The organism is Mastigocoleus sp. MO_188.B34, from assembly GCF_030065675.1.
In the GTDB taxonomy this organism is placed as follows: Bacteria; Cyanobacteriota; Cyanobacteriia; order Cyanobacteriales; family Nostocaceae; genus Mastigocoleus.
Genome location: NZ_JASJDK010000023.1, coordinates 1 through 57,671, shown reverse-complemented (window position 1 = coordinate 57,671; position 57,671 = coordinate 1). Strand labels below are relative to the sequence as shown.

At 36.3% G+C, this 57,671-nt stretch carries 41 protein-coding genes, 1 pseudogene and 1 riboswitch (1 of these 43 running past the window's edge); of the genes and pseudogenes, 33 read left to right on the top strand and 9 right to left on the bottom strand.

Translation table 11 applies throughout. The annotated features are described in order from the left end of the window. A protein-coding gene (gene thiC / locus QNJ50_RS08635; protein ID WP_300634123.1) for a phosphomethylpyrimidine synthase crosses the window boundary here: on the bottom strand, positions 1–8 show its 5' portion. Its footprint begins 1,369 nt before the window's first position; 8 of the gene's 1,377 nt are visible here — the first part of the coding sequence; it begins with the start codon at positions 6–8; its stop codon lies off the left edge, out of view. A 7-nt stretch (positions 9–15) separates the two neighbouring features. Next, positions 16–111, bottom strand: a riboswitch (TPP riboswitch). 138 nt (positions 112–249) lie between these two features. On the opposite strand from thiC, the gene QNJ50_RS08630 reads away from it, so the two are divergent. The 4 genes from QNJ50_RS08630 to QNJ50_RS08615 all read left to right on the top strand — a co-directional run bounded on the left by QNJ50_RS08630 (position 250) and on the right by QNJ50_RS08615 (position 7,003). Continuing rightward, positions 250–882, top strand: coding sequence for an rRNA large subunit pseudouridine synthase E (locus QNJ50_RS08630; RefSeq protein WP_300634120.1), 633 nt, complete (start codon positions 250–252; stop codon positions 880–882). A 365-nt stretch (positions 883–1,247) separates the two neighbouring features. After that, positions 1,248–2,924, top strand: coding sequence for an ATP-binding protein (locus QNJ50_RS08625; RefSeq protein WP_300634117.1), 1,677 nt, complete (start codon positions 1,248–1,250; stop codon positions 2,922–2,924). A gap of 563 nt (positions 2,925–3,487) precedes the next feature. Further along, positions 3,488–5,464: a serine/threonine phosphatase gene (locus QNJ50_RS08620; protein WP_300634114.1), complete on the top strand. Its 1,977-nt coding sequence runs from the start codon at positions 3,488–3,490 to the stop codon at positions 5,462–5,464. 297 nt (positions 5,465–5,761) lie between these two features. Then, positions 5,762–7,003, top strand: coding sequence for an FHA domain-containing serine/threonine-protein kinase (locus tag QNJ50_RS08615; protein WP_300634112.1), 1,242 nt, complete (start codon positions 5,762–5,764; stop codon positions 7,001–7,003). Between the two features lie 1,182 nt (positions 7,004–8,185). Here QNJ50_RS08615 and QNJ50_RS08610 read toward each other — a convergent pair. Next, positions 8,186–8,404, bottom strand: coding sequence for a DUF4327 family protein (locus QNJ50_RS08610; protein WP_027840889.1), 219 nt, complete (start codon positions 8,402–8,404; stop codon positions 8,186–8,188). Between the two features lie 1,251 nt (positions 8,405–9,655). Next, positions 9,656–10,216, bottom strand: a complete 561-nt coding sequence (locus QNJ50_RS08605) for a type IV pilin-like G/H family protein (RefSeq protein WP_300634109.1) — start codon at positions 10,214–10,216, stop codon at positions 9,656–9,658. A gap of 386 nt (positions 10,217–10,602) precedes the next feature. Between QNJ50_RS08605 and trxB the strand changes: the two genes are divergently transcribed. From trxB to QNJ50_RS08585, 4 genes and pseudogenes are all read left to right on the top strand, one after another. Next, positions 10,603–11,964: a thioredoxin-disulfide reductase gene (trxB, locus tag QNJ50_RS08600; RefSeq protein WP_300634171.1), complete on the top strand. Its 1,362-nt coding sequence runs from the start codon at positions 10,603–10,605 to the stop codon at positions 11,962–11,964. Positions 11,965–12,370: 406 nt separating this feature from the next. Further along, positions 12,371–13,252: an ABC transporter permease gene (locus QNJ50_RS08595; protein WP_300634106.1), complete on the top strand. Its 882-nt coding sequence runs from the start codon at positions 12,371–12,373 to the stop codon at positions 13,250–13,252. Positions 13,253–13,402: 150 nt separating this feature from the next. Beyond that, on the top strand, positions 13,403–13,675 hold the full coding sequence (locus QNJ50_RS08590) for a hypothetical protein (RefSeq protein WP_300634179.1): 273 nt from the start codon (positions 13,403–13,405) through the stop codon (positions 13,673–13,675). A gap of 60 nt (positions 13,676–13,735) precedes the next feature. After that, positions 13,736–14,627: pseudogene (locus QNJ50_RS08585) on the top strand (ROK family protein). 79 nt (positions 14,628–14,706) lie between these two features. Here the strand turns inward: QNJ50_RS08585 and QNJ50_RS08580 are convergent. Together QNJ50_RS08580 and QNJ50_RS08575 are read right to left on the bottom strand one after the other, a co-directional pair. Beyond that, positions 14,707–15,141 carry a hypothetical protein gene (locus QNJ50_RS08580; protein ID WP_300634104.1) on the bottom strand — a complete coding sequence of 145 codons (435 nt, stop codon included), beginning with the start codon at positions 15,139–15,141 and terminating at the stop codon, positions 14,707–14,709. A 136-nt stretch (positions 15,142–15,277) separates the two neighbouring features. Further along, positions 15,278–16,915 (bottom strand): CTP synthase, encoded by a 1,638-nt coding sequence (locus tag QNJ50_RS08575; RefSeq protein WP_300634102.1) that lies wholly within the window; start codon positions 16,913–16,915, stop codon positions 15,278–15,280. Positions 16,916–16,974: 59 nt separating this feature from the next. On the opposite strand from QNJ50_RS08575, the gene QNJ50_RS08570 reads away from it, so the two are divergent. The 7 genes from QNJ50_RS08570 to QNJ50_RS08540 all read left to right on the top strand — a co-directional run bounded on the left by QNJ50_RS08570 (position 16,975) and on the right by QNJ50_RS08540 (position 28,266). Then, a complete protein-coding gene (locus QNJ50_RS08570; RefSeq protein ID WP_300634100.1) occupies positions 16,975–18,762 on the top strand; it encodes an N-acetylmuramoyl-L-alanine amidase in 1,788 nt (595 codons plus the stop codon). 1,413 nt (positions 18,763–20,175) lie between these two features. After that, positions 20,176–20,952, top strand: a complete 777-nt coding sequence (locus tag QNJ50_RS08565) for a WecB/TagA/CpsF family glycosyltransferase (RefSeq protein ID WP_300634168.1) — start codon at positions 20,176–20,178, stop codon at positions 20,950–20,952. 148 nt (positions 20,953–21,100) lie between these two features. After that, positions 21,101–23,305 carry a polysaccharide biosynthesis tyrosine autokinase gene (locus QNJ50_RS08560; protein ID WP_300634097.1) on the top strand — a complete coding sequence of 735 codons (2,205 nt, stop codon included), beginning with the start codon at positions 21,101–21,103 and terminating at the stop codon, positions 23,303–23,305. Positions 23,306–23,666: 361 nt separating this feature from the next. Then, positions 23,667–24,245: a serine O-acetyltransferase gene (locus QNJ50_RS08555; RefSeq protein ID WP_300634094.1), complete on the top strand. Its 579-nt coding sequence runs from the start codon at positions 23,667–23,669 to the stop codon at positions 24,243–24,245. Between the two features lie 211 nt (positions 24,246–24,456). Then, positions 24,457–25,569, top strand: coding sequence for a glycosyltransferase (locus QNJ50_RS08550; RefSeq protein ID WP_366914235.1), 1,113 nt, complete (start codon positions 24,457–24,459; stop codon positions 25,567–25,569). Between the two features lie 76 nt (positions 25,570–25,645). After that, positions 25,646–26,872, top strand: a complete 1,227-nt coding sequence (locus tag QNJ50_RS08545) for a glycosyltransferase family 4 protein (RefSeq protein WP_300634089.1) — start codon at positions 25,646–25,648, stop codon at positions 26,870–26,872. Between the two features lie 218 nt (positions 26,873–27,090). Beyond that, complete coding sequence (locus QNJ50_RS08540; protein WP_300634088.1) at positions 27,091–28,266, top strand: O-antigen ligase family protein; 1,176 nt, start codon at positions 27,091–27,093, stop codon at positions 28,264–28,266. A gap of 342 nt (positions 28,267–28,608) precedes the next feature. Here the strand turns inward: QNJ50_RS08540 and QNJ50_RS08535 are convergent, their stop codons facing one another. Both QNJ50_RS08535 and QNJ50_RS08530 read right to left on the bottom strand, forming a co-directional pair. Further along, complete coding sequence (locus QNJ50_RS08535) at positions 28,609–29,601, bottom strand: glycosyltransferase (protein WP_300634085.1); 993 nt, start codon at positions 29,599–29,601, stop codon at positions 28,609–28,611. Between the two features lie 268 nt (positions 29,602–29,869). After that, the gene (locus QNJ50_RS08530; RefSeq protein WP_300634082.1) at positions 29,870–30,538 is read right to left on the bottom strand and encodes an acyltransferase; all 669 of its coding nucleotides are present in this window, start codon (positions 30,536–30,538) and stop codon (positions 29,870–29,872) included. Between the two features lie 611 nt (positions 30,539–31,149). Between QNJ50_RS08530 and QNJ50_RS08525 the strand changes: the two genes are divergently transcribed. The 6 genes from QNJ50_RS08525 (at position 31,150) to QNJ50_RS08500 (ending at position 40,258) form a co-directional block, all read left to right on the top strand. Next, complete coding sequence (locus QNJ50_RS08525) at positions 31,150–32,154, top strand: glycosyltransferase (RefSeq protein WP_300634079.1); 1,005 nt, start codon at positions 31,150–31,152, stop codon at positions 32,152–32,154. Between the two features lie 367 nt (positions 32,155–32,521). Continuing rightward, positions 32,522–33,745 (top strand): glycosyltransferase family 4 protein, encoded by a 1,224-nt coding sequence (locus QNJ50_RS08520; protein WP_300634076.1) that lies wholly within the window; start codon positions 32,522–32,524, stop codon positions 33,743–33,745. Between the two features lie 72 nt (positions 33,746–33,817). Continuing rightward, positions 33,818–35,167: an oligosaccharide flippase family protein gene (locus tag QNJ50_RS08515; RefSeq protein ID WP_300634074.1), complete on the top strand. Its 1,350-nt coding sequence runs from the start codon at positions 33,818–33,820 to the stop codon at positions 35,165–35,167. Between the two features lie 1,121 nt (positions 35,168–36,288). Then, positions 36,289–37,314 (top strand): hypothetical protein, encoded by a 1,026-nt coding sequence (locus QNJ50_RS08510; protein ID WP_300634071.1) that lies wholly within the window; start codon positions 36,289–36,291, stop codon positions 37,312–37,314. Positions 37,315–37,769: 455 nt separating this feature from the next. Then, on the top strand, positions 37,770–38,831 hold the full coding sequence (locus QNJ50_RS08505; RefSeq protein ID WP_300634069.1) for a glycosyltransferase: 1,062 nt from the start codon (positions 37,770–37,772) through the stop codon (positions 38,829–38,831). 353 nt (positions 38,832–39,184) lie between these two features. Beyond that, positions 39,185–40,258, top strand: a complete 1,074-nt coding sequence (locus tag QNJ50_RS08500) for an acyltransferase (RefSeq protein WP_300634067.1) — start codon at positions 39,185–39,187, stop codon at positions 40,256–40,258. A 71-nt stretch (positions 40,259–40,329) separates the two neighbouring features. Here QNJ50_RS08500 and QNJ50_RS08495 read toward each other — a convergent pair whose 3' ends face one another. Next, the gene (locus QNJ50_RS08495) at positions 40,330–40,836 is read right to left on the bottom strand and encodes a DUF2085 domain-containing protein (RefSeq protein WP_300634064.1); all 507 of its coding nucleotides are present in this window, start codon (positions 40,834–40,836) and stop codon (positions 40,330–40,332) included. A gap of 410 nt (positions 40,837–41,246) precedes the next feature. Beyond that, a complete protein-coding gene (locus QNJ50_RS08490) occupies positions 41,247–43,358 on the bottom strand; it encodes a TIGR00300 family protein (RefSeq protein ID WP_300634061.1) in 2,112 nt (703 codons plus the stop codon). Positions 43,359–43,990: 632 nt separating this feature from the next. On the opposite strand from QNJ50_RS08490, the gene QNJ50_RS08485 reads away from it, so the two are divergent. The 12 genes from QNJ50_RS08485 to QNJ50_RS08430 all read left to right on the top strand — a co-directional run bounded on the left by QNJ50_RS08485 (position 43,991) and on the right by QNJ50_RS08430 (position 57,523). Further along, positions 43,991–44,911 carry a ribonuclease D gene (locus QNJ50_RS08485; RefSeq protein ID WP_300634060.1) on the top strand — a complete coding sequence of 307 codons (921 nt, stop codon included), beginning with the start codon at positions 43,991–43,993 and terminating at the stop codon, positions 44,909–44,911. Between the two features lie 527 nt (positions 44,912–45,438). After that, on the top strand, positions 45,439–46,281 hold the full coding sequence (locus tag QNJ50_RS08480) for a tetratricopeptide repeat protein (protein WP_300634056.1): 843 nt from the start codon (positions 45,439–45,441) through the stop codon (positions 46,279–46,281). A gap of 554 nt (positions 46,282–46,835) precedes the next feature. Continuing rightward, positions 46,836–48,332: a hypothetical protein gene (locus QNJ50_RS08475; protein WP_300634055.1), complete on the top strand. Its 1,497-nt coding sequence runs from the start codon at positions 46,836–46,838 to the stop codon at positions 48,330–48,332. 245 nt (positions 48,333–48,577) lie between these two features. Then, positions 48,578–50,992, top strand: coding sequence for a sister chromatid cohesion protein PDS5 (locus QNJ50_RS08470; protein ID WP_300634052.1), 2,415 nt, complete (start codon positions 48,578–48,580; stop codon positions 50,990–50,992). 438 nt (positions 50,993–51,430) lie between these two features. Then, positions 51,431–51,631, top strand: a complete 201-nt coding sequence (locus QNJ50_RS08465; protein ID WP_300634050.1) for a hypothetical protein — start codon at positions 51,431–51,433, stop codon at positions 51,629–51,631. 238 nt (positions 51,632–51,869) lie between these two features. Next, positions 51,870–53,402 (top strand): ATP-binding protein, encoded by a 1,533-nt coding sequence (locus QNJ50_RS08460; RefSeq protein ID WP_300634047.1) that lies wholly within the window; start codon positions 51,870–51,872, stop codon positions 53,400–53,402. Next, positions 53,390–54,067, top strand: coding sequence for a response regulator transcription factor (locus QNJ50_RS08455; protein ID WP_300634045.1), 678 nt, complete (start codon positions 53,390–53,392; stop codon positions 54,065–54,067). The genes QNJ50_RS08460 and QNJ50_RS08455 overlap by 13 nt, the downstream gene beginning before the upstream one ends. 188 nt (positions 54,068–54,255) lie before the next feature. Continuing rightward, positions 54,256–54,660, top strand: coding sequence for a hypothetical protein (locus tag QNJ50_RS08450; RefSeq protein WP_300634043.1), 405 nt, complete (start codon positions 54,256–54,258; stop codon positions 54,658–54,660). 114 nt (positions 54,661–54,774) lie between these two features. Continuing rightward, positions 54,775–55,956: an LptF/LptG family permease gene (locus QNJ50_RS08445; protein WP_300634040.1), complete on the top strand. Its 1,182-nt coding sequence runs from the start codon at positions 54,775–54,777 to the stop codon at positions 55,954–55,956. A 185-nt stretch (positions 55,957–56,141) separates the two neighbouring features. Beyond that, positions 56,142–56,432: a hypothetical protein gene (locus QNJ50_RS08440; RefSeq protein WP_300634038.1), complete on the top strand. Its 291-nt coding sequence runs from the start codon at positions 56,142–56,144 to the stop codon at positions 56,430–56,432. 179 nt (positions 56,433–56,611) lie between these two features. Continuing rightward, entirely contained in the window at positions 56,612–56,914 is a 303-nt protein-coding gene (locus QNJ50_RS08435; RefSeq protein WP_300634035.1) for a hypothetical protein, read from the top strand. A gap of 222 nt (positions 56,915–57,136) precedes the next feature. Continuing rightward, positions 57,137–57,523, top strand: a complete 387-nt coding sequence (locus tag QNJ50_RS08430; protein WP_300634033.1) for a hypothetical protein — start codon at positions 57,137–57,139, stop codon at positions 57,521–57,523. The last annotated feature ends 148 nt before the right edge of the window (positions 57,524–57,671 follow it).

Sequence of the window (57,671 nt, the reverse complement as noted above, 5' to 3'; positions counted from 1 at the left end):
ATCCGCATATTAAATTTCCTGTAGTAACAGCTTCCCTCCGCCGGTATTACCCGGACTCAGGTGTTAAGGGTTTAATCTCAGCCTCCTATGTAGGCACCCCTAGCATGGTTATGAATTCTACCACTTTTAATTGGTATAAGTTAATAGTTATTTAAGAATAATTATTGGAAAAATATAGATTGGGATTGGGATTTGTCAATTGGTAACTTGTCATTGATACCGATCCTCGGTGAATTGAATAAAAGAAAAATGACAAAAGGCAAACAACAAAGACAACAAAAAAGAAATCAAGATCGAACTATCTTGTTTTATAAACCCTACGGAGTCCTCAGTCAGTTTACAAAAGATAATCCAAATCGGAGTACGCTTAAGGATTATATTCAACTTCCCGATGTCTATCCCGTAGGACGTTTGGACTGGGATAGTGAAGGTTTGATGTTGTTAACTAATAATGGTCGCCTGCAACATCTTATTTCCCATCCTCGATTTGGACACCAACGTACTTACTGGGCGCAAGTTGAAAGAATTCCTGATGAACAGGCTTTGGAAAAATTACGAACCGGAGTCTCAATTAAAAACTACTTTACTAAACCTGCACGAGTTAAATTATTACCGCAAGCACCCAATCTACCTGATCGCAATCCACCAATTAGATTTCGCCTCAATGTACCTACAGCTTGGCTAGAAATGACCCTAACAGAAGGTAAAAACCGTCAAGTACGCCGCATGACTGCATCTGTTGGTTTTCCCACCTTAAGACTGGTAAGAGTCAGTATTGCTAATTTATCTTTAGAAAAACTTCAGCCCGGTCAATGGCGTTATCTTAGCTCTGCTGAATCCAAGAAGGTTTTCTCAGTTAACCATTCCTTATCCTATGAATAAATAAATGCAAAAATTATTGAACTAAACTAAATCTATATATAACTTTTATTAAAAGTCGAAATGGGCAAATTTCAGGCAAATTTCAAAATATTTGAGTTTTAGAATTCCAGCTATTTATGAAATCCAGTTATTCATGGAATACAGCTATTCATAAAAGTTAGAGTAACAAGCTATAAAAACAAATGCACATAATGTTTTCATAACAGTCGTATTTTGCCAAAAGTCAGATTTTAATCTGCACAATACCGGTTTTGAAATATTTTTAAATTTGAAACTAATTTTAAAGTTGAGATGAATTGTTGGGTGTAATAATGGACTCTAGGCATCTATCTACTAGGCATTCTATTTGCCATAAAAAAATACCAATGAATGAACCTCCTTGCTGGAAATTTTTACCTGAAGGAAATAATTATGTGGATAATTCTTTATTTGAAATTTTGTTTCCAGTAAGGCATGATTCCTTATGTGACTCTTGTCTCTATAGGAATTCTCCTCCTGTATATCTGTGCGTAGATCTGAGTGGCGAAATTTTATCTGTCAACCGAATAGGTGCTTTATCCCTAGGATATTTACCTGAGGATTTACTCAAAAAATCTGTATTCCAGTTATTCGCTGCTTCTGAAAAACCGTTATTGACTGAAGCTTTTACCAGATTATCAAATCAAACTATAGGCAATAAGAATCACTATTGGTATTTTCAGCTGGAATGTCCGGGCTGGAATCTTGCTTGGGTGAAAATTAATGCTAGAACCTCAGCAAGTAAAGACCACAAGCCCGTAATTCTGATGGTATTCGAAGAAATTACCGCCTGCAAGCACACAAAATATGCAATGGAAGAGAGCGAGCAAGATTTTGGGTTCCTTGGGGCTACCGTGGATGATATTCCAGTGATGTCGTGGATGAGTAGCTCCGATGGATGCTATTCATTGTTCAACAAGCAGTTACTTACGTTCATTGGTTATGATACGTGGACTTGCAAACTGAAAAGTCCAGAACAAATAATCTATCATCGAAAACCATCCGATTTAGATTGGTTAGAACTTATTCATCCAGATGATAAAAATTTATACTTGGATAGTTTTGAACAAGCATTCAGCACAAAAGAACAATTCCAAATCGAATATCGTTGTAAAAAAGCTGATGGCGAATATCGTTGGCTTCTAGACCGAGGTTCGCCTAGATTTGATGAAAAAACTGGTAATTTCTTAGGCTATATCGGTTCTTGTGTTGATATAACTGAAAGTAATCTTGCAAAAACAGCATTAGAAAAAAGCAAGCAGGCTTTACAAAAAGAATTAGAAGAAAAAATAGCACTGAACCACCTAAGGGATGAATTTCTTGGTAAGATATCCCATGAATTGCGCGCGCCATTGAGTAATATGAAGATGGCTATTCAGATGTTAGGAATAATCTTGGAACAGAGGGATAAATCCCTTCCAACACAATCAGAAGCCAGATACGAGATCCCATCCAAGGCAGATATTTATTTACAAATATTAAATAATGAATGCGAACGAGAAATTACCTTAATCGACAATTTCTTAGATTTACAACGCTTGGATAACAATCCCCAGGGATGGGTTCTTGAAAGTATTTCCGTACCAGAATGGCTGTCACAGGTAGTGAGAGTATTTCAATCGCGACGATGTAATTGCTGCAAGCATGACCTGCAATTAGATATTGCAAGTGATATTCCTTTACTAACTTGCGATCCATTTACCTTGGAACGTATCATCATTGAATTGTTGACTAATGCTTATAAGTTTAGTCCTTCTGGGGAAAAAATTATTATGAGTGTCCGAGTTAAATCTCAAAACATTCAGTTTCAGGTCACAAATACTGGCGTAGAAATTCCGGAAGCTGAATTAGCTCGTATTTTTGATAAGTTTTACCAAATTCCCAGTAATGATCCTTGTAAACAAGGTGGAACCGGCTTAGGCTTAGCATTAGTGGAAAAACTTACTGAGTCTTTAAGAGGAAATATTACAGTCAAGAGTGATTCAAACTATACTTGTTTTACAGTTCAATTACCTATTGACTAGATTGAACCGACATAAGTTAAAGTAAAACTCTGGCATAAAAATCTGGAAAAATCTGGAAAATTTATATATCTTCTGTCAAGCCTAGAAATATCTTATCCAGTATATTATTTAAGTTTAAACAATTTCTAAATTCAACCAATTTCTAAATTTAACCGAAATATCATCGAGTATATCTGTTCAAATCATACTATACACAGATATCTTTACTTTGGATTATTTACACCAATAAAACTATCCTAATAAACTGAGTTTATCTGGGAGCTAGCATTTAAAGTTAATTTACTTATACTTTGTTTATATTGTTTATGAAACTAATTAAATTGTTAAGATATATGTTGATGTATGCACACTATTTCAATTTGATGACAACTTATTTGTAGTAATTCACTTGCCGATAATTTAAAACTAAGCGTTAATATACATAATAATTAATAATGTTATATAAATTATCCACTAAAAATGCAATCTATTACCAATAAATGTACTTCAAGTATGTGAAAAAATGGTAATTGCAATTGTAGTTGATAGGAGCACCTTGGAACGGGAATGAAGGAACTTCCGAAATGCTGATTTGCCCTCAGTGTAAATTTGAGAATCCGAATAGCAATAAATTTTGTCAAAACTGCGGTACTTCCCTGACCCAAAAGATCTGTCCCGAATGTGGCACTGGTGTGGCAATTAATGCCAAGCAGTGTGAAAGCTGTGGTGCTGAATGTGGAGTGGTATGGTTAGCAACCATTGTCAAAACACCAACGGGACAAATTACGGTTAATAGAGGGGAATCTAGCGGGGATAGTTCAAAAGAAACCGAAACAACAAGTAATAGCGAACTAATTAGTTCCGAACAAGTTGTTTTTCTACCACTGGAAGTAGGTTATCATTTAGACTCACAACAACGCTACCAATTATTAGAAAATCTACCCATTTGGGAGGAATTTGAAGCAGAAAGTGAGATTTGTGTCAAAGTATTGGACTCCCAACCATATCAGATATCACCACTCACGGCAGTTTTAGAAAATATTTCTAGAAAGACTAATAGTGAAGTACTAAAATCAGAACTAATACCAGATGTTGCTAAAACTTATGTCGCTTTATATCCTCAAGTGCATTATGGGGTACCCCTAATTCATGATGCATGGCAACAAGGAGATATGCAAGTAATTTTGCTTGAAGATAGGTCTAATTGGAAATCACTGTTGGATTTATGGAGTGCAGATACAACTACATCATTCCAAATTTTACATTGTTGTCACCAAATGACCGTACTTTGGCAAATTCTCGAACCATTCAATTGTTGCCGAAGTCTCTTGCAATTACCTAATCTTAAGCTGGATGAAGACCAAGCGGTAGCCTTACAAAAGCTATACTTTGATTCTGTCAGCGACGATATAAATAATGTTGGAATTTCATCTTTGGCAAAAAAAGGGACACATACACCCGTACAAAACTCACCATTGAAAGTTCAAGCTTTGGGAAGGATTTGGCAAGCTTTGTTTCGTCAATCTCAACGAACCCAGGTTGGTGCTTTTGTTGAGTTATTGGGGGATTTAGAATTTGGTAAAATCCAAACCTTGAAGCAGTTACAGCTGCGTTTAGAGGAGATAGGTACCCAATTGCAATATTCAAACAATATTGCTTCACCAACACTTTTACAAGTAAATGATGATATAGAAGAAGGGGAAAAAATGAATGAAGATTCACCAACAGTAACATTACCTCTCCATCTTATTAGTTTGGAAGATGCAGGAGTAACAGATGTAGGATCTCAACGCGACCACAATGAGGATTACTTTGGAATTGAAACTAAAATTAGTAAGCTGGAGCTACCCAGAAGTGGAAATATTGGAGCGCGCGGCTTGTATATTCTTTGTGATGGGATGGGCGGACATGCGGGGGGAGAAGTTGCTAGCAAATTAGCAGTTGATACTCTACGAGAATATTTTCAAAAGCACTGGATAGATACCTTACCCAGTAAAGAAACTATTTTGGAAGCTGTGAACTCTGCAAACAAAGCCATTTATGATGTCAACCAACAAGAAGCCCGTTCTGGTATCGGACGGATGGGAACAACCTTGGTAATGGTTTTAATACAGGATACCAACGTCGCAGCAGTTCATGTCGGTGATAGCCGTCTTTACCGTTTAACTCGCAAACGTGGGTTTGAACAAATCACTGTAGACCATGAAGTCGGTCAGCGAGAAATTATTAGAGGGGTGGATCCTTCCATTGCTTACTCTCGTCCTGATGCGTATCAATTGACACAAGCGCTCGGGCCGCGAGATGATAGTTTTATTGCTCCAGAAGTACAATTTTTTGATATTGATGAAGATAGTTTATTTATTTTAGTGTCAGATGGTTTGTCGGATAACAATTTATTAGAAAATCACTGGCAAGAAAGTTTGCAACCTTTGCTTAAAAGTGATGCTAATTTACAATCTGGACTTAGAGAGTTAATAGATCTGGCTAACAAATACAATGGTCATGACAATATTACAGCAGTACTTATTCGCTCAAAAGTTGGAACAAATGTTCGTTGTTAACAATGTCAAAAGATGAAAAATTAGTCCTATTATGTTGACCTAAGAACCCAAATAGAGGACTAAACTTATAAACTAAGTCAAATGTCTTCAAATTTTGTTTTTGACAGCATGTTTACTTAAAACACAGTAAATCTTTCTTCTTACAGTCTTTGATAAATTTTGTTTGAGAAAGGGTATTTACCTGCAAATATTAGGAAAAACTTATTGGGCTGTTTAATTTTGCAGATACTTGCTCAGTTTTCTTGATTCTATTCAATCTTTAGCTTCTATTCAATCTTCAATTTCTAAATTAAAAGTGTGATCGCGCTGACTTTGTTAAAACTGCAACAAAAAACGCCAATTCGGGAATGGCATTTTGAAGGCGAGTCAATCATTCGCATTGGTCGCGCTGTAGACAATCACATTGTTTTAACTGATAATCTTGTTTCTCGACATCATTTAGAAATCCGTCAAACCCGTAATATTGATGGAAGTATTGGTTGGCAAATGATTAGTCAAGGTATTAACGGTACTTTTCTCAATGGTGTTTTGGTAACTAGCAACAAATTGCAAAATATCGAAGATAACTCAGAATTACAACTAGCCCAGGGAGGTCCGTTATTAAAATTCGAAATTAATCCAGTGAATGCCGAAAAACCATTTACTAGCCCATCTCCAACAAGTAATAAATCTACTAATAATTGTAAGCATGAAGGAAATTCAGCTGGCAACTTATTTTGTATTCACTGCGGACAGCCGTTAAATATAAGACAAAGAATTTGTCATTATCAAGTCTTGCGTCCTTTGGGACAAGGCGGGATGGGAACTACTTACCTCGCTTGGAACGAAAGAGGTAAATTTGTTGATCGATCCCAACTATTGGTATTAAAAGAAATGAATGCTGATATGGCAAAAATTTCTAAGGCGCAAGAATTATTTGAACGTGAGGCGAATACCCTTCGCAGTCTCAATCACTCTGGTATTCCCAAATATTATGATTTTTTTGTAGAAGCAGGTAAAAAGTATTTGGCAATGGAATTAGTCCATGGTAAGGATTTAGAAAAATTAATTTGCGCAAATGGTCCTGTATTGCCAAGTCAAGCAATTACTTGGATGATTCAAACTTGTGATATTCTTGAATATCTTCACAGTCATAAACCACCTTTGATTCATAGGGACATCAAACCTGCTAACTTGATGGTAAGAAATGCCGATAATCACATCATGGTTTTAGATTTCGGTGCAGTTAAAGAAATTGGTACTACACCAGGAACTCGTATAGGTGCTGAAGGCTATTGTGCACCAGAACAAGAAAGAGGACAGCCTTTGACCCAGTCCGATTTATATGCTATTGGACCAACACTAATTTTTCTACTTTCTGGGGAAAATCCATTTAAGTTTTATCGTCGTCGCGGTAATTCTTTTCGATTCGATCTTAGTAGTATCCCTACATTTACTGACAAACTAAAAAAGGTTATAGATCGCACTACAGAACCTCTACCGCGCGATCGCTATCAAACAGCAAAAGAGCTAGCCAATGCTTTGGGTGATTGCCACTAGCTTTTGGGGCATCTACGACAAACAGGATTTACTAATTAATGTTCTAACCTTATTACACAGCGTTATATAAGTGAAATATAACCTGTAGTCACGCCAGAGTATCCTGGGTGGAAGAGACCCATCAAAGCACTAAAAAACTACTCATAATAGGCTTAGATTCTATTGATACCTTAACCCAATAACATAACGCTATGTCTTTAAAAACAAGATAGAGGTATTAATTATCACTCAAAATTGCGAGAAAAAAACACAATTCATAATATTGGCTCTGTGCGGATGCTGGGATAATACAGGGAACAAAAATTTTTACGGCTAATTTCCAGACCATAAACTTATCTAAAATTATGTTTGCTAAGAAGTACTCAAAAATCCTGGAATAAACAAATATATCACCCATCAAAAAATATCAAGAAAACTATCTGGATAACTGATGTCTAGGTATGAAGGATATTATCTTGTATGCTCTTTTAAAACCATTTTCTACTAGTCTTTTGCAATTTATGGCGCTACGCGCAAGTTAAAATGTGACCGGCAGTCAGGCATTAACGTAGTGTGACGCGTTATAGACAGCAAAGCTGTTCATCCGTCAGGATGCGGGCAAACATAAAGTGTTAGCAAGGCGGGGCGTAAGCACAGACACTTCAGTGTCTACAGCGTCATAACCTACGATACCCTTAGAACGCGGCAAAGCCTCATGACCAACGTCACGCTGTCGCTAACATCGTAGATGTTTCTAACGCTAAGCGCGAACAAAAGTCATTAGCGGAGCTGTTGCCTGTAGCTGCGCTACGTTCCTATCGTATCTTCACTTCCATTCACAGCCAAAAATTTGATCGTTTCAAGCACAATAATGCAAACATTTTATTAGTCTTGGATCGCAGATAAATGCATCGCCGATGTCAATTATCCCAGTCAAGTACTAAGTGCGATCGTCACTAATTGGAGTGAAATATCTGGTAAACCCAAAATCACAATCGCAGTACTTTAACTATTTCGCAAAAAAGGTAACTCGTCTTAGTAAGTTTGTTACCCAACTTATGAACTTATCTCTCAGACTTGGCAAGACTATAAAAAATCCTTTAAGTTTTTATAATCTATCGTAATTTGAAAAGTTCAAAACAATCCATACATAACACTAATTACGGTGGGAGTCTCTGCAAAAAATAAATTAAAATAGCTATCTTACTCCTCATCCCAAGCTTCTACTGCTAACAACTCACTAACTGGATCCTGGGTACTGAAACCAAAGTCCAGTAGTTCGCGCTTCCAATATTGCCATTCCTCACCAAAAAGTAGAGCGATTTTTAAAATACTATCGCTAGGCTTGATAATTTTTGAATCTACCAGTGATTGCACGTTCCGTTGCAACTTCACCATGGGGTGAATTACTTGTTGAGCCATAACCTCAATTGAACTCTGATTTGTTTTAGTAAATACTTGAAATCAAAACCGCTTTACAAGCAAACTTCAGACCATTACTTATATGTAGAGTTTTGTACTTTGGCAAAGCAAGTCTTGCATTTTTAACTATACCATACTTAACTCAATAAAGTAACAGTAAAACTCATTTGTACGGTAATCACTACCCTAATCAATAAAACTCAGCAGGGTATTGACCTTAATGAATGATTGGCATCACCATTCACATTGCTAATTGCAAACATCTTAACACTTCTGCCTATTTGCCTGTATTTGCTCTTCATAGGAATCTAAAAACCGCCTTTTTACTGGCAAATCCTTTGAATTAAGGATTCATAGTAATTAATCGATTTTTTGGAATTAATCATTGACGATTAGCTAGAGTATGGATCTAAAGATATTTGCTGTATGCAGTGAGACTTCATATAGAGTATCGCAAACATCGACCTCCTAACATAAAATCAAAAAAAGCTTTATAAAATTTTAATTTTTCAGATAGAGCTTACTATATTTGGGTGACATCCGGGTATACGAAAGACAATAAAAATCATGTATTACTACTTAACCAAATAAAGATTATGCTACAACTTATTTCTTACACAGTTACGCTTTCATGACCTAACAATTTATAATTATGAGAGAAAAATAGTGTTATGTCCATCTGATAACATAAAGTCATAATTAATTTTATTTTTGGCTGTGCGGCACGCCTGGGTTGCAGCATAAGTAATTTAAACTACGCCTAATTAATTAATAAATGTAGAATATTGTTAAATCTTGAGGTTCTATTTTCTGCAGAATTGATAAATTCAACTGACAACTGGTGACAGTTGGGACAAATTTTTCTATCCGTTACTGTGAGAAGAATTTCTCTGATACAGCTAAAAATACAATCTGGGAAAAAATATTTTCATCTGACAGCGATTCCTAATGAATTACGCCTTATGTGAATTAGAAACTGAAATAACGTAAATTCGTGAGACTTACACAAACGTGATTTAAGCCGGTTCTTGAAAACTTTGAGATACAAGGCTGAATATAATTAACATTAGCCATGAATTATAGTTTATCAGACATAAGCTTATCAGTTCAATTTAACAATTGCCAAACAAAAATAAAAGTTTATTATATTAAGTACAGTTTTAATTTCATAAACAAAAGTGGATAGATTTTCTACCCACTTCAAACAGAGAATTATTTTGAGTAAATAAAATTTATGATAACTCTCAATTATTAGCTAGATAAACTCTTATAGTCTGCAGGACATTTAACTTCGTTTGCAGTAGCAGTAACATCCTGTTTTCCATCTTTTCCGCCAGCGCTTCCAGGTTTTAAGCCTTCACACAGTGTAGCTATAGTTGTTGCTTCATTTGTATCTTTAACAGTTCCTACAGTAACTCCACCAATATAAGCTTTGAGTGCACTTTTTGCTGCTTTCAATTGTGCTTGGTTGGTGACTAATGTCTTACCAGTACCACCACCAGATATTTCATACTTATAGTTATCAGTTTCTGTTTTAACACCAAGACCTAATCCACCAAAACCATCTTTATCTGCAAATTCGTTATTTTCTAAGTAATATGTTTGCTGGGCTCTATTCATAGAACCAACAATTGTTTTTGCTTCAGATTGTTTCGCTTTATTTGCTTGGTTCAAAAAAGATGGTAATGCAATAGCAGAAAGAATTCCAATAATGATAATTACAACTAATAATTCAATTAGAGTAAAACCTTCATCACCTTTATTTTTACTCGATAAGTTTTGAATAAGCTTAGCTTTTAAACTGGTATTCATATCTGGATTTCCTTTTATGATAAATACTGTTTTATTGGTTTCTAGAAATAACTTACCCACCTCGAAATCGTTTCATATCACTCTTGAAAAAATTTTTTGGAGTAATTTTCAAAGTGAAGGCTGAATCCTTTGCTCTCATCATATTTAGAAGCTTTTTAAAGCCAATATTTTTTAGAAAGTATGGGTGTGGGATGATGACTGCAGCGATCACTACAACTGTGACGAAACAGTAATAACCAGAAAAATATTTGCATTTATGCGCCTTGATTTGGGATTTAGCAGAATACAAAAGAGTTTCTACTCTTCCCAAACCCTCATACTTGAATAAAGGTTCGATAAGTTATGATTGTGTTATATTAGTCGTAGTCGTTATGATTATGAATACAATGACCAATCAAGCAGTAGAAAATGTAGTGATAATTGGTTCTGGTCCTGCTGGATACACAGCAGCGATTTATGCAGCCAGAGCAAATCTCAAACCTGTGGTATTCGAAGGTTTCCAAGCGGGGGGATTACCTGGGGGTCAATTGATGACGACAACCGAGGTTGAAAATTTCCCAGGTTTTCCTGAAGGAATTACGGGACCGCACTTAATGGATAATATGAAAGCTCAAGCTGAACGCTGGGGAGCCGAATTATATACGGAAGATGTGACAGAAGTAGATCTGTCTCAACGCCCTTTTACGGTGCGTTCGGAAGAGCGTGAATTTAAAGCTAATACAATTATTGTTGCGACAGGAGCGACGGCAAAACGTTTGGGGTTACCAAGCGAGAAAGAATATTGGAGTCGGGGAATTTCTGCTTGTGCAATCTGTGATGGTGCGACACCAACCTTTAACAGTCAAGAATTAGCAGTGATTGGTGGTGGTGATTCGGCTGCAGAAGAAGCTGCATACCTGACTAAGTATGGTTCTAAGGTTAATTTATTGGTGCGTTCCGAGCAAATGCGAGCGTCCAAAGCGATGCAAGACCGAGTTTTAAATAACCCCAAAATCGAAGTCCACTGGAATACAGAAGCCGTGGATGTATTCGGAAATGGCTGGATGGAAGGGGTCAAAGTTCGTAACCGCAAAACTGGCGAAGAAAAAGAACTACAAGCAAAAGGTTTGTTTTACGCCATAGGTCACAACCCCAATACATCTTTATTTCAAGGACAATTGGAATTAGATGCAGGGGGATACATTGTTACCAAGCCTGGTTCAGTAGAAACCAGTTTAGAAGGAGTATTTGCTGCTGGTGACGTACAAGACCATGAATATCGTCAAGCTATCACTGCTGCTGGTACGGGCTGCATGGCGGCGTTACTCGCAGAACGTTGGTTATCTATGAATAACTTGGTGCAAGAATTTCATCAAACAGCAGAAGCAATAGAGCAGAAACGGGAAAAGCACTCAACTACAAGCGCAGCACCAGAAGGATTTCATATCGATCAGATGCGCCATGTAGGTAGTTATGCTCTGAGAAAGCTATTTCACGATAGCGATCGCTTGTTGATAGTCAAATATGTCGCTCCTGGTTGTGGACCCTGTCACACACTCAAACCCATATTAAATAAAGTAATAGATGAGTTTGATGGGAAAATTCATTTTGTAGAAATTGATATCGATGAAGAACGAGAAATTGCTGAACAAGCTGGTGTTACTGGAACCCCAACAATCCAATTTTTCAAAAATAAAGAATTGTTACATGAAGTCAAAGGTGTGAAGCAAAAAAGTCAATACCGCGAACTAATTTCCAGTAATTTGTGATTTCCAGTAATTTAAATAATTTATCATTTGTAATATCCTGCTGATGCTCTGCGCTAATACTGAAAGTTCTTGTAATTCACCATGTATTACGCGTGGGGATTCTCCATTTATGGAGGTGTCAGAGAATTCTATGGGGTAACCAACAGTAATTCGAGGTTAGGAATCAGGAGTGGTAATAATAACATCTTTTGCACTAATTTATCATTAAAAATTACATATTATCTATACAAGTGGTAGTGTAAAGCATTGAGTTTTTGATATTGAGTTGAGAAAATTACTTGCGAAATTGAAACTTTCTTCTGTTACAACTTACCTTTGAGGGCTTAGAGTGATAAAAATATATGCAAAGCCACCACAAGGGATAGGCATTAACATAAATTATGATTCATAATCTGTAAATATTTATATGACAGTTGTCAAAACTTCCCTACCTAGATTATTTCGTTTGACTAAAAATCCTAATCTCTCCCAAAAGTTAACGTTTATAGGATTAATTATTACTCTAGGATTTATTTTTCTCGCTTTGTTTGCCCCTTTGTTTCAAGGTTTGGGCTTACTACAAGACCCAACTGAATTTCTTGACAATCCAATTCACACCTTACCTTCATTGCAACATTGGTTTGGCACTAGTCGTCTGGGATATGATATCTTTTCTCGGACAATTTTTGGCATACAAGCTGCGCTAAAGGTAGTAATTTTAGCAACAGCGCTGAGTATGGCTATTGGGGTACCATTAGGAATGGTAAGTGGCTATTTAGGCGGCTGGCTAGATCGGGTATTACTGTTTATGATGGACAGTATTTACACATTACCAGGATTGCTATTGTCAGTTACCTTAGCTTTTGTTGTCGGTAGGGGAATATTAAACGCCGCGATCGCAATCAGTATTGCTTACATACCTCAATATTATAGAGTTGTCCGCAATCATACAGTTAGCGTGAAAACAGAGGTATTCATTGAAGCAGCCCAAGCAATGGGAGCAAATACTTGGCAGGTGCTTTCTAGGTATCTGTTTTTAAATGTAATTCAAAGCGTACCCGTGCTTTTCACCTTGAATGCTGCAGATGCAATTCTGGTTTTGGGAGGCTTGGGTTTTTTAGGTTTGGGATTACCAGCGGAAGTACCAGAATGGGGTCACGATTTACGCCAAGCCTTAGAAGCTTTACCCACAGGGATTTGGTGGACAACACTATTTCCTGGTTTGGCAATGACTTTAATGGTTGTGGGACTATCTTTACTTGGTGAGGGATTGAATGAGTTTATCAATCCCCGCACAGGAAAAGAATAATTTGCTTGTAGATTATTTGTTGTTGGAAATTCGTATTTATGGAGTAGTAGTTTGTTATTAGTGTTTGACTCAGTACAAATACCACTAACACATTAACTTCATGGTCTAACACGATTGATTATCTGTTGTACTTTTATGTGAGATTTTGGTGTGAAAGATAACTTATCTCTAATTGCTGCAGCTGCAGGCGGTTTTATGCTTTTTGTTGCCCTAACTGGTATATTGCGAGGAACTCCATTGGTTTCTTGGCAAAGTAATTCAAGTTTTTATCCCCCAAGTAGCGGGCTAGAACAAGCGTATGCTATTCCCGACCGAGCAGAACCGTTATGGCAAACTACAAATATTTTCAATACAAAAAATTTCAATAATTTAGTTTATGATATTTACCCTAGCGAATTTGTTCGCTACAACTGCTATAAATAAATATAAAAAATAGGAGCTATTAGTCAAACATTTGACACAAAATCATTTGAAAAAGTTTCAGTGGATGATTTTCAAGTAGTGGGCATTGGCTTCCAAGGAATAACTATTAAGTTAGGAAGGTTTACTGCTGATGGGTAGCTGTTTGTAGTCCCTAACTGTACCTACTCCCCAACTGGCGATTCCAGAAGCAGCGATCTCAACAATGGTAGATGCGAGCGCCAAAATAGATACAGAAAATCAAACTTGAGCAACTGGTATAGGAACTCCCGGACCTGCCGATGCAAATGGGATAATAGCGAAGGTTGCAATTAATTTACCTCAATGGTATGATATTCCTCTTGCTTCGGAGATAGAAGCAAGGACAGGTAAAGCAGCAGTTATAGCAAACGATGCAAACTGTGCGGGTTTAGGTAAAGCTTGGTTGGGTGCTGGTCGTAATTTTCAGAACTTTATTCTTCTGACCTTGGGTACTGGAATTGGGGGTGCCATAATTCTAAACGGCAATTTATTTATTACTCATCAAGGGACTGGAGGAGAATTAAGTATAATTACTTTCAAGGCTCAATGATCGAAGTGTAAAAGTGGCAATCAAGGTTCATTAGAACAGTTCACCTCTGCTACCGCTATTTATCAGCGTACTGGTAAAAAGCCCCACGAATTAGCTGAGGCTGCGAGAAGTGGTGACATCAATGCCTTAAAACTTTGGCAACAATATGGTCGTGATTTGGGTGTTGGCTTAACCAGCTTAATTTATGTCCTTACCCCAGAAGCAATTGTAATTGGAGGTGGTTTTAGCGCTAGTGCAATTTTTTTCTTACCAACTGCGATCGCAGAAGTTGAAAAACGAGTCATGCCAACTTCTCGCATTGGCTTAGAAATATTAACTTCTAAGTTGGGTAACTCACCTGGAATGCTTGGTGCTACCAAATTAGCACTTGCCTTAGTTCGGTAATTGGTAAAAGGTAATGGATAATTGGCAGTTCTAATTTACAAATAAATCTAGAGTAGATAATCAAATGTCCGATATAACTTTACTTTTGACTTTCTGTAAAATAATATCCCGTTTCCTTGTGAATATACTCTAAGACTTTTTTGTAAGAATCTGAGTTACTTACAGGATTAATTATGATAGGTATGGTACTATCTGGCAACCAGAATGTTATCCTGCCATTTGGCTCGTGACAAAAAGAGCTAATACAGTTGAGATTGATAATGTATTCATTTCTGTCGTAGAAAATTTTTACCCAATAAGTATTCTCAAATTCCAACTCTGTAAATCGCTTGATGTACTCCAGAACTTTTTTATAGTCTTGGGGGTTACTTAAGGGATTAATGACGATGGGTATTGCACAATCTGGTAGCCAAAACGTTACTCTGCCATTTGCTTCACAGCAAAAAGCAGTCACTCGCTCAAAATTCACTACATATTCATTTCTCTCGTGAACTATTTTTGCCCAGTACGCCACCCTCATCTCCTCAAGTTTGTTTGTCTTGATGTCGTCAGCATACTTTAGTACAACATCCCCTATGGCAAGTATAAGGGGTTAAGTACTGTAACGTTCTGCGTATATACCCGGACAAAATATCAAAATTTTGGCAGACTTAAGATACTTGTACCGGGGTTTGCGGAATTGATGAAGTTTGAGAGCAAACAATCGCAGCCTCCATTAAACCTTTGAACAAAGGATGGGGTGCATTTGGACGAGAAATAAATTCAGGATGAAATTGACTAGCAATAAAGAATGGATGCTCCGGTAGTTCAATCATTTCTACTAAGCGTCCATCGGGTGAGGTTCCGCTGATTACATAGCCGGAGTCTAAGAATAAATTACGGTAAGCATTATTAAATTCATAGCGATGGCGGTGTCGCTCATTAATTTCTTTTTGTTCATATAGTCGAGCAGCTAAGCTATTAGCGTTAAGGCGACAAGGATAAATCCCTAAACGCATCGTTCCACCTAAATCAACAACATCTTGCTGCTCTGGCAAAAGATTAATAACTGGGTTTGTAGTAAGTGGCTCAAATTCGGCACTGTGAGCATCTTTTAAGCCAACAATATTTCGCGCCCATTCAATTACTGCACACTGCATTCCCAGACATAATCCTAAGAAAGGAATTTTTTGTTCCCTGGCATATTTGATTGCAGCAACTTTACCATCAACTCCCCGAATTCCAAAACCACCAGGAACCACTACAGCATCAACTCCTTTCAGATGTATCTGTGCTGGCTCTACTTCCAAGTCTTCTGAGTTCACCCAACGGATATGTATTTCACTATGGGTTGTGATCGCTGCATGGCGTAGAGATTCGACTACAGAGAGGTAAGCATCACTCAAGCTAACATACTTGCCGACAATCGCAATTTCAACCCGGTGTTTGGGACTATATAATTTTTTTACTAAATTCCGCCACTCACTTATATCAGCTTGACGTTGCTTCATATTCAATAATGAAAGCGCTTGGAAAGCTAATCCTTCCTGCTCTAATATTAGCGGGACTTCATAAATGCTTTTGGCGTCAATCGCTGGGATTACGCACTCAACTGGAACATCACAAAATGAAGAAAGTTTTTCTTTAATACCTTGGGGTAAGGAGCGATCGCACCGGCAAATCAAAATATCTGGTTGAATACCAATGGACCGCAGTTCTTTCACTGAATGTTGGGTTGGTTTTGTTTTCATTTCACCAGCTGAAGCAATCCAAGGTATTAAAGTAACATGCATGTACAGCACGTTTTCCCTACCTACTTGTTTGCGAAACTGGCGAATTGCTTCTAAAAACGGCAGAGACTCAATATCTCCTACGGTGCCGCCAATCTCAGTTATCAATACATCAGCCTGAGTATAATCAGCGACCCCTAATATTCTTTCTTTAATTTCATTGGTAATATGGGGTATTACCTGAACTGTACCTCCGTTGTAATCACCCCGGCGCTCTTTGTTAATAACAGCTTGGTAGATTGAGCCGGTAGTAACACTGTTAAGGCGAGACATGGAAGTATCGGTAAAGCGTTCATAATGCCCCAAATCTAAATCAGTTTCTGCCCCATCCTGAGTGACAAACACTTCACCATGTTGAAAAGGACTCATGGTGCCCGGATCGACATTAATATAAGGGTCAAGTTTAAGAATCGACACAGAATAGTTGCGCGATTTTAGCAATCGACCTAAGCTAGCTGCTACAATTCCTTTGCCGATACTGGAAACAACACCACCAGTGACAAATACAAACTTAGTCATAGTATTTCGAATTTCTAGCAACCTCTAAAAAAATACATCCCGTCATTGTGCCACAGTAAATGTTGAGAAATTTGTTTTCTGTTAACGTCAAACCTCTTATTGGATTAGTTCTGTTAACGCCTATCATCGTTAATCACTCCCCTGCTGTAGCACAAGAACAGTCTCTGAAGGTGGTTTATCCCCGGACGAACCATAAAACATCTTCGGATAAAATTTTCTTCATTGGTACAGCACCGCAAACCGGACAGGTTTTCATAAATGATCGGTCAATAACACGTTCCCAAGCTGGTCATTTTGCTCCCAGTTTTCCCCTGAAATTAGGAGATAATAAGTTTACAGTCCGCCACGGAAACCAAAAAATTGAAATAGTGGTGACTAGAGTAGCCACTGAACCAAAAATTCCCCGAGGATTAGCATTTGCTGTAAATTCTCTAACTCCAGCAGTAGATATAGCCAGAATGCCAGATGATAGGATCTGTTTTAGTGCTATAGCACCCCCGGATGGCAAGGTATCCGTTAGATTAGGCTATCGAAACATTCGTCTTTATCCCCAACCACAACAAGCTAAATTACCAAGCAATTTAGCAGCCTTAACGGGAACAAATCAGCCTTATAACAAACAAATGGGTGGTAAATATGCAGGTTGTACTGTTGTAGGAAGATCTGGGAATTTTGGACAACCCGTTTATAAGCTTGACCTTAAAGGCAAGAAATTTACTCAAAGAGCACCAGGTAAAGTATCTATTCTTTCACCAGCAATCCTACAAGTGGTTGAGGTCACAGCGGATGCAGGGGTAGCACGTACGGGACCAAGTACTAATTATTCTAGACTGACGCCATTACCAAAGGGAACAAGAGCGGCAATTACTGGCTCGGAAGGTGACTGGTTACGTTTGGACTACGGTGCTTGGATTAACGGTAAAGAAACCCAGATTTTGAATGGTGCTATCCCGCCAGCAACTGTAATTCGTAGTGTTGGATCGCGAAAATTTTCTGATGCTACTCAGATAACTTTCCCACTACAAGTTCCGGTACCTATTAGCGTCCACCAAAGCGATCGCACTTTTTCTCTTACCCTACACAACACGACGGCACAAACTGACATTATTCGTTTGGATGATAATCCGTTCATTTCACGACTGGACTGGCAGCAAATAACCCCAAGTCAGGTACGATACACCTTTAATGTTAAATCAGAACAGCAATGGGGACACACACTGAGCTACGAAGGCACAAGTTTAGTCTTAAAGCTACGTCATGCTCCGAGAATTTCGCGTAGCCGACGTAAGCCACTGTCTGGTATTAAAATTTTACTCGATCCTGGACATGGAGGTAAAGAAAGTGGTGCGGTTGGTCCTACAGGTTATCCGGAAAAAGATGTCAATCTAAGTGTTTCTAAATTACTACGGGATGCTTTGGTGAAAAGGGGTGCAACGGTTGTCATGACCCGGGAAGACGATCAAGACGTTTCTTTGCGAGAACGTCAAAAAATTATTGCTCGAGAAGAACCAGCACTTGCACTTTCAGTTCACTACAATGCCCTCCCAGATTATGGAGATGCAGAGAATACTAGAGGTGTAGGTATTTTTTGGTATCATCCCCAAGCCCATAGTTCGGCAATATTTTTGCACAATTACTTAGTCAAAAAACTTAATAGACCATCCTATGGTGTGTTTTGGAATAATTTAGCATTAACCCGTCCAGCAGAAGCTCCTTCACTTTTATTGGAGTTGGGTTTTATGAGTAACCCTTCAGAATTTGAATGGGTAGTTAATCCCAAATCTCAACAAAAATTAGCTAACACCCTTGCAGATGGAATTGTGGAGTGGTTTAAGACTGTGCGTTGAACAAAATTTATAATTCCCAGGTTTTATAGCCAGTCTTTGTAAACATCATCACGTACAAATACAAACACACTAACAGTATGATTCTGCCTCCAGAGACTAACAAATTATTGAATAGTCTGATAAAGAAAGAATTTTACTGTTAGGTAATAAATTGAGAAATATGTGTAAAATAATTTTACCTAATAAAGTGTCAGCCACTAAAAATGCTACAAGTTTTGATTTTTTAACTTGATACCTGTATCCAAATTTATTGGAATGAATTCTAATTACGTGTCATCAAAAAAACACCTACTTAAATGATATCTTGTTGATACAAGAAAATTGATGTGCAAATGAGATATCATTGTAAAATGTGGTTTGTTCGCTTACAACTTAACTTTTTGTTGAGCTTCAACCAAAAAATATTTTCTATACCCTATTGAAGTTTCACTATTGAATTTTATATGTTCCAGCTTTACATGAATTATTCAGTACATACCCATGTTTTTCAGGAAATATCATCTAACTTATACTTTCTTAATTAATTACTATTTATCAATAGCACATAATTTACCTCAAGCCTAGTATATCTGATTGCTAGGGTGTCAAATATACACTCAGTGTAATGTATTTAAATTCCACAAAATGTAAGTTTTATTAGTGCAAATAAAACTTTACTTAAGTGTATATTAATTATCGTATAACTAAGTACTAGTGCAGAGAATAAATAGATTGTTTTGGGCTTAAAATATCAGAATAACCCCACAGGTTACTTTTGAATTAGTTTAATTTCTGAGATGTACATTTGGATTATATGTTCGGCATACGTATTTGGAAATTATATGCACTATCCCTATAACCAATTATTAGTAGAATAAAATTCATTAAAAATACACATATTCCTATCGTAAAAAGTTCTTTGCTTCACAATCCGATGTAGAGCTTCAGACAAAATAAACAATATAATTTACTAGATTGAATTTCGTGTATAAAGATGTTTCACGCAATTAAGGATAAATAATCACTGAAAACCAGCAATTCTTTTAGCTGAAAAAATTCTGGCACAAAAAATGGTTTACATCTTTTTTTCAGATGAGTGTTATCAATCAAAGAGATGTCAAAAATAAACAAAATTAAAATTGAATTGATATAAATAGGTCGTAGTTTTACGTACTCATATCAATTAAATTCAAAAAGATAGGATTTGAGGTTTGTGCTTGGTATAATATTGACCTTGAATTTGACCTTAAATGCTTTGAAAAAACTTTCAAAATAGATTTAATAAACCTAAAACACTTTTTGGTTTTTATTAGTATCCCAATTACTGTTAGAGTAAGTGACTATCCTAATTTATTGGCTGATATATCCTAGTTAATTGTACCTAGTAAATGACTAATATTTAGTATATTTATTCATTTTGTTTTGAAAATAATGATGAGACGGGTGACGCTATTAAATACAACCATTCACAATATCAAGATGGTTGATTTGCTGGAAAATTTACGCGGCGGTGGAGTGGTATTTACACCCAACGTAAATCACATAGTATGCTTACAGAAAAATAAGGAATTTTATTCCATCTATCAAGAAGCTGATTACAGAGTTTGCGATAGCAAGATACTAATGTACGCATCTAATTTTTTGGGATCTCCAATTTTAGAAAAAATATCTGGCTCTGACTTATTTCCAGCTTTTTACAAATATTACCAAAATGATGAAAATGTCAAGATATTTTTACTAGGTTCTCAAGAGAAAATAGTTCAAACTGCGAAGAGAAAAATTAACGCTAGGGTTGGGAGAAATATTATTATCGCAGCACACTCACCATCATTTGGTTTTGAGAAAAAAGAAGATGAATGTGAAAGAATAGTAGAATTAATTAATAATTCTGGGGCTACAGTTTTGGCTATCGGTGTAGGTTCTCCCAAGCAAGAAATGTGGATTGCCAAATACAAAAAGCAATTGAAAAATATTAATATATTTTTGGCTATCGGAGCAACAATCGATTTTGAAGCTGGCAATGTCAAGCGTTCACCAAAATGGATGAGTGAAATTGGTTTTGAGTGGTTATATAGACTCTTGAATGAACCAAGACGACTATGGAAAAGGTATCTGTTGGATGCTTTACCATTTTTATGGCTAATTTTGAAACAACGGCTACTACTATATAGAAATCCTTGGTCTTCAAACATAAGGAGAAAAGAGTTATAAGACTAAAATCCTTAGCCAAAACTTATAGGAGAATGTACAAAGAATAATTAACCTACATGAAAAACTGAGTTGGATATAATCAATATCCCCATAACTCAATAGTTTTGTAGTTTTTTTCAGTGAGTGTCCTCATCAAAAGGTCAATGCAATGGAAAATAAAGGCTATCCCGAAGAGATAGATCTTCAGAAATACTTGCTAGTTCTCAAACGTCGCTGGCTTATAGCATCGGGAGTATTTGCTGTATGTTCAGGGCTAGCCGGGCTGAGTTTGTTATTACAGAAACCGGCTTATGAAGCCAGCGGAAAGCTATTATTTCAATCTAGTAAGGCTTCTTCTCTGACGGGGGTTGGAGAAAAAATTGGACATCTGGATTCTATTCGTAAAGAAGCAAATCCACTCAAAACCCAAGCTCTGTTAATCAATTCAGAATCAGTTTTAAAAGAAGTTGTTGATACCCTTAAACTTAAAGATAAAGATGGTGCTCCTCTTGATGCTGGAGCTCTTGCTCTTGATATAGAATCAGTTACTGGTACAGATGTTTTAAAAGTTTCTTTTTCATCTGAAGATCCTGTATTGGCAAAAGCAGTTGTCAACCAGGCGATGAAAGCTTATATAGATGATAACACTCAAAGAAATCGCTTAGAAGCTTCAGGGGCGGCTGACTCCATTCAAGAACAAGTACGTACAGCAAAACGGGAACTGAATGAAGCTGCGGAAGCTTTAAGAAGATTTAAGGCAAAAAATAAAATTATCAACCTGCAAGAAGAAACTAGTGGTACAGTTAAAAATATCACAAAAATTGATGAAGAAATTAATACAGTCAGATCTGAATTAGCAGATTTGACTGCTCGAGAACAACAAATTCGTCGTCAATTAAAGGTCGCTGATAGCTCTGTTGACATTGCTTCGTTAAGTGAGAATGAAGGGGTACAAGGTGTCCTTAAGCAACTCCAGGAAGTCCAAGCTCAAATAGCTACTAATAGCAGTCTTCTACAACCAAATCATCCAACACTGGTTGACCTAAGAAATAAAGAAGCTAATTTACAAGCTTTATTGGATCAAAGAACTAATCAATCTTTGGGCTATGATGCACAGATTGCTCCCGGAAAGTTACAGATGGGAGATATCAAACAAGGATTAGCAACTGAGTTAGCAAGAATAGAATCTACCCGTTCTGGTTTGCAGAATAAAATCAATTCTTTGGTTTTGATCCGAGAGAAATACAGACAAAGAGCTGATACTCTTCCTAACTTGGAAAAAAGACAAGGAGATATACAAAGAAGATTATCTGTAGCACAAGGAAGCTACGAAGATTTACTGACAAAAGAACGAGAAATTAATATTGCCCAGAAGCAAATCGTCGGTAATGCCAGCATCTTAGAATATGCCAAAATTCAAAGTAGTGTCAAAGCTTTGAAAAAAAATCTCCTGATTGCTGGTGGTGGAGTATTTATTGGTCTGCTATTGGGAGTTGCTGCAGCTTATTTTGTTGACCTAATAGATCGAAGATTGAAGACACCTCAAGAAGCAGAAGCACTGTTCGGCTATACTTTATTGGGACTAATTCCCAAGTATGAGATGAATCATCCGTCCTTTGTCGAAGCTGAAGGTTTGGAAGGAATTTCTCCCAGGGTGATTGTTGCCACATCACCTCGTTCAGTGCTTCACGAAGCTTACCAAATGCTTCAGGCTAATTTAAAATTCGTCAGCCTAGATAAGAAGGTTAGCAAAATAGTCGTCACTAGTTCTGTTCCTGGGGAAGGTCGGACCGAAGTAGCTGCAAATTTAGCAGCAGTTATTGCACAATCTGGTAAAAGAGTTCTATTGGTAGATGCAGATATGCGTCAACCAGCCCAACATCACCTTTGGGGTTTAATTAACTCAGTAGGTTTAAGTAATGTGATGGTAGGACAGCAGTTATTTTCCAAGGCGGTTCAAAAAGTAACTCCAAGCTTATCTGTACTTACCTCTGGTGTGGTTCCTCCTAATCCCTTAGCTCTCATAGACTCAGAGCGCATGACATCTTTGATTGATATGCTCAATGAGAATTACGACTACATTATATTTGATACTCCATCCTTAGCTGGGACAGCAGATGCTGCGGTTTTGGGTAAGATGGTTGATGGAGTACTAGTTGTATCTCGACCTGGACTTGTTGATTCTAAGAGTGCACTAGCTGCGAAATCCCTCCTAACTCGTGCAGAAGTAAATGTAATGGGTTTGATTGTTAACGCAGTAGATGTAAGACAGTACGGCGAGAACAATTTCTACTATAATCATTCCCGTTCGGACTCTTATTCTAAAGAAACCGAAAGTACAAATGTATTTTCAGAACCAAATTTCACAGGTTAGAAAGTTAGAATTCAGAACTTCGCGGCATAGGTCAAATTTAAAAAAGTAAAAAATAAACTGAAAAATAGTTCAATAAACTATTTCAGGTTAAATTGCGCATTTGCAAAATAAGTAAATAGTTGCAGGATTTATTTGTATTTGCAATATTTGTATTTGCAATATCTTTACTCAAAATTTTTGTACTTTCGCGTAAGTCTCATTACAAAATATATTTACCCCATGACAGCTTTTGAGATTGTGAATGGGGGTATAATTCATTTTTGCCATATGCATGTTCGCCTTACTGTGCCTCATTAGTACAGTGGGGTTTAGCATAAAGTGCATGCGCAAAGCTAACACGCTGATTCCAAGCAATTATGTAATGGACACACAATTACAAGCCAAAATTAATACAGACAACAAAATAAACACAAACTTGAGCATCTGGCAGCAAGTTCATGAAGATTGGGTTGCCCATGGACGTGATTGGACTAAGCCGGGATTTCGCGCTGTAGCGGTACATCGCTTTGGGGTTTGGCGAATGAAAGTTCAACCGAAGTTGCTTCGGGCGCCTCTAAGCATTTTATATAGAATGCTGTTTCGCAAGATTCGCAATACCTACGGGATTGAATTACCTTATTCGGTAAAATTGGGTCGTCGTGTAATTTTTGAGCATCAAGGGGCAATTGTAATTCACGGGAACTGCGAGATTGGAGATGATTCTATCATCCGTCAGGGCGTAACTTTAGGTAATCGGTATTTAGAGCATCCTTTTGATGCGCCAAAATTAGGTCGCCATGTTAATGTTGGTGCTGGTGCCAAAATTTTTGGTAATGTCACCATTAATGATGGAGCTAATATTGGTGCCAATGCTGTAGTATTAAACGATGTTCCAAGTAAAGCAACTGCGGTAGGCATACCTGCAAAAATTATTACAAATTATCCTAAGTCTAAGAAATAAAGAGATTGACGTATTGTATTTTGCCCTAAAACATAGATCGATCATTAACCACTAGTAATTAAGCAAATAAATAGGGGTGCGATAGATACCTGTGACACCAGTAAATAATATGACTATTTTTGCTACCGAGAGCCTGTTAATACCTGGAGCAATAATTGTATCGATACCATGCTTAGTGCTTTTTGTTGAGTCTTTTTCAGCCCTGTTTCCGTTGAATTTACAACCTGGTGGTAAAAATAGACCAAAGGGAACTAAAGTTACAATTTTAATTCCCGCTCATGATGAAGAAAGTGTTATTTGTGCTACTCTTAAACAATTGTCTCTGGCTCGAAAACCTGAAGATAAAGTGGTTGTAATTGCTGATAACTGTCAAGACCGAACAGCAGAAATTGCTCGTGCTGCGGGCGCAACAGTTATAGAGCGTTACAATTCTGACCTGAAGGGTAAAGGCTATGCCTTAGACTATGGATTGAATTTTTTAGAAAACGATCCGCCTGATGTGGTGATATTCGTAGATGCTGACTGCTACGTCGAAAGTAGTGCGATCGATATGCTTGTAGCTCAAGCCATATATACAGGTAAACCAGTACAAGCAAGTTATTTGATGGAAGCTCCTCCCAACCCCAGATATAAAGATTTAATTTCTAACTTTGCTTTCAAAGTTAAAAATTTAGTCCGTTTTGAGGGGTTAAAACGTTTGGGATTACCTTGTTTGTTAACTGGTACGGGAATGGCTTTCCCTTGGAAGGTTATCCGCAGTATTGACCTTGCAAGCGGTCACATCACTGAAGATATGAAACTTGGTATGGATCTGACCCTTGCTGGATATGAACCAGTTTTTTGTTCCCAAGCTATTGTTAAAGGATATTTGCCCTCAGACAATGAAGCTGCAACCAAACAAAGAACTCGTTGGGAACACGGTCACTTACAAACTTTGCTTACTTATGTTCCCCAGATGCTTTTAGAAGCATTCCAGCAAAAAAGATTGCGATTGTTTTTGAGTGCACTGGATTTATCCGTACCGCCTCTATCTTTGTTAGTAGTTATGTGGTCTACTTTCTTGGGAATTTCTTTGTTGGTGGGAATTTTAGGAATTTCTTGGATTCCAGCAATGATTTTAACAGTTGCTGGTTGTTGTTTGTTATTAGCGATTAGTATAGCTTGGGTAAAATTTGGACGAGCGGATATTCCCCTGCACAAACTTTTGATTATCCCTATTTACGTGCTTTGGAAAATTCCCATCTACTTGAAGTTTTTAGTGAAACCTCAAAAAGTATGGGAAAGAACAAAAAGAGAATCAATTGAAAATAATGCACTAGGCTAGGCTATTTGTATGATGTCATTAAGCAACCTAAGCTATTGTGTTTAAATTTATTGGAATTTACAAAGGTACTGAAATAATGCCCAAACAGCTTCGGATTCTTTATGCGTCTGGTCCTGAAGATGTCATTGAGGCTTACAATTTCTGGATTCAGAACCAAGATGTACCTTCTCAGGTTTCAGTACCTTATTGCAGACAATTTTATGAAGTTTGTCGCGCTCTTGATGCTCGCGCGTACGTTATCGCTCCGACAAGGAAATCGGAATATTTGCACAAAGAGCAATTTATTGTTGAAAGTTGCCCTGTACCCATAAAAAATGCTTCTGGAATCGTATATCATTTGCAACAACTTTGGTGTGCGTTACGGTTGCTTGTGAGAGCAATTCGCTTCAGGGCAAATGTGGCAGTTATTTCTAGTGGGAATACCCACTGGTTTTTATTACCAATATTTTCTTGGTTAGGAATTAATGTGGTGCCTTCCCTACATTGTGTTCTATGGCGGAAGTATGCGGCTAAAAGTTTATCGGATAAACTGAGCTTGCAACTGGGGAGTTATTTTTTCAGAAAGAAATGTCGAGGAATATTAACAGTTTCTCATGATATTGCCAAACAAGTGGATGAACTAACACGAGGAGAACATCCACCAATTTTTGAGTTTTTTCCAACTTTTCGTCAAGCTGATTTTGTGAATATTCCCGAACCACCAAAAAATGGCAAAACCTTCAGGGTATTATTTGCTGGACGAGTCGAAGAAAATAAAGGTGTATTCGATTTATTGGAAATAGCCAAACGGTTTTCAGAGCAGGGAATCAAAGAAATAGTATTTGATATTTGTGGTACTGGTTCAGCCTTAGATCCTTTACGTTTAGAAGCTTCCGAGGCTAAAGTAGAAGAAAATTTTATATGTCATGGTTATTGCAAGAAATCGCAAATGCGAGAGATGTTTGGTCGTTCGCATGTTGTGATAGTTCCAACTCGAACTGATTTTGTTGAAGGTTTCAACCGGGTAGTAGGGGAAAGTATTCTTGCCCATCGTCCAGTTGTTACTTCTGCCGTTTGTCCGGCTTTATGTTACGTCCAAGATGCGGTAATGGAAGTACCACCCAATGATATTCAAGCCTATGGCGATGCATTACTGGAACTGTATCAAAATCCTGAGCTTTATGAAACAAAAAGACGAGCTTGTTCTAGGGTAAAAGAACAATTTTATGATGTAGAGAAAAGTTGGGGAACTGCTCTCAAATCTATACTGTTAGCAATACAGGAAGGTAGAGAAGTAAAAGAATTAAATACTACCAGTATCTAGTGACTTTATTATTAGTTATTGGTTACATATTAGGGATTAATAGTTTCCAGTTTTGATTTTAAGTACTATATAGCGCTACCGTTAGGAAGAATATTCCAGGGGCGCTGATAGCAATAACTACCAATTTTAATTTCTACAAGCAAAGCAAGTATAAAATGCAAATTGGAGCGAAAGCGCAGGACAAAAATCAATATACTTCCTCAGGGCAATCCTCTCATATGCCACAACCAACTCTAGACAAAGTAGAAAAAATAATCGCTGTTTTAGGGTTGTTATTTTTTTCAGGTATATTTGCTCAAATTGCACCAACGGGTGTGATTTCAATCGTCAGATACATTGTATGGTTAGGACCAACAGTGTTGATGATTTTTCGTCATAGAAGTACCCGGAAAATAGCAGGTCGCAGTAAAGTACTTTGGGCTCTCATTGCGATGATCCTATTGTCATTTCTGTGGTCTGATTATTTGCCATCAACTTTGGCAGATAATCGAGAGGTTCTGCAAATGAGTACCTTTGGTTTATATTTTGCTGCCAGATTCGACTTAAAGCAACAGCTCAAACTCGTAGCTTTGTCGTTTGGTATTGGTGCTGTGATGAGCTTTGTCGTTGCTCTTGCTATACCTGAGATTGGTATTCATGGAGCAGATCACCCTGGTGCTTGGAAAGGGGTATATGGTTATAAAAATAACTTAGGAAGTATGATGATTTTGGCTACATTGGCATTTGTATTTGTGCCTGTGCGACCAATTCACCGCTTTTTGAAATGGATATGTTTGTTTATGTCGATTGCTTTAATTTTGCTTTCGACTTCCAAAACTTCCTTGACTATGGTGTTCTTACTGTTCTTAACTTTGTTTTTCTACCGTAAATATCGCTGGCGTGGCAAAGTCACTGTACTATTTTTAGACCTAGGTATTTTGTTATTAGGATGTGTCGGAACAATAGTTTTTGCTTACTGGGTAGATATCTTGGCTGGTCTTGGAAAAGACCCAACTTTAACTGGACGTACTTTGATGTGGGGGGTAACTCTCACTAGATTAATGGATAGACCATTGTTGGGTTATGGGCGTACAGCATTTTGGGCTCCAGGAAGTCCCTATGCAGTGGAAGCTGGTCGTGCTGTGACCGAGAATTTCGTTCCACCTCATGCCCACAACGGCTTTATTGATTTAGCCCTTGATGTTGGCTTGATAGGCTTCGCATTATTCGCAATCGTTTTTTTTAAAACATATTTCAAAAGTCTTCAAAAGGCTTACGCTGCAGTGCATCCAGAAAATTTATGGTACATAGCTTTTCTTTTGTTCTTATTTATGAATAATATAATGGAAAGCTATTTACTTTACAAAAGCAACATATATTGGGTGCTGTTTGTCACTACAGTACTTTCTGTATGACAAATATAGCGCTACGCGCAAGTCAAAATATAACCTGCGGTTACGCTTTGCTAACAAAATATAACCTGCGGTTACGCAATACATACGGTACGCTATCGCTAGGCGCTAACAAAAGTCAAAATATGTCCTGTGGACACGCTTTGCTAACAAAACAGACTGTGCAAGAAGGCGTTAACGGCTAGCCATAGCAGCTATATTACTTTTAATCTGTTATAAGCTTCACAGAGTTTTCTGCATAATCTTTATGAAATTATAGAGACGTATTATATGTAGTAGTACAGCAATTAGACGTCTCTACAAACTTTTGATTAAATTAATTTGATTGAATTAAATTGATATTTACTACAACACCTTACACGTTTTCTTGTAGTTGTTTAATTGTCGCGTTCGCACTTCTTTAAGCAATTTACTTGTAGCACGCCACTGTATAGGTGCTTCATTTTTTAATGGACCAAGAGGTTTGAGCCATTGGGCGACGGGTGGATAAGTTTTATTTAAACAGTCAACAAAGGTTTCCCAAAACCAGGGCCACATAGCATCATGATAATGAACTATTTTAGTGGCTTTGAGTTGTTCTTCACTGTACCATTGACTGTGAGTCTTACTACCCATGCCATAGTTATAGGAATAAGGTAAAGCACGCCACTTCAGATTTCTTTTAAGCATGGCTAAAACTAAAGCTACTTGCTCGTGAAAGAAGATACTGGATTCATGGTTTGCAATTCCAGCATCAAGAATGTCAAGACATACTTGGAGATAATCTTTTGCAAATCCTAAGGAGCGGCGATATGCAAAAACTCCACTATTCCAATAAATACGAATATTTTTCTTTTCTCTTTCTGTTACGATCCAGGGAATATTTTCAATATTTAAATCGAATATTGTGTAGACTTCTTTCCAAAATTTATCTTGAGGGTCTTCCAATCCCACACTTCCAATATTTTTGTCAGAAGCACAAGCAACAAAATCTTCTCCTTCCTTAAGAATCAGTTCTTCTGGTTCGCCTAAGATCAAAATATCGCTATCTAGCCAGCAAACTGACTCAGATGTTATGCGTTCCTCTGCAGCAACTAAAGCTAAAGGCTTATTCAAAAAACCAAGCCATGAATAATTGGTTCGAGGATTACAGCGAATATGATTAACGTTTAAACGAGCAAAAGTATTCTTTGTATGTTGCGATAAAGGAGGTCCAAAACGAGGAGTGACAGCATATATTGGCGCATCTGCAAACTTTCCTCCCCATTTTCGCAGACTCTCTATCATTCGCAACGTATAATTCTCAAGCGCACCGGACTCAACGCAGCAGACAAAAGAAGTCTGACATTTATCGGACATAATACTCCTTTAGAGATTCAACACCCATATACAATTTAATTTTATTGCTGCTTTTAGGATTACTTTAGCCTTCAAGCTTCAAAACTTTAGCCTTATTTTAGGAAATTAATAATTGGGAAATTAATAATTGGCAAGCTGATAATTGGGAAAATAATAAATTTATAGTTTAAGAAAGCATTACTCAAAGAAACTATAGCTCAAAAAGACTATAGTTCAAAAAAACTATAATTCCAAGACAAATATTAAAAATTTTTACCAGATAAAAACATCAAACACAACCACCCTTACTGGCTTTTATTCTTTTTGCTGGTACTCCAACAGCTACAGAATAAGGAGGGATATCCTTAGTTACTACAGCTCCCGCCCCAACTACACTACCACAACCTATAGTTACTCCATCTAAAATTCTAACTCCTGTACCCAACCAACAATTATCTTCAATGATAATTCCTTCTCTACTCAGCCCATATTCTCTGTGATTGTTAGCATACATGCCCGTTTGTGAAGCGATTAGACATTGCTTACCTATTTTGATATGACCAGGTCCACTCATACAAACATATGGTCCTAGATAGGAGCGATCGCCAATTTCGAGCAAACAATCTTCTCCAGCAGCATTGATATCAACACCTCGATCTAGGCAAACTTTGTTGCCCAAACGAATAAAACTATTGATTGCCTTCACATTCAAGCGAACATCTCGCATTATTTTAACATCATTACCTATTTCAATGGCGTTAGTACCTAAAAACTCTGAACCTGCTTGAATGTAAACATTTTGTCCCATATACGCAAATATTGTTTTGTACAAACACTGTCTCATAATTGTCCCTAAAGGACGGGGAATACCTCCTAACAAACTGGTTATTATGCGTGCTTTAATTGTTTGAAGTTGGATAACATGATTAGTGCTTTCCAAAGCAAGTGCTGTTTTCATGGAGTTACGGACTATTTACTAAACTGGAAGAATAAATTAAGTTGCGACTAATTTTTTTGGCTTGAATTAATCGAGCGATACAACACTAATTTTGGTGAGTTTTAGAAAGAGCCATCACAGGGTATTAATAATAACTATACAATCCTTTTGTTATCTCTAAAAGCTATCTTTATCGTTATTTTTTGGTGCTAATAGTAACTGTATTACTAAAGGTTTATAGAAAAAATAAACTTTGGACAACACTGTGTGTTAATATACTTAATATATTATTCTGAAATAGAAAAAACTGAAGTCTTCCAGCCTGAGTATAGCTAAAAAACTCACTACAGAACGATTCCAATAAATAATGTAAAACGAAAAAAATAATTTTATTTGATACTCACTGTTTACATCCAAAAGTAGTGGAAGTAATTTTAGTATTCAAGTATTTAAATTTGCAGATAAGAATTAAGCTGATAAATAAAAGATTCATAAATTAAAGAATTTTTATTGTTTTGGTAGATTTTTTGACTTACTAGAAATAAATGCTGTAGTGTCAAAACTAAAATTTGTTGATTTTAAAGGTCTTGCGGTACAAAAAATAATATGTAAATTAACCAGCGAGGAAAATTATGACATCAGTTGGGGTAGTTGTTATTGGTAGAAATGAAGGTAACCGTCTCAAGAAAAGCCTATTATCTGCAATTGGAGAAAATAGAACTGTTGTATACGTTGATTCTGGTTCTACAGATGGTAGCGTACAATTAGCTCAATCTTTAGGTGTCGGGGTTGTAGAATTAGATTTATCAATTCCATTTACAGCAGCTCGTGCAAGAAATACAGGTTTTGAACATCTGCAGCAGATGGATTCGAAAATCGAGTTTGTGCAATTTGTGGATGGAGATTGTCGGATTGTAGAACAATGGTGGGATGCTGCTCTGAAAAAATTAGAGCAAAACCCAGAAATTGTAGTGGTCTGTGGTAGAAGGAAAGAAGAATTTCCCAACGACTCAATTTACAACCGTCTTTGCGATATTGAGTGGGATACTCCCATAGGAGAAGCTAAAGCCTGTGGTGGTGATGCGATGATGCGCGTCAGTGCTTTTAAATCCGTCGGTGGATTTAATCCTGAATTAATTGCGGGTGAAGAACCAGAATTGTGCGTACGTTTGCGACAAGCTGGAGGTAAAATTTTTCGGATCGATGCTCCCATGACCATACACGATGCGAAAATTACCCAGTTTGGACAATGGTGGAAGCGATCGCTAAGAGCGGGTCATGCATATGCAGAAGGTTCTTGGCTGCATGGTCGTTCTCCGGAACGACATTGGTTGAAGGAAAGTCATAGCATCTGGTTTTGGGGACTGATACTACCTCTGTTAGCTTTAGCTACAGCTTGGTTTACCTTAGGTGTAAGTTTATTACTACTTTTATCTGCTTATCTTTTATTAACTTACCGAATATATCAGTCGGCGCAAAGAAGAGAACTGACAGCATCAGATGCTCGTTTGTATGCTATCTGGTGTATGCTAGGAAAATTTCCTCAAGCTCAAGGACAAATACAGTTTCATGTTTCCCGGTTATTGCGACGACAACGAACATTAGTTGAATATAAAAGTGTAACTCCTCAGGTCTAAAATCCTAACTATTCCAAAGATTTTTGTTTTTATAACCTGGGCTTGCGCTTCAAAAATTTAGTGTACTTTCTATTCCCTGTTCTTTTATTACTCCAAGCATAATTGTAATCATCAAACTGGATGCCTATGGGAATAAGTATTCTTTACAGGTAATCTATAGCTTTTCTAGAACTTCACTGAAAATATAAAAAAATACCATCAGCTATGATCTAGAATCCAAAATGAATTAGTGATTAATTCTAAAATTGAATCCTAATTTCTTCCTTTTTGGAATTTTCCCTGTATATTTTACTACCAAAATACACTTATTGCTATTTGTTTATGATTTCTGATGGTAGGAATAGCTTGATGCGTGCATCTAAAGGTGATGATGAAAATAGCTTATTTAGTTAACCAATACCCGAAAGTCAGTCATAGTTTTATTCGTCGGGAAATTGCTGCTGTTGAAAAATCAGGATTAACAGTAGAAAGATTTTCGGTCAGACAATGCGAATCCGAACTTATAGATCCCGATGACAAAAATGAATTTCAAAAAACAAAAGTTATTTTAGATGTTGGTCCTAAAGGCTTATTAACACAGCTATTTGCAGTAGCCCTCAAAGCTCCTATTCCTTGGCTGAAATCTTTATGGTTAGCAATAAACATTGGTAGAACCTCACAACGAGGTATTTTTTACCATCTCATCTATTTTGCCGAAGCCTGTGTTTTACTAGGGTGGCTGCAAAAGGCAGATATTGACCATCTTCACGTTCATTTTGGAACCAACTCGGCAACAGTTGCAATGTTATGCAATGCTTTAGGTGGTCCCCCTTATAGTTTTACAGTCCACGGTCCAGAAGAATTCGATCGTATTCAGGATTTAGCGATCGCACAAAAGATTAATCGAGCAAGCTTTGTTGTTGCTATTTGTTCTTTTGGAAAAAGTCAGCTTTATCGGTGGTGTGACTACAAGCAATGGTCAAAAATTCATGTCGTTCATTGCGGAGTCGATGGAAACTTTTTAAATCAAAAAGTTAAGGATATTTCTTCTGAACTCCATTTAACCTGTGTTGGGCGCTTGTGCGAACAGAAAGGACAGTTACTACTATTACAAGCCGTGGGTCAAATATCACAGGAAGGTAAAAAGTGCAAATTAACTTTGGTCGGTGATGGGGAACTGCGACCAGAAGTTGAAGCCTTAATTGAAGAATATGGATTAGAAGAACAGGTGACAATCACTGGATGGGCTAGTGGTGAAGAAGTCAAAAATTACATCGCTAACGCTCGAGCTTTAGTTTTACCAAGTTTTGCTGAAGGCTTACCAGTTGTCATTATGGAAGCATTAGCATTGGGACGTCCGGTCATCAGTACTTATGTTGCAGGTATTCCAGAACTGGTGAACCATGGGGTTAATGGTTGGTTAGTTCCAGCAGGTTCAATAGAAGAACTTAAGAACGCTATTCGAAGTGCTCTAGTTTTACCAGCAGAAGATTTAGCGCAAATGGGTCAAGCAGGATCGAAGTCAGTATTTCTCAGACACAATATTGGACGAGAAGCTGATAAATTAGTTGAACTATTCCATTCTTATTCAAAAACACTCGGCAATATCTGAGCAATCAATGATGGGTAAGTTTGAACAATAAAACCAGAGCTTTAACTTGTGAGATAACTATAACAACAAAATATGACATCGATTAAAAAGCTTGCCTATAAAGGCGCATTTTGGACAATAGCTGGTTTTGGATTCTCCCAAGGTCTTAGATTTATTAATAATATTATTTTGACTCGCCTACTAGTACCAGAATTTTTCGGTTTGATGGCTGTTGTCAACACATTATTGATTAGTTTAGAGCTATTTTCCGATGTTGGTATTGGTCAGAGCATTGTTTCTAACTCCAAAGGTGAAGAACCTGAATTTTTGAATACTGCTTGGACAATTCAAATTATTCGGGGCTTTGTTTTATGGTTAATTTGCTTAATTATTACCGTACCTGCTGCTCAGTTTTACGAAGATGAGCGGTTGTTATGGTTGCTTCCGTTTGTTGGTTTTTCTTCTGTTTTGTCTGGTTTGGCTTCCACCAATCTATCCGTACTTAACCGACAGTTAGCTCTGGACAAACTAATGTTGTTTGACCTGAGCGCCCAGGTTTTTTCAATGGGTGTAATGTTGGCTTTAGCTTGGTACAAACCAAATATTTGGTCTTTGGCTATTGGTGGAGTTTCTTTACACTTATTTCGAATGGTGGTTTCGCATCAATTAAGTAACAAATTTCGCAACCGCATTTGCTGGAATAAAAAAGCCCTCAAAGAGATTTTATCTTTTGGAAGATGGATGTTTATTGCAACAGCTTTAATGTTTCTTGCGGAACAAGCTGACCGTCTAATATTAGGTAAGTTACTATCTTTCCAAATGTTGGGTATTTATACCGTAGCCTATACTTTGGCTGCGATGCCACGAGAAATAATTAAAAAACTAGGCAACCGAGTTATTTTCCCCACGATTTCCAGACATAAGGATCTACCCAGAGCGACTCTAAGATCGAAAATTCTCTATCAACGCCGCAAAATACTGGTAGGATTTGCACTATTTTTAGCTGGTCTGGTGAGTGTTGGAGATTTGGTTATCAAGGGGCTCTATGACAATCGGTATATTGACGCTACTTGGATGATGCCAATTTTATGTACGGGAATTTGGTTTTCTGTTTTGTTTTATACTAATAGTCCGGCTTTACTGGCAATTGGTAAACCCTTATATTCGGCCCAAAGCAATTTTGTGAGGTTTCTCATGATTAGTTTGGGATTGCCCCTAGCATTTAACTTTGTTGGTAGCTTGGGAGTGATAGTTGTAATTGCTCTGAGCGACTTACCTTTATATCTAGTGAATATATACGGTCTTTGGCGAGAAAAGCTTTTGTGTATGATTCAGGATATTTGGGCAACTGCTCTTTTTGTTGGGACACTCGCTCTACTTGTATCAATTCGGATGTATTTGGGTTTAGGCTTACCAATTCAAGCAATCCCAGGATTTAGTTGAATTTCCATCAATAATAAGAATTTTAGTGCTGAAAAACAAAAAATATTATCAATTGGATAAATCCAAGTATATATATGAAATACTGGGTCGTGATACGACCCTTTTTTTGTTTTTTTTACAATCAGTTCACATTGCTCTTAATTCAAATAGGTATGGCGCTACACACAAGTCATTAGCGGATCCTAGCGACAGCGTACTATAGGTATTGTGGGGCGTTAGCACAGCAAAAGTCAGATGATTTAGATTAATTATTTGAAACCAGCAATCAGATTTACATGATAAATCAAAGAGAAAAACGAAAAAAAATATTAGCGCTAAGCTACCTGATATTTAAAGGTTGAAAACGTTTAAATATACAAGTCAGCTGATAATTCCTATCCGATAAATTTACCAAAAGTTTAACAAATAAAGAAAAATAGTGTACCATGCAACTCAATAAGGTACTGAACAATATCACTAACTGAGAAGTACACTCATAGTAATCTTCATTACCCATATAAATAGTGACTAGTTTTGTGTTTCCTATGCGAATAAAATTTTGAGTAATACCTTGTCACTAATATTTTTTACTCAATCATTAGATAACCATCGATCTTAAATTCCGAGATAGTTATGTTATGAATTTTAGGAGTCTAATGTTATTCCTGAAAACAGATAACATTTGAAAGTTCTGTTTGTTAGAAATTAGTTATTCAGGATTTTATTGATTTGGAACTATATGGCATTACGTTTTTTATTATGAAATTTACTGCTTAATTGCTATTTACTCTTTGGAACATTAGGATAACTCAAGCAATAAGTTTAATGGTGTGTACCTAAAATTTGTTCGTATATCAAACTGGATTTAATAGGTTTGTTGTGGCAGTTACAGTTGGAATAAGTCAAGACCTTACTTCGTATGTTTGAACTACTCACATAACTAATATAAAATCAAAAGTTCTATTTGATTGAAGTTCGATAGTATAAAGCATCCAAAAAATACCTTCATAAAAATTGTGCATACTTTTCGTGAAACTCCAATGACAAAAAATCAAAATTATACGAGCTAAATTAGCCCTGTCGCTATAAATAAATTTTAGACTCACTACAAAAAACACCAAGTATTTTGTGAGGAAATTGTCATGCTAAAAACACCAACTTTATCCAAATGGTCTTATATTCAGTGGGATAGATATGACAAAAAGCCCATTGATGGTTACACGGTTTTACTCCCAGTCCCTGGTGACTTACCGGTCTTCCTAAAAATTGCTTTGGAAGTATCTGCGAATCAGGACTCTGAAGGTCTAATTGAAACTCTTGTAATTCCTGATCGAAAAGTGAGTGGTTTTACTGAATGTTTTGATAAATGGAAAAAAAAATTTGATATTAGTCCACTTCGTTTAATTAATCCTAATCCTATAGAACAGCTAATTGCTCGTTATCAAAATAATCCCCATAACAACCATTGGTTACAAATTGTCAGAGGTATAAATGCGAGTGTTAGTACCCATGCTCTATTGCATGATGCTGATTTATTTATTACCAAAGATGACTTTATGAAAATTCACTACCAGACTTGTGTGAAACGTAATTTGATGTGTTTAGGAGTTAGTCCTGTATGGGATTCCTGGTATGAAGAGCATGGTATGAATCATCTGACTGCAACTTGGGAAATAATGTTTGATATTAGCTGGGCACGTCAATTCCAACCTTGGGAACATCGAGGTCATAACGGTGTAATTCACGATAAAGCACATACATTTGACACGATGCTTTACCCTCAATGTCAAACAAAACCCGATAAAATCGATCGCCACAAACAGGAGTGGGGATTTATCCATTTTAACTATGTAATTTGCACTTACCGTTGGTTTCAAAAGAGTAATGCTCCTTTTGAAGACGATTATTTTCGAATTTTATTAATTAGATTGTTAATTGATGCATTCGACCCATCAGAATGGTCATATTCCATACCAACTCTAGATGTATTGGAAAAAGGTATCACAGATAAATCGAATCGAGTTACTTACTGCTCAAAAGATACAGCACAACATTATTCAGAATTCCGTTCCAAGTTAGAGAAATTAATCACAAGTGGAATTATAGATTCGGAAAAGTCTTACATCCTACATAAGAGTATCCGTAATTTCGATCTTGCTTTTGGTTGATATTTTCAAATTTTGCTTGTCAAATTTTGTTACTTAGTATGTAAAAGGTTTGATTAAGATTTGAGAGCTTAGAAGATGCGTATAAATATACCCTAAATAAGGGTGTATTTGGCGTGCAAGATAATGTTTTTTAGTTACATTTATCACCGCGACATAACGCACTGGCATACAATATTAAGACATATAATATACAAGCTACCATAATCAACACTATCTGCAAGATTAACGATCTTACAATGATTTAAAATTACTATATATGGCTGCGAATCTGCGGTCAGTTTATAGTAAATTATTTTTATGTTTAAAGCTAATTAAACACACTTTTACAAAACAAAATTTATATAAAGTCTGTTTTTACAGGCAAAGACTTTACATTTCCTTTTTGCAAAAAAATACTCTAGAACTTATTATTAGCAGAATAATATAATGCCCAACAAATCAGCTAGGAAATCGTCTTGAAATACCATATTGCACTTAGCCGGCAGTTTGACCTCGAGGGCATACACCAAGATGCTCAAGCAGGAAAACGCCCTTGCCACGTAATGTGGGATATAAGTCAAACTTTAAAAGCAACTATTTATCAACCAGTTACAGAGGAGGTTTTACCTCTAGATACCGTACGTGCTAAAGTCATCAGCAGTCCGCAACATTGGGCGCTAGCACGTCGATTAGCGCTCAATCTTGGAAGCGAAGATGTAATTTTCTGTGCGGGTGAGGATGTGGGATTTCCAATTGCAACTCTTTGTAGCAGTAAGCAAGAAAAACCAAAAATAATAGTTTTTACTCATAATGTCAACCGTCCAAGATCTCGTTTCGCATTAAAAATGCTGGAAATGAGCAAACGTGTTGATTTGTTTATGACCTACACTCCTTCTCAAGCAGATTTCCTCAGTGAATATCTGAATTTGCCACAAAATCGCATCTGCTTATTTTTAGAACAACCTACGGATATATCTTTCTTTAAACCCGGATCGATTTCTCAGAATAAACGACGCCCCTTGATTGCTAGTGGAGGGCTAGAAAAACGCGACTATTGTACTCTAGCTAAAGCAACCCACGATTTGGATATTGATGTCAAAATTTGTGCGGTTTCACCGAATGCAGCTGCATGCAAGCGAGCTTTCCCGGAAATTTTACCAGATAACATGTCTTGCCATGCTTATGATTGGGGAGACTTATTGCAACTTTATCGTGATTGCGACTTAGCTGTTATAAGTTTGTTTAAAAACAATTATCAAGCTGGATTAACTACTATGTTTGAAGCACTTGCTTGTCGTCGACCAGTGGTCATTACTCGTTGTCCAGGAATTATCCAAGACCTGATTGATAGTGGAATCGTGCTTGGGGTCGATCCTGAAAATGACGAGCAGTTACGCGAAGTGATTCTCAAGCTGCTAAACAACCCCAAACAAGCCCGAGTCCAAGCCGAGAAAGGCTATCAGCTGATGATAGAAAAATATAATCATCGTCAATATATTCAAGCTTTCGTGAAAGAAATTACTGCCTTTGAAAAATAAACTGATAAATAATGAAAATTTATATTTTTATGTTTACTGTGTAATATTTTGATAAATCAAAAATGATATTTTCTTCAGTGATGCAAGTCATATTATCAGTATCGATTTCATGCTTTTTATTACTTTAATGCTTTATGTAACTTTCATACTTTATGTAATATGATGATTCTATAATCAGCTTCTAAACTAAAAAACGCCTTACTTCCCAACAATAAGAAACTTAAAAATAATTCAATAAAAGTCTTTAATTCAACAGCTCTTCTACTTCTTAATCCTGTATCTCATAGTATTGGATTCTTGCTAGTTAGTGTTGTTTGCCTTATTCGTTGATTAAGTAAATTGATTTTTGTTACATGGTTCGAGAAGCATCTTCAAGAGAATTAGCATCATCACAGGTCGATTCGGAAAAACAACGAAAACAAAAACGTTTACTCTGGGTTGATTATGCAAAAGGTATTGGCATTTTTTTGGTTGTAGTTGGACATGTCATCAGGGGTTTAATTAACAGTTCAATTATTCCTAATTCTCCCACCTTAGAGTTTATTGATCGCTGGATTTATGCTTTTCATATGCCCCTATTCTTTTTTCTTTCGGGCTTATTTGTTCAGCGATCGCTATCTAAACCGTTTAAAAAATTTATCCTAGATAAAATTTATGTAATAGCCTATCCGTATTTTGTTTGGTCTATATTCCAAAGTACACTGCAGTTAATTGCATCTAATTACACAAACAATAGTTTATCCCTTACTGATATTTGGAAAATAGTTTATCAACCCCAAATGCAGTTTTGGTTTCTTTATACGCTGTTTGTAATTGTGCTGTTATATGGGGTGCTATATAAACTGAAAATAACGCCCGCAGTCTTTTTTGCTATCTCTGTTGCAGTGTATTGCTTGCATGTTTTGGATGTGAGTTTTGGACCTTGGGGTATATTATATTTAGCACGTCGTTATGCTTTATATGTGGCGCTGGGAATAATCATCGGTAAGTATATAGGTCATTATGATTTACTTGCTGCGAAAAATCGATTGAGCCATCTTGTCTTGTGGTCGATAGCTTTAGGTGGGTATTTAGCATTAGGTATAGCTACAAACTTTAGGATAACTGAAAATATCGTAACTGTTCCTTTAGTTGCAATCGTTGGGATTTTTGCTTCGGTTGTTTTGGCGAATATCTTAGCGAACTTAAATCTTTTACCTTTCCTATCTAGATGGGGAACTTTATCTCTTGAAATTTTTGTTGCTCATAGTATTTTTGCGTCTGTTTTAAGAATAGTTTTGAGCAAAGGCTTTGGAGTAAATGAACCGATAGTCCATATACTTTTGGGAGTTCTCATCAGTATCTATGGACCAATTGCTTTAACCGATATTTGTCAGAAGCTTAATCTCCAATATTTATTTACTTTACGCCAGCACAAAGTTAAATGACTGCATATACATGTATCTATGCAGTTTCAATGTTTGTCTTTAAAGTGTGGAAAAATTGAAATTATTGAAAATTACTTCTGATTGTTGTGCAATATTGGCATGGTAAATAACCCCCAGGCTAAACCTGTAATTAAACCAAATAAAAACACCACGTAATTATTAAAACTCCACCATCCAAAAACTTCTGCTGCTAGCTCCAAGGGATATGCCATCATTAAGATGCTAGCTCCTGCTGCACCAATCCATCCGTATTGATGTAGCCAATAAAAACCCTGACCTCTTGTAGGTATATACTGCAAGCGCGTTAGTAATAAACCGGTTACAGTTCCGTAACAGCGCATACATACAGCCATAAGGAAAGGAGATTTAAGGGCTATCCCCATTTCTGGCTGTGGGCACACGTGATGACCCATAAAATAAATAATCTCTGCAATTATGGGTAACTTTGCTACACCTGAAGCAGCTAGAAAAGGAGCAGCCAGAGGACCAACCACCATACCCGTTAGGAGAAAATCTGCGATAAAGCTAGCCCAGTTAACGGTTTCTATTTGCTTTCTGAAAGTTATTCCCTGCAGCATTTTTGTTTTGAGTAAAATTTAAATTCTATTTTTTAAAAATTTTAACAGTTTATGGAAAATTGTTAAGGAAGTTGAATCAAATTTACTATCTATTTTCTATGCATTTTCCTATGCATTCGTGCATTCACTGATTTAATACTGTGATATCGTATCCGGTAAAATATTTACGATAAAGTTCGTAGTTGCGCTATGTCCTAACGGACACACTAAAAAATTAAGCTGTGGCTCTAAAGCACAGCTACAAACTTGAGTCAGTATGTTACATCAGATTTTCTCAGGAAAGACGGGCTAACTGTAGTAGTTCAAATAAATAAAGATAGGTTGTTCGTAACCGTTAATTAACCCTAAAAAATTTGGTAGAGACGTCCCAGGGTTGGAGACTTTGTATCGGAACGCCTCTATAAATAAATTTAAGCCATCTTAGCAGTGTAAGGACTTGTTAACTTATCTAACTGCTGTACCAACAAACTCAGGAATAAACCTACATCTGTCACCACACCAACAGATTCTACAGAACCGCGATCGCTCAATTTGGTAACTACCGCTGGGTTAATATCTACACAAACCATTTTTACTCCCGCAGGTGTCATATTACCTACACCAATGGAGTGCAACATGGTGGATAGCATTAAAATCATTTCTGTACCTTCAAGCAGTTTGGCGTATTCGCTTTGTGCTTGAATCAAATCCATTCGGGTATCCGGTAGGGGACCATCATCGCGAATGGAACCAGCCAGACAAAAAGGTACGTTATTTTTTACGCACTCATACATTACACCATGGGTAATAACTCCAGCTTCTACTGCTTTGGCGATGCTACCATGAGCGCGAATAGTATTGATCGCTTTGAGGTGATGACGATGTCCTCCGCGTACTGCTATACCCCGACTCATATCTACACCAAGGGAGGTTCCCATAGTCGATTGTTCGATATCATGAACGGCGATCGCATTTCCTCCCAATAATCCTTGGACGTATCCTTCTCGAATCAACCGAGATAAATGTTCGCCACCACCAGTGTGAATAACTACTGGTCCTGCAGTGACAACTACTTTACCACCACTATCGCGAATTTGACGTAATTCCCAGGCGACTTGCTCCACAACTAATTCTACGCGACGTTCGCTGGAAACCCCCGCCGACATAAAACTGAATTCTTCTGCATTACGTTTTTCCCGAGATTCAGTTTTGCGGATGGTGCGAATACCTTGGACGTCTACAACTACTTCTTCCCCTACTTCTAAATCTCGAAGAATTTTACATGTGGCGACTAGACCTTTTGGGGTTTGAGTAATTGCGATCGCGCCATCCATGCGCTGATTTTGTACTTTCACCCATTTGCCATTGATTCGGACTTCTGTGGGATAAATAGTACTAACATAAAAGTCATCCGGTGCTACACCATTTTGAGTGACAGGTTGAAGCTTGGCGTCGCGTTCATCTTCTGGTAAATTCACCGCACCCAAATCAATTAGGTGGGAGAAAATAGTTTCCATAACCTCATGGGAAGGAGCAGAGACGCTTACTTGTGCATCCGAAGTACTTTGTCTTTGCTCTCCCAAATGGAAATTTAAAACTTTGAAACTACCACCATTATCCACAATCAAATCTAAAGCACGGTTAATTAAACCAGAATCAAGTAAATGTCCTTCCATACGGATAACGCGACTTTCTACTTGAGTGGTAGCATGAATTTCTTCACGAACCGGTTCAGTTACTCGTAATGTTAAACATTTTGCCGCACCACCAGCTTTAAGAAATTCAGTTAACGGAGTTTCAATTACTTGAAAATTAACTTCGGCTAAACGTGCTTTGAGATTATCCGAAGCCTTGTTCATGATGACAATGCTTTCTACGTTGACCGCATTGCAAGCAAAATTTACCGCATCTGCTTCTTTAATTGCAATACGTTTTTCTGGTGCAACTCGCATTTCAATTAAATGATTGGAATAGGAGTCAAAAGCACCAGGATAGTAAAGCAAATAGCCATTTGCTAAGGGACAAAAGCAAGTATCGAGATGATAAAATCTTTCGTCAATGAGTCTTAGAGATAATACTTCAATATCAAGCCATTTAGCTAAATATGGGTGGGAATCTAACTCCGAACGAAAACCATAACCCGCCCATAACCAACGTCCTTCTCGATCTAAAAGTGCATCTCCTGCACCTTCAAAAGGTAAATCTTGGGGTAATTCGTGGACTGTAAAGCCGTTATTTTCAAACCATTTCTTAAAATAGGGTTCCTCTCCCTGGCGCTCTTTATGTAAAAAACGACTTAAAACTGCGGTTTCACCTAACACCAATCCAGCATTAGCTGTAAATACCATATCAGGCCAACCTTTTTCCGGTGGAACCAAGTCAACTATCGCCTTATCCTTGAGAACATGGTAAAGTTTCTGCCACTGTTCCACAGCACGTTGTTGCGATGACTTGTGAATGTTCCCTTCCATCCAAGGGTTAATGACATAGTCAACATCATAGTGTTCGGGAGAACACATTAAAAAGCGAATCGGCGAACTCATAAAAGTTGAACCAGAATATTTGATTGCTACGATTTTCCAATGTATACAGATTGACGCAGGTGTAATTTAACTGGCAAGTATTGCCTTAGTTACACTGCAGGCAGTTACGACTGATACAAAACATGTTCTATTTTACGATCGGGAGAACTCTAACTAGTAATGTATTTTCCGAATAAAAAGAAAACTTGAGAAATTATAAAAATTGTTGATGAAGAGTTATAAATTAGCGCTCATTTATTACAGAATTGTGTGCGGTAGCTGACTGCTTTTCTAATGGTGAGAAAGAAGTCAGGAGTCGTAGAGACTTAGCATGCTACGTCTGTCAGAAGTTGGAAGTCAGGAATCATAATGAATCCGGATTTAATTATCCTTTTTTAGAATGAGAGGGTTGTGGAAAGTGTGGGAGGTGTGGCGAGTATTCGGGAAATTCCCAGATGTGAAGGAAATACACACTGGGGATCGAAGAACATATAACATTTGTGGATTAAAACAAAGTATTTACACGCTTATAAAAATCAGAAAAAAATACAGAAACGGCATGATTAGTATCAAAATCTACTCAATAATGGTAATGAGAAAATGTTAATGTGAACAATTGACTGCGCTGTAATTAATTCTTATAAACTCCTAAAATGCCATATCTAACATCAGCCAGTGAAATCCGTTCTCTGATTGCAAAATATACTCATTCAAAAACTTTGTGGATTGATACAGAAGTTGCTGATTATCAGAGTAGAAATCCCAGATTATCCCTAATTCAAATCTTGGATAATCCTAACGATCTCAGTGGTGAATGTACGTGTATTTTAGATGTGTTAGAAAAAACAAAGCTAGTTAATGAATTCATTGAAGGAATAATGCTAAATCCTGAGATTGAAAAGGTATTTCACAACGCTAGCTACGATTTAAGATTTTTAGGTAAAAAGAAAGCCAAAAACGTTACCTGTACCTATCAATTAGCCAAAAAAATTCCTTACTATATTTTACCGGTGCCTAATTATAGGCTTGAAACTTTAGCGGTAAAACTTTGTAATTTTCAAGACATAGATAAAGAACAACAAAGTAGTGAATGGGGACAAAGACCACTTAGTGAAGAACAAATAGAATATGCTTATCTTGACTGTATCTATTTGGCTCAAGTTCATTTACACTTACAGCAATTAATCAAACAAATATCGCCTAGTCCTGCTAGCGAAGATTTACTCTCATTAGGTGAGCGATATATCCAAGTCGAAGAACAACTCAAACTCCTAAAGTCAGAGTACGAACACTTGCAAGAGCGTATGAAGTCAGCAATGCAAGAACAAAATTTGTCGGAAACAGCCCATCTTAAATTACTTAATTACGAACGCACTACAATGAAAGTGCAATTTCAAGAACTGGTTAAATTTGCCGAAAATCAAGCAATTAATTTAGATTTTCCGATAAGTTTAACGCAAAAATTACAAAAAGATTTAGGGATGAATCTCGAACAATTACCTCTACATATAGACAAAACTAGTTATTTTCGTCTGAAGCCAAAAAATCAAGACAGCCAATCTGCAGATGATTAAGGGAAGAATAATTAAAAATTACTAGTAACCCTAGACTGCAATTAAAATTACTATTTTCCCTTTTGAATTATTATATATATTTGCTTTATTTCCACAGTACTATATTATGTTGTTCCTAAATTATCCATGACAATTAACGTTGTACATAGATTTTGTGGAAGTTTCCTATCGATATTACATGTTCACAAATAAAATAATAACGCCATAGTAATTTATGGATTAATTATGGTATATATTACTAGTAAATAAATTACAGGTACACAAGTAATTAAAAAACGTTTTTGTATTCCTATATACTTATGTTTTAATTTTTGTCATTTTGTCTAAAATTTTACTTAGTATGAGATTTATTTAACCGAAAATTTCTGTAAATTATAAAAACATAAATTACTTATTATAAATAAACTGAGATGTCTTTATTAGCTTAAATCCATCTGAATGATTACTCTATAACTAAAAAATAAATCCAACAGATATAAATATTGTGTGTAGATATATTTATTTATATTGAAAAAATTATATTTAAAATGAAATTATATTATTCAGGGTATAAATTAATTTATTGTGGGAAAATATTTAGCCTAGCTGCATCAATATTATTTGCTGCTAGTACTGTTGTTTGTTGTAGCAAAACTGAGGACGTTTTAGTAACCGAAATCGAACTAAATAAACCTCCAAGTTATAGGGTTCGACCCGGTAGCGCAATGGAATTATACATTCAAGGTAAGTATAAGCACGTTAGAGGAGACTTAAAGGGCGCGATCGCCTCTTATAATGATGCAATTAAACTTCAACCTGATTATGGTGCAGTCTACAATAGTCGGGGACTTACCAATTTTGATTTGGGTAACAAAAAAGAAGCGATCGCAGACTATAGTTCAGCAATTCGTATCAATCCGTATGATGCAGAAGCATTTAATAATCGAGGAAATGCTTATGCTGCTCAAGGAGATAATCAAAAAGCTTTCAGGGACTATACCACAGCGATTAAACTTAATCCGAAGTATGCAGAAGCTTACAATAACCGAGGTAACACTCGAGCGTCCCAAGGAAATAGAAAAGAAGCGATTGAAGATTACACTAAAGCGATCAAAATAAATCCGACTTATGCAGTTGCTTACAATAACCGTGGAAATGCACATGCGGCTTTGGGGGCAACAAGTAAAGCTATAGAAGATTACAATCAAGCTGTGCGTCTCAACCCGAATTTTGCTGCTGCTTACAACAATCGAGGTAATGCTTACGGGGTGAAGGGAGAGAAACAAAAAGCGATTAAGGATTTACAGCAAGCTGCGAATTTATTTGAAAAACAAAATAACCAACCACTCTACGAACGGGTACAGGTTAATATTAGGGATTTGCAGTCTTAGGGGTAAGTCAGGAGTCAGGAGTTAGGAATCAGGAGTCAGGAGTTAGGAATCGTAGAGACGCGACATGTCGCGTCTCTACAGGAGTCAGGAATCAGGAGTCAGGAGTTAGGATTTAGGAGTGAGATGCTTTTTACACCTATTTTCTCGTTAGACCCTGTAGAGAATAACTACTTGACACCTTGATAGTATTTTTGTACTATATAGTTATGAGCTTGAGATGGGGGTGTAAGAAAAAGTGGAGTTTTGTTTTTTGCTCCTGTACCCCTCCCTGCATATTTTTTGTTTGTGATATCTGTTCTCATACAAGATAAGTCACTTTTGTAGGGATGTAGAAATAAACTAGCAGAGTGAGGAAGGTTGCAACTTAATTTTTACTCATAAGTTATTTCTCATGAATTATTTCCCATAAGTTATTGATGAAATCATGAATTATAGTTGTGAGAATTAATCATATTTTTCAGCCGTTTCACAACTGAAGACAAAGCTTTAAAAACTAAATATTACAACACCAAATAGTACAAATTACTTCAGACTCCGACTGGGTAGGGATTGTTATGGTTAAGAATTCATCAAAAAATGTGGTTACTGACTTGGTCAAAAATCAAGTTGTAAAAAATCAGGTTGTAAAAAACCAAGTTCCAGAAAATCAAATTCCAGGGAATAGAATCATAAAAAATCGAGACAAATCTCTTCAAACCTCAGTTATTGAGGTGATGGAAATTTTAGAAAAATATCGCCAATGCATTATTCTCAATATAACTAAATTACGAGAAGATTATTGTAGACAAACTGTGAAGCGGTTTATCGGTTATCGAGGTAAAGATGGTAATTTAATTGAACCTTGGTTAAAAACAAAACCCATTGATAATAGCGATTATGTTGATATGGGAAAATTTGTCATTAACCATAATACAGCTACTATTAATATTTTGCTAGAACAGAGAGTTCATCTAATTAAAGCAGAGGATGAAGCGATCACGCTCGAAGTTGCAGGTTTGCTATTAAACGATCTGAAAACTTTCAATAACTATACTATTGTGAAAGATGGGCAAGTAAATGTTAGATCACTACAAGTCAAAATTAGTAGTAAAAAGCTCTTTGATTTACTGCAAAAAAAGGGTGTATTAGAAAAAGATGATTTACCTGCGACAACATTTGACTTTCATAGTGAGTATACTATCAACTTAGGTGGTTTACCAATAGTCCCTTTAAAGCAGAAAAAGCGTAAAATTGATGGTTTATTCCAGCGCTTAGCAGAAATCAAAGTGATTTCTAGTATTATTTCTGCTTGTTTAAAAAATAATCTGGATACTTTTGTCCCAGAACAGTTAACAGAACTGCAAAAAAATTATATTTCTCCCAACCTGTATCTTAATTTTCCTAAAACGAAATCTTTCGAGGTTTTAGATATTCGCAATAGTCAGAGAATTGATATTGGTAGCAAAGAAATTCTCAATTTGTTTAAATTGCATTCTGCAAATAAATTCCTGGAAAGAAGATATCAAGTTTACAATACAGAAACTGGGGAAGTTTTGAATAAACCTACTTTTGATATTCTGTTTGAAAAAAATATCGCATGTCGTCAAAAATATCTATCATCTCGGATGAAAATTACAAAAGTAGATGATTTCATGAAACCAATTTTTGATGACTTTATAGGAATAGAGGATAACGGTAAAACTATTGCTATTCTTTCCAAAGTTGGTGCTAAGGATTTGATGCGGTTGCTACAAAAAAGAAATCAAGGGAAATCAATTGATAAGCAGGAAATGCTTGTTGCAATGAAAAAAGTACAAACTCAATTGAAAGATTACGCAGAAAAGATTTACCGAGATAAAATTTCTCCTTTAGTATTACACGTAGGTTCCACTGGAGTGTTACCAAAAGGAATGAGAACTGCAGCTTTAACTGCAAGTGAATTAGCCACTAAATATCCAGACTTACAATTTTCTTCAGCAGAGAAAGAAGGAATATTTTTTGAAGTTGGTGAAAGCATTATCAGCATTTATAACAAAGATGAGTATTATCCTATTAAACATGTTGAAGTTTAGAGTTTAGGATTTATTGCTGGTTCTGGTAACAAATAATTTTCATCTAGATAATCAATAAAATACTGGGTGGGTTACTAATAAAATTGGTAATCCACTCTACAATAATTAAAGGTTGTCGTAAATTTAATCGTTGAACAAAATATTTAGCTTAAGTATTTATTTTATCCGTAATAAGTATCAAAAAACGTTTAATTATTAATGTATTTTAATTACTATGGGAATAATGGATATACAGGGTAATGTTGATGATTAAAAACACTTGGAAAGATTTTGTTACGAGGATTTATTTGAGTATAAACTTTATTGGTGCTTTAGTCTTCATATTTATTATATTATTATTCTCTGCTGAAAATACTTTGGCAAAAAACCCCCAAGAGATAGAAATTATTAATTTGGTTGAAAAATTAAATACAGATAATAAAACCGAACGAGAAAAAAGTCTTAAAACATTAAAAAAAATTGGGAAAGATGCTGTTCCCCAAGTAGTAGATACTATTTTAAAAGAAAATAATTCACAAGTTAGATTAGAACTAAAAAATATAATTCATACTATTAGCGATCGCGTTGTAGATACTTTAATTAAAGCTTTAAAAAATCCAAGTTCACAGGTACGTCGTAGAGCAATTATTTTACTTAGAGATAAAAATTGGCGACTAAAATCAAAAAATTTAGATACCGCATCAATATTTATCAATCTCCTTAAGGATAAGGATGCAAAAATACGGGGTGGTGCAGCTGAAATATTGGGAAGACTCGGAGAACAAGCTGCACCTGCTGTTCCAGAATTAATTAAGCTTCTGAAAGATTGGGATGTGATGGTACGTTACAGTGCTGCAAGTACCTTAGGAAAAATTGGTGAAAAGGCTGCACCAAGCGTCCCTCAGTTGATTACACTGCTCAAAGATGAAGACATTATATTGCGTTATGGTGCTGCGATCGCTTTAGGAGAAATAGGAGAAAAAGCTGCACCTGCAATTTCTCAGTTAATCGAACTGCTTCAAGACTCCGATGGAGATGTTCGTTCTAGTGCTGCTGATACTTTAGGAGAATTTAGAGAAAAAGCTCGAAAGGCTGTAATACCATTAACTAAATTACTTCAAGATTCCGATCCTTACGTTCGTTCTAACGCTGCTGAAACCTTGGGAGAAATCGGGAAAGAAGCTAAACCTGCAATTGCAGAGTTAATTAAACTTTTCAAAGATAAAGATCCCAAGGTTCGTTCCAGTGCTGCTAATGCTGTAGGAAAAATTGGAGATTCAGCAGCGCAAAGTATTCCTCAATTAATTAAACTTCTCAAGGATACAGATTCAGGTGTGCGTGGAACTGCTGCTAGTACTTTGGGAAAATTTGAAGTCCAAGCAAAACAAGGTGTACCCCAATTAATTCCGCTTCTCAAAGACAAAAATTCATATGTTCGTTCCAGTGCTGCTATTGGGTTAGGAGGAATCGGAGAGTCAGCAGCAAAAAGTGTTCCTCAACTAATTGAACTTCTGAAAGATAAGGATTTAATCGTACGCTACAGTGCTGTTAATGGTTTGAGGGGTATGGGAAAACAAGCTGCACCAGCTTTATCTCTACTGATTCCAATGCTTCAAGACCCGGATGTTATCATCCGTTCGAGTGCAGCAGATCTTGTGGGAAAAATTGGCGAATCAGCTACACCGATTCTACCACAACTAGTTCAACTACTCGAAGATGAAAATGTAGTTGTTCGTTCCAATGGTGCTGCTGCGGTGGAGAAGATTGCATCCATTATTAGGGATAAAGCGGTGAACAATCGCATATCTCTATCGGAATTAAATCGAGTTGTTCCCCACTTAAATAAGGCTGCAAGAATAATTCAAGAACCTGCAAATAATTTCTCTAATCGCTCCATATATAGTTTGCAAAAGCCTTTGTTATTTCTCCAAGAAAAAAGAAATGACCTCTTTTGGAAATGGTTGCTTTCCCATCCTTTTATTTTAGGTTCATCCTCTTATCTTTTCTTCTTCTTATCTTTGTGGTTTATTATTTACTGGTTAAGTCCTTTATCTTTACTGAAAATCAACAAGTTTTTGCAACGCTACGAGTTTCGACTTCCCAAGCAAATTGGTGGTGCATATGTGCGTTCTCGGGATTTACTCCTGTTTAGTTTGTTTAAATCTCGACGTCGAATTATGAGTGCATGGGTTCGGAAGAATATTATTCCTTCTCAGAAACAACTCAAACAAGCTCGGAAACTAGAAATAACTCAACTTGAAGCAGATAAAAATATACATGCACCGGCGCTGAAAATTCTTAGGGTCGCGAACTTAAATGAACAGGATTCTATGAATTTTGAGTTGATGCTGTCATATCTCAACGAGTTCAATGACAATGTGGTTGAGAATCAATCGGATAATCATAACATTCATCAAGATGCGAAAACTATTGCTTGGGAATGTTTCAGACAGAATGATAAGCCAGAACCGATTACACGGGAAACTGCGTTAAATGCTTTGGGTGGAAATGATGCGGAAAGTCGCTTAAATCATCTGGAACATCACCTGAATTTGATTCGTAGTAGTGGTGAGAAGAAAGATTTAATTAGTTTTGTTCTCAATCCTTTGGCGGAATATTTGGCTGGTTTGCATCAGTTGGAGGTTAGTGGCGATCGGTCTGTAGAGTATGTGCAAAAGTAAGTTAAATAACACTTTGTAGAGACGTTTCATGAAACGTCTCTACGGAGGTTTTAATGATAAATAAATATTTGTGGATTAGTTCGGCTTAGAATTGGTAGTTTAGTTTTACCAGCTAATTAAAATTAGTAAAAATTAGCGTTCGGCGCAGCCGCGTGGCTGATCGCTCTAAAGCGTTATACAGTATTTTTTTGGTCTAAACTATCAGTAACTGTATCAAACCCTAATTTCTACGTTGAAAGAGAATCTGCAAATATTGTTCTCAAAGCCTTGTAAATACTAGATACCTTTCTTGAACAAATTAATACAGACCTAGCTTATCTGACTTCCGGTCAAAATATATTTGAGCAACTAATCGAATCTATTCGCGGAACTGTTGAAATCGAACAAACTAGACGCGACCGCTCCTTAGAAAAAACAGTACAAATAGTTGGTATTGGTTTGGGTGGTGGTGCGATCGCTTCAGGAATCATCACCCAACATATCGATAAACCCATTGCACCAACAATTAATTTTAAATATCCAGTTCATCCCATTGCATCTTCTTTGTTTTGGAGCGTACTAGCTACTGGAGTTTGTCTTTTATTGGGTTGGTGGTTAACTGTGTGGAGAGAAAATAGAGCTTCTAGTTCTAAAAAATGAATGGGGCTTAAAATTATCTCATACTTAAGCAAAAAGTTTGAACTTATCTGTTAAATATATTTCTTAAGTATATTTTTTTCGCATTCGCCAATGATGTAGGTTTATCAATAATCAGCTCCAATCTGGTTTTTTAAATATTTTTAATTTGCACAAATTTGGTATTTTAGTTCCCTTTTCTTGGGAAGATATTAAATATACCCAAGTATATTTATGATTTTTATTATCTTAGTCAGTAATCATGTTACCTTCTTTTAAGTTTAAGCTGCCTTTCCTTAAAAATCACTTATTTGCTCCACTCTACACCAGTCTTGCAATACTAACAGTCCTATTACTCGGACAGGAAGCTCTAAGTTTTATGGTAGAAGCTTCTGAACAAGAAAATGTCGATTTAGTCAATCGCCGTCAAGAAGTAAAACGTGAAGGAGAACATCTACTAGGAGCAATTTTAGAAGAGAAAATTGCCCTAAGAGATTATGCCATGAATCGCGATAATTCTAACTTGAAAAGTTATCGCATAGGAGAAGATAAATTTCGCAATAGCATAGCTAGTTTGTCAGAGTTAGTGCAAGAAGATTCCTTGCAGATTAAACAAATAGATGAGATTAGAACCTTTTACGCTCGTTGGCAAGTTCAATTAACTCAAAAAGTCCTCGATGGTTCTTTAAGTTTGAATGATTTAGTTAAGCAAGACTCTGTGGAACCTTTAAAAGTCTCTGTTAGGAGTATACTCGATCATGAAAAAAAACTTTTGGAAGAACACGAGCAAAGGTTAAATCTACTGAACCAAATTGATATTGGTTTAAGTGGATTCAATATTATTGTGGTTTTAGCAGGGGTAGGAATAAATATCTTACTGATGCGTCGAAGAATTGAATTTCCTTTAAAACAGTTAACCGAGATCGGTCAATCCTGGGGAGCAGGACAATTAGATGCTCAATTCAACTATTTATCTCCGGACGAAATCGGTAGACTGACTGAAGTACTCAATGCTATGGCTAGAGATATTGGTAGTCGTCAGGAACGCATTCAACAACGCAACCAACACTTAGAAGATTTAATTGGCACATTATCTCACGATTTACGTACTCCGCTCCTAGCAAATCGCAGTACGCTAGATGCAATACTGGGAGGAGCATTTGGTCCCGTAAACGATACCTTAAAAGAGTTATTAAAAGAATACCGCTTAGCGAATAACGATTTACTTAAACTTCTTGAAACTCTATTGGATATTAGCCGTTACGAAGCTGGACTGAGCCAAATTCTCAATCGAGAACCATTAAACTGGGAGAAAATATTTGGTCGTGTTATCTCTTCAAATCACGCCGTAACTAAGAATAAATGTCAGCTATTGCAAAAAATTCCACCATCATTACCAGTAGTTTATGGCGATATCGTCGAAATCAGACGAGTATTACAAAATCTACTTGATAATGCAGTGCAGGTGAGCGAACCGGGTAAAAGAGTATGTCTTGAAGTCAAAGCGATTAATTCCCAACAAGTTGAGATCTGCGTTCATGACGAAGGTCCTGGAATACCCGATCGCGACAAAGACAAATTATTTTATCGCTTTGTTCAGGGACGAGGTCGAAGAGGGAAAGCAGGTTTAGGACTTTACCTCTGTCGTCAAATCGTAGAAGCTCATAAAGGAACAATTCGGGTCGAAAGTAAGGTTGGTAAAGGAACTAGGTTTTGTTTCACTCTACCAGTACAAGAAGTGCGATCCAGGTTGGATTCAAAACAAAAACAAGAAGAAACAACATGTCTGAAGTGATAGAAAATTCACCTATTCGCGTTCTCCTTGCAGAGGATCATAATCTTATACGTCTGGGTTTAAAAGGACAATTTAGCTTAGAAAAAGAGTTTGAAGTTGTCGGGGAAGCCAAGAATGGACAAGAAGCGATTCAATTAACCACTCAAATCAACCCAGATGTGGTGCTGATGGATATTGATATGCCGATAGTTGATGGTATCACAGCCACCCAGGAGATTAAAAATGGGGCTAATCCTCCTCGGGTTATAGCCTTAAGTGCTTTTGGTGAAGATAGTCAAGTAATTGCAATGCTTGCAGCTGGAGCTGATGGTTACTGTCTCAAAACAATTGAATGGCCTCAGTTGCTAGCAGTTATACGCTTAATTCAAGGTGGTGGAACTTACCTCGACCCCCAAATTGCTTATAAAGTAGCTATTATGCTCAAATCAACAGTTACTCCTTCACCAAAACCTGCGAATGATGATCCTCTAGCTCCTGTATTAAGCGTTCGCGAACGAGAAGTACTACAACTGATTAGTGAAGGAATGTCAAACCCAGAAATTTCCAAGCAACTATATCTTTCTTTGGGAACAGTTAAATCTTATGTGCGGAATATTCTTAATAAATTAAGTGTGGACGATCGCGTTCAAGCAGCAGCGAAAGCTGTAAGAGAGGGATTAATTTAAATTTAAGTTCGATCGCACAAAAGAATTTCACAACCATATCTTAGAAGAATCCATCTCTCAGAGCAAATGATTTTTTTGCATTGGCGATTAATTGTTTTTTCAAATGTGTAATTCCTATTTTTTCTACTGATTTTGTACTATGATATATTTTGCTTTAAATGCTAATAAAGCATAAATTTCTATAGTCAATGACTATAACCATGTGCTATAGCAAAAGTTTTGATATTCTTAATTCTATTGTTTCGATGGACATCATGAGGAAAATATTTGTAGTAGTATTTATATCTATAATCCTAGCTTCTTGTAGCGGTGGCACTTCAAGTAATAGTAAAAGAACTACTCGCAGTACAAATACAGTCAGTAGTAGCAATCAAGTTGTAACTAATGATGGCTCATCCGTACAACCTGCTAATGGGGATGCCGTTCTTCAAGTGAATGGCGCTCTTATTGGGCCAGATTCTAATGGTAAGCCTGTTATTCTTGAAGATCCTAACGGTGATACTACCCTTACTGAAAATCCTGACGGTACTTTCACTGTTACTAATGGTTCTGGTGGTACAACTATATTTACTAGCAATCCTTTCTCCCCTTGACTGTCCTAACAGCAATTCTTGATTTTTGATATTTTCACAATTTAATTGATTCGTAAAATTAAATATTGCTTTGAGAAAGTGAAGTATATTTTTCTTTCTCAAAGCCAATTTTTTATGATAAAGAGACTCGTAGATTTGCTTTTTAGAATTAATTTTAAGATTAATTTTAAGATTAGCTTTAGAATTACTCTTTTAGACCGATACATTATTAAAGAGCTAATTCCAAAATTCCTTTTCAGTGTCGTTATTTGCTCTATTGTTGCAGAGGTGGTAGGTATATCTTTTGAAGAAATCAAATTTGCAATTGAGGAAGATTTATCTACTGCGATCGCAGTATATACCCATTGGTTAAAACTACCGGCTTTTATTTGTATTGTCCTACCATTTACTTTATTAATCTCTAATCTTCTTGTTTATCAGAAGTTATCTAATAAAAATGAAATAATTGCTCTAAAAAGTATTGGAATTAGCTTGTATCGTCTCATCATTCCTTCGTTGGTGATCGCCTGTGTTGCAATGATGTTTATGTTTACTATTCAGGAAGTGATTGTTCCTCCTGCAAATTACGAAGCAGCGATAAATTTAGAGTGGGAATTAAATGTAGATCGGACTCAACTAGCTAAATATAACAAAAAGGAAATTATCTATCAGGAATTTGAAACTGAAGAAAATCGTAAACATTTAAAAATACTATTTTTCGCTGAGCGTTTTGATGGTAAAAAAATGCTCGAAATTACCTTACTTAAATTCAAAAATAAACAACTCAGACAAATAATACTTGCTCGTTCAGCACAGTGGGACAAAAAACAACAAAAATGGCAATTATTTTCTGGTATTTTGAATATATTAAATTCTGAGGGTGAATATATTAGTACTCGTAAATTCGAACAATTACCCTTAAATTTAGGCAGAAAAGTTTTTGATTATGTTAGCGACGATCGCGATCATCGTGAGATGAATATTATTGAACTATATCGCAGATTAGCACTTGTGAGAGATACCGCAAATACTAAAAAAGTTCGTGAAATCGAAATTAGTATCCAACAAAGGTATGCTGCACCAGTTTCTTGTATGATATTTACCTTACTTGGTTCAGCTTTGGGAATAAACTCAAAAAGAAAAGCAAAATATAACAGCTTTACTGTTGCAGCAATTGTTATTGTAGTTTATTGCTGTGCTCAATTTGTGAGTACAACTTTAAGTATTTCAGAATCAATTTCAATATTTTGGGGAGTTTGGTTTCCCAATTTATTAGGTTTATCTATTGGTTATTTTATACTAATGCGCAAGAATTAAAAAATAGTCAATAAAATCAAGACATAAAAAGGAATATTATGTCCTAAAAATAGAGATTTTATTATTGACTTATTATGAGAATAACTAGATATTAATAAGTATCAGAGGTTTGCTTTTTCACTAGCTTATTTGTGAAACAAAGCATTTATATATTTGACTCAATTGGATTAAAGAGGTTTAAATTAATGTCTGCACTTCAAATTTCTCAATTAGCACCTGTAAATGATTTGAATGAACTAGATGTGTTAGATCAAGAATCTATTAATGGTGGCTTATTTGGTTTTTCATTTCCAAATTTATTCGGTGGTACAAAAACAAAATTTCATAGAAAAACAGAAACTTTAATCAAAGAAGGTGTTCAAACAGGAGGACACGTGTCACAGAATATATTTCATGGTGGTAATCTTGACAAACCTCAAATCGCTAATGTTGGTTCTAACATTAGTATAATGATTTATGACGGTCAGACTCCTTAGCCAGCATCAGTCTATTTGGTAAATCGTTAGAAAATATTAGAGTTACTGTCTGAATTAATGTTCGAGACAGTAACTTATAAATTTTAATAAAAAGATACCGATAAATAAAAATTATCTTGTGATGCTAAAAAATTGCAATTTTTACTGCATTATTCAATTAAATTAAAGGAAATAAGCCAATGATAAAGATTAAAAAACTAGAATCGAATACAAATATTTATTTGAGTAATTTAAAGGTCTTAGAGCAAAGAATAATTCATGGAGGTTTAGAAGCAGCTAACTCTATAAGTTTACATAATAATGGAAGTTTCTCTGCTATTAATATAGTTAATTTTGAATCCGGAGATAGGAATAAAGTTGTTAATCAAATAAATGCATCTTCAGGTAGTTTTGTTTATCTTCCCTACCAGGATAATGGTAACGTACTCAATCAAATTGCTGCGAATGGTTCTGATATTATAGTCGTATTACAAGGATTTTAGTTTTGATTTTTTTTAATAGATGAATTAACTATAAAAATATTAATTATTTAGGGAACGAAACTATAGCACTGTTCAACAATTATAATGCGCTATTTTTTTATTTTTTCTGATAAGATATTTGTTTTTCATATTAAAAGGATGTGAACTTATGTCATTGTCAAGTTAAATCCTGTACTATACCTGGGGTTGTAGATTCTCAATCCTATTGTTTTTTGTAAAATAATGAGTAAATTATTTGTTGCAATATTTATATCTGTAATGTTAGTTTCTTGCAGTGGTTCTACTTCAAGTAATACTAGAAGAGCTAGCAATACAAGTAGAGGAACTAGCAATACAAATACAGCCGCTAATAATACAAACACAGCCTCTAATAACGCAAATACAGCGACTAGTGATACCACTCCTGCTACAGCTAACAATGATTCATCAAGCACACCTGCTAATGGGGATGTCATTTTACGAGTGAATGATACTATTGTTGGGCGAGATTCTAATGGTAAACCTGTTGTTATTCAAGATCCTAACGGCGATACTACGATTACTGAAAACTCCGACGGTAGTTTCACTGTTCGCAATAGCGATTCTACATCAGTAATTCCTAAAGAGTAAATATATAATCAGCGATCGCGCTTTGTTTTTTTAATTTATTACAATTTAATCGATTTGTAAAATTAAGTAGTGCTTTGGGGGAGTGAAGTATATATCTATTTTTCAAGCTCCTACTTATTCTGAGAAAGATAATAGTAGATTTGTCCTC

Coding starts and splice junctions, on each gene's coding strand:
- QNJ50_RS08500 (WP_300634067.1), top strand. CDS start 39,185: ATGGTTCGAGAAGCATCTTCAAGAGAATTAGCATCATCACAGGTCGAT.
- QNJ50_RS08555 (WP_300634094.1), top strand. CDS start 23,667: ATGGACACACAATTACAAGCCAAAATTAATACAGACAACAAAATAAAC.
- QNJ50_RS08485 (WP_300634060.1), top strand. CDS start 43,991: ATGCCATATCTAACATCAGCCAGTGAAATCCGTTCTCTGATTGCAAAA.
- QNJ50_RS08455 (WP_300634045.1), top strand. CDS start 53,390: ATGTCTGAAGTGATAGAAAATTCACCTATTCGCGTTCTCCTTGCAGAG.
- QNJ50_RS08495 (WP_300634064.1), bottom strand. CDS start 40,836: ATGCTGCAGGGAATAACTTTCAGAAAGCAAATAGAAACCGTTAACTGG.
- QNJ50_RS08490 (WP_300634061.1), bottom strand. CDS start 43,358: ATGAGTTCGCCGATTCGCTTTTTAATGTGTTCTCCCGAACACTATGAT.
- QNJ50_RS08440 (WP_300634038.1), top strand. CDS start 56,142: ATGTCTGCACTTCAAATTTCTCAATTAGCACCTGTAAATGATTTGAAT.
- QNJ50_RS08595 (WP_300634106.1), top strand. CDS start 12,371: ATGACAGTTGTCAAAACTTCCCTACCTAGATTATTTCGTTTGACTAAA.
- QNJ50_RS08610 (WP_027840889.1), bottom strand. CDS start 8,404: ATGGCTCAACAAGTAATTCACCCCATGGTGAAGTTGCAACGGAACGTG.
- QNJ50_RS08510 (WP_300634071.1), top strand. CDS start 36,289: ATGCTAAAAACACCAACTTTATCCAAATGGTCTTATATTCAGTGGGAT.
- QNJ50_RS08625 (WP_300634117.1), top strand. CDS start 1,248: ATGAATGAACCTCCTTGCTGGAAATTTTTACCTGAAGGAAATAATTAT.
- QNJ50_RS08525 (WP_300634079.1), top strand. CDS start 31,150: ATGACATCAGTTGGGGTAGTTGTTATTGGTAGAAATGAAGGTAACCGT.
- QNJ50_RS08545 (WP_300634089.1), top strand. CDS start 25,646: ATGCCCAAACAGCTTCGGATTCTTTATGCGTCTGGTCCTGAAGATGTC.
- QNJ50_RS08460 (WP_300634047.1), top strand. CDS start 51,870: ATGTTACCTTCTTTTAAGTTTAAGCTGCCTTTCCTTAAAAATCACTTA.
- QNJ50_RS08605 (WP_300634109.1), bottom strand. CDS start 10,216: ATGAATACCAGTTTAAAAGCTAAGCTTATTCAAAACTTATCGAGTAAA.
- QNJ50_RS08445 (WP_300634040.1), top strand. CDS start 54,775: ATGATAAAGAGACTCGTAGATTTGCTTTTTAGAATTAATTTTAAGATT.
- QNJ50_RS08535 (WP_300634085.1), bottom strand. CDS start 29,601: ATGTCCGATAAATGTCAGACTTCTTTTGTCTGCTGCGTTGAGTCCGGT.
- QNJ50_RS08470 (WP_300634052.1), top strand. CDS start 48,578: ATGATTAAAAACACTTGGAAAGATTTTGTTACGAGGATTTATTTGAGT.
- QNJ50_RS08540 (WP_300634088.1), top strand. CDS start 27,091: ATGCCACAACCAACTCTAGACAAAGTAGAAAAAATAATCGCTGTTTTA.
- QNJ50_RS08430 (WP_300634033.1), top strand. CDS start 57,137: ATGAGTAAATTATTTGTTGCAATATTTATATCTGTAATGTTAGTTTCT.
- QNJ50_RS08570 (WP_300634100.1), top strand. CDS start 16,975: ATGTTGAGAAATTTGTTTTCTGTTAACGTCAAACCTCTTATTGGATTA.
- QNJ50_RS08530 (WP_300634082.1), bottom strand. CDS start 30,538: ATGAAAACAGCACTTGCTTTGGAAAGCACTAATCATGTTATCCAACTT.
- QNJ50_RS08480 (WP_300634056.1), top strand. CDS start 45,439: ATGAAATTATATTATTCAGGGTATAAATTAATTTATTGTGGGAAAATA.
- QNJ50_RS08475 (WP_300634055.1), top strand. CDS start 46,836: ATGGTTAAGAATTCATCAAAAAATGTGGTTACTGACTTGGTCAAAAAT.
- trxB (WP_300634171.1), top strand. CDS start 10,603: ATGACCAATCAAGCAGTAGAAAATGTAGTGATAATTGGTTCTGGTCCT.
- QNJ50_RS08560 (WP_300634097.1), top strand. CDS start 21,101: ATGGAAAATAAAGGCTATCCCGAAGAGATAGATCTTCAGAAATACTTG.
- QNJ50_RS08620 (WP_300634114.1), top strand. CDS start 3,488: ATGCTGATTTGCCCTCAGTGTAAATTTGAGAATCCGAATAGCAATAAA.
- QNJ50_RS08520 (WP_300634076.1), top strand. CDS start 32,522: ATGATGAAAATAGCTTATTTAGTTAACCAATACCCGAAAGTCAGTCAT.
- QNJ50_RS08435 (WP_300634035.1), top strand. CDS start 56,612: ATGATAAAGATTAAAAAACTAGAATCGAATACAAATATTTATTTGAGT.
- QNJ50_RS08515 (WP_300634074.1), top strand. CDS start 33,818: ATGACATCGATTAAAAAGCTTGCCTATAAAGGCGCATTTTGGACAATA.
- QNJ50_RS08630 (WP_300634120.1), top strand. CDS start 250: ATGACAAAAGGCAAACAACAAAGACAACAAAAAAGAAATCAAGATCGA.
- QNJ50_RS08450 (WP_300634043.1), top strand. CDS start 54,256: ATGACTATAACCATGTGCTATAGCAAAAGTTTTGATATTCTTAATTCT.
- QNJ50_RS08565 (WP_300634168.1), top strand. CDS start 20,176: ATGAGACGGGTGACGCTATTAAATACAACCATTCACAATATCAAGATG.
- QNJ50_RS08575 (WP_300634102.1), bottom strand. CDS start 16,915: ATGACTAAGTTTGTATTTGTCACTGGTGGTGTTGTTTCCAGTATCGGC.